The 57,671-nt window shown below is 69.1% G+C and carries 52 protein-coding genes (2 of these 52 running past the window's edge); 35 read left to right on the top strand and 17 right to left on the bottom strand.

The features are described from left to right. Window positions 1-1,261 carry the 3' portion of a bifunctional (p)ppGpp synthetase/guanosine-3',5'-bis(diphosphate) 3'-pyrophosphohydrolase gene (locus H0B43_RS02675; RefSeq protein WP_005241006.1) on the top strand. The gene continues 1,115 nt to the left of window position 1, outside the view, so only the last 1,261 of its 2,376 coding nucleotides appear in the window; the start codon falls outside the window, past its left edge; the stop codon is at window positions 1,259-1,261. Window positions 1,262-1,329: 68 nt separating this feature from the next. On the opposite strand, the gene H0B43_RS02670 is transcribed toward H0B43_RS02675, so the two are convergent. Both H0B43_RS02670 and H0B43_RS02665 read right to left on the bottom strand, forming a co-directional pair. Continuing rightward, complete coding sequence (locus H0B43_RS02670; protein ID WP_185729405.1) at window positions 1,330-2,124, bottom strand: peptidylprolyl isomerase; 795 nt, start codon at window positions 2,122-2,124, stop codon at window positions 1,330-1,332. Window positions 2,125-2,146: 22 nt separating this feature from the next. Then, window positions 2,147-3,025, bottom strand: a complete 879-nt coding sequence (locus tag H0B43_RS02665; protein ID WP_185729406.1) for a peptidylprolyl isomerase — start codon at window positions 3,023-3,025, stop codon at window positions 2,147-2,149. A gap of 177 nt (window positions 3,026-3,202) precedes the next feature. Between H0B43_RS02665 and H0B43_RS02660 the strand changes: the two genes are divergently transcribed. Genes H0B43_RS02660 through H0B43_RS02650 form a run of 3 tightly spaced genes read left to right on the top strand, consistent with a single transcriptional unit; the run spans window position 3,203 to window position 5,792 of the window. Continuing rightward, complete coding sequence (locus H0B43_RS02660; RefSeq protein ID WP_185729407.1) at window positions 3,203-3,883, top strand: MBL fold metallo-hydrolase; 681 nt, start codon at window positions 3,203-3,205, stop codon at window positions 3,881-3,883. 15 nt (window positions 3,884-3,898) lie between these two features. After that, entirely contained in the window at window positions 3,899-5,170 is a 1,272-nt protein-coding gene (hisS, locus tag H0B43_RS02655) for a histidine--tRNA ligase (protein ID WP_185729408.1), read from the top strand. Continuing rightward, window positions 5,133-5,792 carry a hypothetical protein gene (locus tag H0B43_RS02650; RefSeq protein ID WP_185729409.1) on the top strand — a complete coding sequence of 220 codons (660 nt, stop codon included), beginning with the start codon at window positions 5,133-5,135 and terminating at the stop codon, window positions 5,790-5,792. Before hisS ends, H0B43_RS02650 begins: the two co-directional genes overlap by 38 nt. A 4-nt stretch (window positions 5,793-5,796) precedes the next feature. Here H0B43_RS02650 and H0B43_RS02645 read toward each other — a convergent pair whose 3' ends face one another. The 3 genes from H0B43_RS02645 to H0B43_RS02635 all read right to left on the bottom strand — a co-directional run bounded on the left by H0B43_RS02645 (window position 5,797) and on the right by H0B43_RS02635 (window position 8,273). Further along, window positions 5,797-7,167 (bottom strand): hypothetical protein, encoded by a 1,371-nt coding sequence (locus H0B43_RS02645; RefSeq protein ID WP_185729410.1) that lies wholly within the window; start codon window positions 7,165-7,167, stop codon window positions 5,797-5,799. Next, a complete protein-coding gene (locus tag H0B43_RS02640; protein ID WP_185729411.1) occupies window positions 7,164-7,493 on the bottom strand; it encodes a type VII secretion target in 330 nt (109 codons plus the stop codon). Before H0B43_RS02640 ends, H0B43_RS02645 begins: the two co-directional genes overlap by 4 nt. Before the next feature lie 72 nt (window positions 7,494-7,565). Beyond that, window positions 7,566-8,273: a TetR/AcrR family transcriptional regulator gene (locus H0B43_RS02635; protein ID WP_185729412.1), complete on the bottom strand. Its 708-nt coding sequence runs from the start codon at window positions 8,271-8,273 to the stop codon at window positions 7,566-7,568. Window positions 8,274-8,467: 194 nt separating this feature from the next. Between H0B43_RS02635 and H0B43_RS02630 the strand changes: the two genes are divergently transcribed. The 4 genes from H0B43_RS02630 to H0B43_RS02615 are packed head-to-tail and all read left to right on the top strand — an operon-like array spanning window position 8,468 to window position 13,512. Continuing rightward, window positions 8,468-10,030, top strand: a complete 1,563-nt coding sequence (locus H0B43_RS02630; protein WP_213015039.1) for an amino acid permease — start codon at window positions 8,468-8,470, stop codon at window positions 10,028-10,030. Window position 10,031: 1 nt separating this feature from the next. Continuing rightward, complete coding sequence (locus tag H0B43_RS02625; protein WP_185729413.1) at window positions 10,032-10,877, top strand: urea amidolyase associated protein UAAP1; 846 nt, start codon at window positions 10,032-10,034, stop codon at window positions 10,875-10,877. Continuing rightward, window positions 10,874-11,530, top strand: a complete 657-nt coding sequence (locus H0B43_RS02620) for an urea amidolyase associated protein UAAP2 (RefSeq protein WP_185729414.1) — start codon at window positions 10,874-10,876, stop codon at window positions 11,528-11,530. Before H0B43_RS02625 ends, H0B43_RS02620 begins: the two co-directional genes overlap by 4 nt. Next, window positions 11,527-13,512 carry a 5-oxoprolinase/urea amidolyase family protein gene (locus H0B43_RS02615; protein WP_185729415.1) on the top strand — a complete coding sequence of 662 codons (1,986 nt, stop codon included), beginning with the start codon at window positions 11,527-11,529 and terminating at the stop codon, window positions 13,510-13,512. Before H0B43_RS02620 ends, H0B43_RS02615 begins: the two co-directional genes overlap by 4 nt. 6 nt (window positions 13,513-13,518) lie before the next feature. Here the strand turns inward: H0B43_RS02615 and H0B43_RS02610 are convergent, their stop codons facing one another. From H0B43_RS02610 to H0B43_RS02600, 3 genes are all read right to left on the bottom strand, one after another. Beyond that, the gene (locus H0B43_RS02610; protein ID WP_185729416.1) at window positions 13,519-13,995 is read right to left on the bottom strand and encodes an SRPBCC family protein; all 477 of its coding nucleotides are present in this window, start codon (window positions 13,993-13,995) and stop codon (window positions 13,519-13,521) included. Next, on the bottom strand, window positions 13,992-14,348 hold the full coding sequence (locus tag H0B43_RS02605) for a helix-turn-helix transcriptional regulator (protein ID WP_185729417.1): 357 nt from the start codon (window positions 14,346-14,348) through the stop codon (window positions 13,992-13,994). Before H0B43_RS02605 ends, H0B43_RS02610 begins: the two co-directional genes overlap by 4 nt. A gap of 62 nt (window positions 14,349-14,410) precedes the next feature. Beyond that, on the bottom strand, window positions 14,411-15,496 hold the full coding sequence (locus H0B43_RS02600; protein ID WP_185729418.1) for a dihydrodipicolinate reductase: 1,086 nt from the start codon (window positions 15,494-15,496) through the stop codon (window positions 14,411-14,413). Between the two features lie 110 nt (window positions 15,497-15,606). On the opposite strand from H0B43_RS02600, the gene H0B43_RS02595 reads away from it, so the two are divergent. Then, window positions 15,607-17,199: an HD domain-containing phosphohydrolase gene (locus tag H0B43_RS02595; protein ID WP_185729419.1), complete on the top strand. Its 1,593-nt coding sequence runs from the start codon at window positions 15,607-15,609 to the stop codon at window positions 17,197-17,199. A gap of 16 nt (window positions 17,200-17,215) precedes the next feature. Here the strand turns inward: H0B43_RS02595 and H0B43_RS02590 are convergent, their stop codons facing one another. Continuing rightward, on the bottom strand, window positions 17,216-18,943 hold the full coding sequence (locus tag H0B43_RS02590; RefSeq protein ID WP_185729420.1) for an ATP-binding cassette domain-containing protein: 1,728 nt from the start codon (window positions 18,941-18,943) through the stop codon (window positions 17,216-17,218). A 153-nt stretch (window positions 18,944-19,096) separates the two neighbouring features. Between H0B43_RS02590 and H0B43_RS02585 the strand changes: the two genes are divergently transcribed. Continuing rightward, the gene (locus tag H0B43_RS02585) at window positions 19,097-20,221 is read left to right on the top strand and encodes a serine hydrolase (protein ID WP_185729421.1); all 1,125 of its coding nucleotides are present in this window, start codon (window positions 19,097-19,099) and stop codon (window positions 20,219-20,221) included. Between the two features lie 15 nt (window positions 20,222-20,236). Here the strand turns inward: H0B43_RS02585 and H0B43_RS02580 are convergent, their stop codons facing one another. From H0B43_RS02580 to H0B43_RS02570, 3 genes are all read right to left on the bottom strand, one after another. Next, the gene (locus tag H0B43_RS02580; RefSeq protein WP_185729422.1) at window positions 20,237-20,866 is read right to left on the bottom strand and encodes a hypothetical protein; all 630 of its coding nucleotides are present in this window, start codon (window positions 20,864-20,866) and stop codon (window positions 20,237-20,239) included. Between the two features lie 125 nt (window positions 20,867-20,991). Next, entirely contained in the window at window positions 20,992-23,058 is a 2,067-nt protein-coding gene (locus H0B43_RS02575) for a transglycosylase domain-containing protein (protein ID WP_185729423.1), read from the bottom strand. A 291-nt stretch (window positions 23,059-23,349) separates the two neighbouring features. Then, window positions 23,350-23,610 carry an acyl-CoA-binding protein gene (locus tag H0B43_RS02570; protein WP_185729424.1) on the bottom strand — a complete coding sequence of 87 codons (261 nt, stop codon included), beginning with the start codon at window positions 23,608-23,610 and terminating at the stop codon, window positions 23,350-23,352. Between the two features lie 201 nt (window positions 23,611-23,811). Between H0B43_RS02570 and H0B43_RS02565 the strand changes: the two genes are divergently transcribed. Further along, window positions 23,812-25,134 carry a cyclopropane-fatty-acyl-phospholipid synthase family protein gene (locus H0B43_RS02565; protein WP_185729425.1) on the top strand — a complete coding sequence of 441 codons (1,323 nt, stop codon included), beginning with the start codon at window positions 23,812-23,814 and terminating at the stop codon, window positions 25,132-25,134. 67 nt (window positions 25,135-25,201) lie between these two features. On the opposite strand, the gene H0B43_RS02560 is transcribed toward H0B43_RS02565, so the two are convergent. Then, window positions 25,202-25,600 carry a RidA family protein gene (locus H0B43_RS02560; protein ID WP_185729426.1) on the bottom strand — a complete coding sequence of 133 codons (399 nt, stop codon included), beginning with the start codon at window positions 25,598-25,600 and terminating at the stop codon, window positions 25,202-25,204. Window positions 25,601-25,708: 108 nt separating this feature from the next. Here H0B43_RS02560 and H0B43_RS02555 point away from each other — a divergent pair, with 108 nt between their 5' ends. Next, window positions 25,709-26,752, top strand: a complete 1,044-nt coding sequence (locus tag H0B43_RS02555; RefSeq protein WP_185729427.1) for an Rv2578c family radical SAM protein — start codon at window positions 25,709-25,711, stop codon at window positions 26,750-26,752. A 308-nt stretch (window positions 26,753-27,060) separates the two neighbouring features. Here H0B43_RS02555 and H0B43_RS02550 read toward each other — a convergent pair whose 3' ends face one another. From H0B43_RS02550 to H0B43_RS02540, 3 genes are all read right to left on the bottom strand, one after another. Next, window positions 27,061-27,777 (bottom strand): SRPBCC domain-containing protein, encoded by a 717-nt coding sequence (locus H0B43_RS02550; RefSeq protein ID WP_185729428.1) that lies wholly within the window; start codon window positions 27,775-27,777, stop codon window positions 27,061-27,063. A gap of 2 nt (window positions 27,778-27,779) precedes the next feature. Continuing rightward, window positions 27,780-28,406: a helix-turn-helix domain-containing protein gene (locus H0B43_RS02545; protein WP_185729429.1), complete on the bottom strand. Its 627-nt coding sequence runs from the start codon at window positions 28,404-28,406 to the stop codon at window positions 27,780-27,782. A gap of 65 nt (window positions 28,407-28,471) precedes the next feature. Next, window positions 28,472-29,392 (bottom strand): neutral zinc metallopeptidase, encoded by a 921-nt coding sequence (locus H0B43_RS02540; protein WP_185729430.1) that lies wholly within the window; start codon window positions 29,390-29,392, stop codon window positions 28,472-28,474. 143 nt (window positions 29,393-29,535) lie between these two features. Between H0B43_RS02540 and aspS the strand changes: the two genes are divergently transcribed. The 14 genes from aspS to aroB all read left to right on the top strand — a co-directional run bounded on the left by aspS (window position 29,536) and on the right by aroB (window position 48,108). Next, window positions 29,536-31,341 carry an aspartate--tRNA ligase gene (aspS, locus tag H0B43_RS02535; protein WP_185729431.1) on the top strand — a complete coding sequence of 602 codons (1,806 nt, stop codon included), beginning with the start codon at window positions 29,536-29,538 and terminating at the stop codon, window positions 31,339-31,341. Window positions 31,342-31,390: 49 nt separating this feature from the next. Then, the gene (locus H0B43_RS02530; RefSeq protein WP_185729432.1) at window positions 31,391-32,362 is read left to right on the top strand and encodes a DUF389 domain-containing protein; all 972 of its coding nucleotides are present in this window, start codon (window positions 31,391-31,393) and stop codon (window positions 32,360-32,362) included. Beyond that, complete coding sequence (locus H0B43_RS02525; protein WP_185729433.1) at window positions 32,359-34,941, top strand: circularly permuted type 2 ATP-grasp protein; 2,583 nt, start codon at window positions 32,359-32,361, stop codon at window positions 34,939-34,941. The genes H0B43_RS02530 and H0B43_RS02525 overlap by 4 nt, the downstream gene beginning before the upstream one ends. Continuing rightward, window positions 34,938-35,888: a transglutaminase family protein gene (locus H0B43_RS02520; RefSeq protein ID WP_185729434.1), complete on the top strand. Its 951-nt coding sequence runs from the start codon at window positions 34,938-34,940 to the stop codon at window positions 35,886-35,888. The genes H0B43_RS02525 and H0B43_RS02520 overlap by 4 nt, the downstream gene beginning before the upstream one ends. Before the next feature lie 65 nt (window positions 35,889-35,953). Continuing rightward, window positions 35,954-37,129 carry a phosphotransferase family protein gene (locus H0B43_RS02515; protein WP_185729435.1) on the top strand — a complete coding sequence of 392 codons (1,176 nt, stop codon included), beginning with the start codon at window positions 35,954-35,956 and terminating at the stop codon, window positions 37,127-37,129. A gap of 55 nt (window positions 37,130-37,184) precedes the next feature. Continuing rightward, entirely contained in the window at window positions 37,185-38,618 is a 1,434-nt protein-coding gene (locus H0B43_RS02510) for a replication-associated recombination protein A (protein ID WP_185729436.1), read from the top strand. A 78-nt stretch (window positions 38,619-38,696) separates the two neighbouring features. Further along, the gene (alaS, locus tag H0B43_RS02505; protein WP_185729437.1) at window positions 38,697-41,369 is read left to right on the top strand and encodes an alanine--tRNA ligase; all 2,673 of its coding nucleotides are present in this window, start codon (window positions 38,697-38,699) and stop codon (window positions 41,367-41,369) included. Between the two features lie 2 nt (window positions 41,370-41,371). After that, entirely contained in the window at window positions 41,372-41,908 is a 537-nt protein-coding gene (gene ruvX / locus H0B43_RS02500; protein WP_185729438.1) for a Holliday junction resolvase RuvX, read from the top strand. Further along, window positions 41,905-43,614: an endolytic transglycosylase MltG gene (mltG, locus tag H0B43_RS02495; protein WP_185729439.1), complete on the top strand. Its 1,710-nt coding sequence runs from the start codon at window positions 41,905-41,907 to the stop codon at window positions 43,612-43,614. The genes ruvX and mltG overlap by 4 nt, the downstream gene beginning before the upstream one ends. Beyond that, window positions 43,604-44,431 carry a shikimate dehydrogenase gene (locus H0B43_RS02490; protein ID WP_185729440.1) on the top strand — a complete coding sequence of 276 codons (828 nt, stop codon included), beginning with the start codon at window positions 43,604-43,606 and terminating at the stop codon, window positions 44,429-44,431. Before mltG ends, H0B43_RS02490 begins: the two co-directional genes overlap by 11 nt. 91 nt (window positions 44,432-44,522) lie before the next feature. Further along, window positions 44,523-45,125, top strand: coding sequence for an A24 family peptidase (locus tag H0B43_RS02485; RefSeq protein WP_185729441.1), 603 nt, complete (start codon window positions 44,523-44,525; stop codon window positions 45,123-45,125). Between the two features lie 75 nt (window positions 45,126-45,200). Beyond that, window positions 45,201-46,388 carry a chorismate synthase gene (aroC, locus tag H0B43_RS02480; protein ID WP_185729442.1) on the top strand — a complete coding sequence of 396 codons (1,188 nt, stop codon included), beginning with the start codon at window positions 45,201-45,203 and terminating at the stop codon, window positions 46,386-46,388. A 38-nt stretch (window positions 46,389-46,426) separates the two neighbouring features. Next, entirely contained in the window at window positions 46,427-46,933 is a 507-nt protein-coding gene (locus H0B43_RS02475; RefSeq protein ID WP_185729443.1) for a shikimate kinase, read from the top strand. 65 nt (window positions 46,934-46,998) lie between these two features. Next, a complete protein-coding gene (aroB, locus tag H0B43_RS02470; protein ID WP_185729444.1) occupies window positions 46,999-48,108 on the top strand; it encodes a 3-dehydroquinate synthase in 1,110 nt (369 codons plus the stop codon). An 84-nt stretch (window positions 48,109-48,192) separates the two neighbouring features. Here aroB and H0B43_RS02465 read toward each other — a convergent pair whose 3' ends face one another. Next, window positions 48,193-48,930 carry a B-4DMT family transporter gene (locus H0B43_RS02465; RefSeq protein ID WP_185729445.1) on the bottom strand — a complete coding sequence of 246 codons (738 nt, stop codon included), beginning with the start codon at window positions 48,928-48,930 and terminating at the stop codon, window positions 48,193-48,195. A 135-nt stretch (window positions 48,931-49,065) separates the two neighbouring features. Here H0B43_RS02465 and H0B43_RS02460 point away from each other — a divergent pair, with 135 nt between their 5' ends. From H0B43_RS02460 to carB, 9 genes are all read left to right on the top strand, one after another. Next, a complete protein-coding gene (locus H0B43_RS02460; protein WP_185729446.1) occupies window positions 49,066-50,169 on the top strand; it encodes an aminopeptidase P family protein in 1,104 nt (367 codons plus the stop codon). A gap of 34 nt (window positions 50,170-50,203) precedes the next feature. After that, window positions 50,204-50,767 carry an elongation factor P gene (gene efp / locus H0B43_RS02455; RefSeq protein WP_005241702.1) on the top strand — a complete coding sequence of 188 codons (564 nt, stop codon included), beginning with the start codon at window positions 50,204-50,206 and terminating at the stop codon, window positions 50,765-50,767. Beyond that, a complete protein-coding gene (nusB, locus tag H0B43_RS02450; protein ID WP_185729447.1) occupies window positions 50,768-51,280 on the top strand; it encodes a transcription antitermination factor NusB in 513 nt (170 codons plus the stop codon). A gap of 167 nt (window positions 51,281-51,447) precedes the next feature. Further along, window positions 51,448-52,077, top strand: a complete 630-nt coding sequence (gene pyrR, locus H0B43_RS02445; protein ID WP_185729448.1) for a bifunctional pyr operon transcriptional regulator/uracil phosphoribosyltransferase PyrR — start codon at window positions 51,448-51,450, stop codon at window positions 52,075-52,077. Beyond that, a complete protein-coding gene (locus tag H0B43_RS02440; protein WP_185729449.1) occupies window positions 52,078-53,022 on the top strand; it encodes an aspartate carbamoyltransferase catalytic subunit in 945 nt (314 codons plus the stop codon). It begins immediately after the preceding gene. 11 nt (window positions 53,023-53,033) lie between these two features. Continuing rightward, entirely contained in the window at window positions 53,034-54,377 is a 1,344-nt protein-coding gene (locus H0B43_RS02435) for a dihydroorotase (RefSeq protein WP_185729450.1), read from the top strand. Continuing rightward, window positions 54,374-54,940, top strand: coding sequence for a transporter (locus tag H0B43_RS02430; RefSeq protein WP_185729451.1), 567 nt, complete (start codon window positions 54,374-54,376; stop codon window positions 54,938-54,940). Before H0B43_RS02435 ends, H0B43_RS02430 begins: the two co-directional genes overlap by 4 nt. Then, on the top strand, window positions 54,937-56,097 hold the full coding sequence (carA, locus tag H0B43_RS02425) for a glutamine-hydrolyzing carbamoyl-phosphate synthase small subunit (protein ID WP_185729452.1): 1,161 nt from the start codon (window positions 54,937-54,939) through the stop codon (window positions 56,095-56,097). The genes H0B43_RS02430 and carA overlap by 4 nt, the downstream gene beginning before the upstream one ends. Further along, window positions 56,097-57,671, top strand: partial view of a carbamoyl-phosphate synthase large subunit gene (gene carB, locus H0B43_RS02420; RefSeq protein WP_185729453.1) — the start only. The gene runs 1,752 nt beyond the window's last position; 1,575 of the gene's 3,327 nt are visible here — the first part of the coding sequence; it begins with the start codon at window positions 56,097-56,099; its stop codon lies beyond the right edge, outside the window. Before carA ends, carB begins: the two co-directional genes overlap by 1 nt.

The following is a 57,671-nucleotide window of genomic DNA, read 5'->3' as shown; positions in this document are numbered from 1 at the left end:
GGTGGTCGGCCCCGAGGGCAAGCCGCTCGAGGTGCAGATCCGCACCCACGACATGCACCGCACCGCGGAGTTCGGCATCGCCGCGCACTGGCGGTACAAGGAGACCAAGGGCAGGCACTCCGGTGACGTCGCCGAGGTCGACGACATGGCGTGGATGCGTCAGCTCCTCGACTGGCAACGTGAGGCCGCCGACCCGGGGGAGTTCCTCGAGTCGCTCCGCTACGACCTCGCCGTCAAGGAGATCTTCGTCTTCACTCCCAAGGGCGACGTCGTCACGCTGCCCGCCGGGTCGACCCCCGTGGACTTCGCGTACGCCGTGCACACGGAGGTCGGGCACCGCTGTATCGGCGCCCGGGTCAACGGCCGTCTGGTGGCGCTCGAGCGGAAACTGGAGAACGGCGAGGTTGTGGAGGTCTTTACCTCCAAGGCCGTCAACGCCGGCCCGAGCCGCGACTGGCAGACGTTCGTCGTCTCGCCGCGGGCGAAGACGAAGATCCGGCAGTGGTTCGCCAAGGAACGCCGCGAAGAGGCGCTCGAGGCGGGCAAGGATGCGATCGCGAAGGAAGTCCGGCGGGTCGGTCTGCCCTTGCAGCGCCTGATGAATGCCGAATCGATGGCGTCCATCGCGCACGAACTGCACTACACCGACGTGTCGATGCTCTACACCGCGGTCGGCGAGAGTCATGTGTCGGCGCAGCACGTCGTCCAGCGACTGGTCGCCCACCTCGGTGGGGTCGGCGACGTCGAGGAGGAACTGGCCGAGCGCTCGACCCCGTCCACCATGCCGATGCGTCCGCGGAGCACCGGGGATGCGGGTGTGCTCGTTCCCGGCGCGGAGGGCACGGTCGCCAAGTTGGCCAAGTGCTGCACCCCCGTTCCCGGCGACGAGATCATGGGGTTCGTGACCCGGGGCGGCGCGGTCAGCGTCCACCGCACCGACTGCACCAACGCCGGCTCGCTGCAGGAGCAGTCCGAGCGCATCATCGAGGTCAAATGGGCGCCCTCACCGTCGTCGGTGTTTCTGGTGGCCATCCAGATCGAGGCGCTCGACCGGCACCGGCTGCTGTCGGACGTGACGAAGGCGCTCGCGGACGAGAAGGTCAATATCCTGTCGGCGTCGGTCACGACGTCCGGCGACCGGGTGGCGATCAGCAAGTTCACGTTCGAGATGGGCGACCCGAAGCACCTCGGGCACGTGCTGAACGTGGTGCGCAACGTCGAGGGCGTGTACGACGTGTACCGGGTGACGTCCGCCGCCTGACAAACCCGAACGGGACGGTCGTGCGCACTCACCGCACGGCCGTCCCGTTCGGGTTTCCGGGGAGCGGGTCAGCCGACCTTCGCGGTCTCGATCTGGACCGGGGTGTTGGGCTTGCCGCCGCCCGCCGCCATGGATCCGTCGTCGCCGTCCGCGGCAATCTTCTCGACGGTCGCGAGACCCTCCTCGGAGATCGAACCGAACACGGTGTAGTTGGGTGGGAGCACCGAATCGGCGTAGACGAGGAAGAACTGGCTGCCGTTGCTGTCCGGTGTCCCGCTGTTGGCCATCGCGACGGTGCCGCGCGGATAGACCACCGGATTCGCGAGTGCCGGATCGTTCGGTGCGAACGCGGTCTCCGGGTACTCCGTGGTGAAGGCGTAGCCCGGTCCGCCGGTGCCCTTTCCGCTGGGGTCGCCGCACTGCAGCACCTGCAGACCCAGTTCCGTCGTCAACCGGTGGCAGGGTGTGTCGTCGAAATAGCCCTGCTGGGCCAGGCTCGTGAAGCTGTTGACCGTGCACGGGGCCTCGGCGCGGTCGAGGACGAGGCCGATCGGTCCGGCGCTCGTCGTCAGGTCGACCGGGACGGTGCCCTCGGTGGACACGCCGGACGTGGGTGGCGGGGTGACGTCCTTGGCCGCCGGCTGCCCGGCCGGATACGTGCAGTCCACGGTGGCAGCGGCGGGCGCCGGGACCGCGGGCAACGTACCGAACTTGGACAGGTCGAGCGATTGCGCCGCCGCGCTCGTGGGTGCCGCCTTGGAGGTCGTGCTCGTCGACGAGCCACCGGAGTCGGACGAATCCGAACAGCCGGCGAGGAGGACCGCGAGGCTCACGCCTGCGACGAGGATCGAGGTGCGTTTCATCGGTCCATCCTCACACGGGATGTCAGTCCATCCGGACGGACGTGATGTCGATGGGCAGGTTGGGCTTGCCGCCGCCGGCCTGCATCGATCCGTCGTCTCCGGCCGCGGCGACCTTCTCGATGGTCGCGAGCCCGGTCTCGTCGATCGTGCCGAACGCCGTGTACTGCGGCGGAAGCTGCGAATCGGCGTAGACGAGGAAGAACTGGCTGCCGTTGGTGCCGGGCTGTCCGGTGTTCGCCATCGCGATGGTGCCGCGCGGGTACGTCACCGGGACCTGCAGTGCCTGATCCGAGGCGTCGTACTGGTCGGTGGGGAATTCGTTGGCGAACCCGTAGCCCGGGCCGCCGGTGCCCGCGCCCGACGGGTCACCGCACTGCAGGACCTTCAGTCCCTCGGACGTGACGAGCCGGTGGCACGGGGTGTTGTCGAAGTAGTTCTGGCTCGCGAGGCTCAGGAAATTGTTGACCGTGCACGGGGAGTCGGCGTTGTCCAGGGTCAGGCCGATATTGCCCTGGGTCGTCTGCATGCTGACGCTGACTTCCTTCAGGGTCGTGTCGATCTCGTCGGTCCGCGGCGGGTTCACCTGCTTCGCGGGCGGCTGATCGTCGGGGGTGTACGTGCAGGACACCTTGTCCGGCAGTGGTTCGGACCGGCCGGCCGGCATCACACCGGGCGACTGCGGCGACGCCGACACGGATTCGGCCGCCGACGCGTCTGTCGCGTTGTCGTCGCCACTGGTGAGGGCGAAGACGACCGCGCCCGCTGCCACCACGAGCACCACCCCGAGCACCGAACCCGCGATGGTGAGCTGCTTGCGCTTGCGCGCCCTGTCGGCGCGGCGTTCGAGCTGACGCTCGAGCTTTCGTTTGGCTGCTTCCCGGCGCTGCTCGTTGCTCGGCACTGCGGTGGTCCTCCCGTTTCGGTCTGTCTGGAAGTCGGTCGATCTAGCAGTCGGACGGTGCGTATAACCCCCGGCACACGACCTCCAGAGTCTGCCATCCGAACCTGAGAGCATCCTGGCCGGGCGGCGGCTTAGGCTGTAGCGACTGCAATGATCACTCGAACAGGAGCGTCACGCGTGCTCGTCACAGGATTCCCGGCCGGGATGTTTCAGACCAACTGCTACATCCTCGCGCAGGACGATGCCCAGGAATGCGTCGTCGTCGACCCAGGACAGGACGCCGCCGAACCGCTGTTCGAGTTCCTGGACCAGTCGAATCTCACCCCCACCGCGGTTCTCCTGACCCACGGTCACCTCGACCACGTCTGGAACGCGTACGACGTGTGCGAGAAGTTCGGGATTCCCGCGTACATCCACCCCGAGGACCGGTACATGCTGTCCGACCCCGGTCGCGGCATCGGTCCCACGATGAAGCCGTTCATCGAGGGCATGACGTTCGTCGAGCCCAGCGACGTGATCGCCCTCGCCGACGGCGACGTGATCGAGCAGGCCGGGATGTCGTTTTCCGTCGATCACACCCCCGGCCACACGCAGGGGTCGGTGATCTTCCGGACCCGGGTCGACACCGGAAACGGTCCCGTCGAGATCGCCCTCACCGGCGACACCCTGTTCCAGGGGTCGATCGGCCGCAGCGATCTGCCCGGCGGCAATCACGAACAGTTGCTGCAGTCCATCGCCGACAAGCTGCTGATCCTCGCCGACGACACGGCGGTTCTCCCCGGACACGGCGGGTCGAGCACCGTCGGCGCCGAGCGTGGGTCGAACCCCTTTCTCGTTGGACTCTCGGGATCGAAATAAGGAAAAGTAACGACAGTGAGCAAAGCCAGCACCTTCTCCGCCCCCAAGGGCGTTCCCGATTACGTCCCACCGCAGTCCGCCGAGTTCGTCGCGGTCCGTGACGGACTCACGCGCGCGGCGCGACTGGCCGGGTACGGCCACATCGAGCTGCCCATCTTCGAGGACACCGGGCTCTTCGCCCGCGGTGTCGGCGAGTCCACCGACGTCGTCAGCAAGGAGATGTACACGTTCGCCGACCGCGGTGACCGTTCGGTGACCCTGCGTCCCGAGGGCACGGCGGGCGTGATGCGTGCCGTGATCGAGCACGGCCTCGACCGCGGCCAGTTGCCGGTGAAGCTGAGCTACGCGGGCCCCTTCTTCCGCTACGAGCGTCCGCAGGCCGGTCGCTACCGGCAGTTGCAGCAGGTCGGGGTGGAGGCCATCGGAGTCGACGATCCGGCGCTGGACGCCGAGGTCATCGCCGTCGCCGACGCCGGGTTCCGAGGTCTCGGTCTCGAGGGCTTCCGGTTGGAGATCACCTCCCTCGGCGACGACACCTGCCGGCCGCAATACCGGGAACGGTTACAGGACTTCCTGTTCGCCCTTCCCCTCGACGAGGACACGCGCCGACGCGCGGAGATCAACCCGCTGCGGGTTCTCGACGACAAGCGCAAGGAGGTACGCGAGATGACGGCGGACGCACCGCTGATGCTCGATCACCTCTCGGACACCGCGAAGGCGCACTTCGACGAGGTGCTCGCCCACCTCGACGCCCTGGGCGTGCCCTATGTCGTCAACCCGCGCATGGTCCGCGGCCTCGACTACTACACGAAGACGACGTTCGAATTCGTCCACGACGGACTCGGCGCGCAGTCGGGCATCGGCGGCGGCGGACGCTACGACGGCCTGATGGCACAGCTCGGCGGTCAGCCGTTGTCCGGCATCGGATTCGGGCTCGGCGTCGACCGCACGGTCCTCGCGCTCGCCGCGGAGGGCAAGACGGCAGGCTCGACCGCCCGCTGTGAGGTGTTCGGCGTCCCTCTGGGCGACGAGGCGAAGGCGAAGTTGGTGGTGATCGCTCAGCAGTTGCGCGCCCAGGGGATTCGTGTCGATCTCGCATACGGCAACCGCGGGGTGAAGGGCGCGATGAAGGCCGCCGACCGCTCCGGCGCCGCACTGGCACTCGTGCTCGGCGACCGCGACATCGCCGAGGGCACGGTGGGAATCAAGAATCTCGCCACCGGCGATCAGGAATCGGTGTCCTCGGCGGATGTCGTCGCGCGCGTCGGAGTCATCCTTGGTGCGTGACGACACCCCGCCGGTGTCACTCGACCTCGTTCCGATCGAGTTGATCGCACCGCGGCTCAAGCGGGTCGCCGCGATCGCCGTCCTGATCGGTGTGGTGGTCGGCGTCATCGTCGGGTTCTTCGGGCCCGTGTGGGTGGGTGTGACGGTCGGGGTCGTGATCGCGGTCCCGACGGCCGCGTCCGCGCTCCTCACGTTGCGCCGTCGAGTCACGTTGCAGAACGGGCGGATCCGCTCGACCGGAGGACTGCGCAGCCGGCATGTCGACGTCACCCGGGCGGTCGCGACCGAACTGGTGGTTCGCTCGGCGCGGGTGAGCGAGGTGAGTGTCCGGATCACGGATCCGGACGGTGCCCTCGCGGTGCCGCTCGCCCTCTACACGACCGACGGCGGTCGTGAACTCGAGGTGCTCGGGCTTCGCAGACTGGCCGACGCATTGACCACGAGCGAACTGGTACCGGCTGCCGCGATCGCGTCGGTGCTCATCGAGCAGTTGCGCGCCGAGGCGCGGGGCGCGGCGCTGCCCGAACGCCCGCTGTTCCGTGCCGTGGAACTGGTGCGTTCGGAAGGCCGCGTTCCCACCACCACGCTCACCGATCGCGAGGTGGCCGCGCTCGTCGACTGAGCGATCAGGTCCGATCGCCGAACGGGATGTCGTCGAGTTCCTCGCCGCCGATCACGGCGGGCGCGACCATCGGGAGATCGCCGGCGAACGCGTTGTTCTCGCCGGCGTTGACGAGGTAGCTCGGTGTGGACCGGCCGCTCAGCTGTTCGTCGCCCCCGCGCCCGGCACCCGCCACGCCGCCCATGGCGCCACCGGGTGACGTGGGCGGTGCCGGGGTGAGGGTAGAGGTCGGCGACACGGGGCTCACTGCCGCCGGGGGAGCAACCGCGCCGACCGTTCCGCGTGGCACGGAACCGCCACTCGCGGAAGCGCTTCCGCCGGTGCCGCTGCCGAACATGCCGATCCCGGCGCCACCGGCGAGTCCCACGGCACCGGGGACCCCGCCCGCGGGTCCGTGCGCGGGAGCGACCGCTGATTTCGCGGCGACGGCGTCGGTGGGCAGGTCCCCCGGGGAAGCGCTCGCCGCCTGCGTGCTCGCCGACACCAGGTCGCCGACGCTGGCGGTGACGGTGGAGATCATCGGCTTGCCCACTTCTTCGATCACGGTGGACGCGATGGCGAACGGTGACGGCGGGACGGCTCCTGCCACGGCTCCGGGTGCCGGGGGCGGCGGTACCGGCACCGGCGCGGCGAGACCGTTCATCGTGAGCGTCTGTTCGTTCAGTTCGGTGCGCGTCTGGGCCACCACCCCGATGGCCGCTTTGAGATGCTCGGCGGCGGACGCGAGGAGCATCGCCTGCCCGGGTGGGGTCAGCACCATCGGCGCGGCGGCGACCGCGGTGGCCGCGAACGACTCCGAGATCGTCATCAGGTTCGCGTTGCCCCGCGCGACGGAGGCGGCGGCGGTCTGTGTGGTTGTCGAGATCTCCGTGCCGCGTTCGCTCAGTTCGGTGCCGCTCGTCTGTGCCTGCAGTCCCTGGGTCTGCGCCGCCTGCGCGGCCTGGCTCTGCCAGATCTGGTCGAGGACCTTCAGTCCCGACAGGCTCATCGACATCGCCTGGTCGAGCATCCCCGAGGACATGTCGAGGAGGGCCGTCGGATCGAACGCTCCGAACGTGCCGGTGCCGAAACTGCCGGCGAGATCGGTGAGCGGCCGAAACAGCTCGTCCACCCCCGGCAGTCCGGACAGGGCCTGACCCTGCAGCAGCGCCTCGACCGGGTTCGGAGGCAGAGGTGGCGGCGCGGGTAGAGGGGGCAAGGGTGGCAGTTCACCGAGCGGCATGTCCAGGAACGGACCGAGCGGAGAGTCCTGCAGCGCCTCGAGCGGTGTGCTCGGCAGCGGTGTGTCGAGCGCGGCGCCGACGGGCGTTCCCCGGATCAGATCGAGAATCGATCCGTGTTCGGTAGCAGGTCCGGCGGATTCGGTCGGTGTCATGCGGGGCCTCCCAGTTCGTCACCGACGGCACCGAGCGCACCGCCGGTGGCGCCGTCGACGGAATCGTAGGACTCCGCGGTGGCGTGCGCGGCGATCGCGGTCTGCGCGTAGTGGTGTGCGAGTTCGGCGACCGACGCGGCGTGATTCGCCTGTGCGGCAGCGAACGACGCGAGAAAGTCGGCGCCGATCGGACCGAACACGGGCGCCAGCGCCGCGAGATTCGTGCCGAGATCGAACGCGGCGGCGCTGCTGATCTGTTCGGCCGCCTGCGCTGCGGTGGTGCCGTAATTCCTGATGCCGTCCGTGACGGCAAAGACATCGCTCAAGATAACCCCCCAGTAATTAAGCGTTCGCCAGACTTTATCTCACAGGAACGACAGGGACGGCCGAGACATGTCCTAGTGCCGACGGGGCGTCCCGGTCACCGTTCGGGCGAGGAGTGCCCGCGATTCGGCGCGTATATCGTCCATCGAGTTCGTCCAGCCGAGGGCGCGCAGGCACGTGTCGGCGAGGAGTCCGGCGGCACCTTCGTTCTCGGGGCCGGGGAGCAGGCCGCGTTCGGTGTCGGCGCGGGTTGCGATGGCGCTCTCGACGATTCGGAACGGCAGGTCGGCAAGGGCGGGGGAGGTGGTGCCGGATTCGGCGGCGATCTCGGCGAGCGCGCGGTCCGCGAGGTGACGATAGTGCCCGCGCAGCAGCGTCCGCTGGGTACGGAACGGCTCGAAGCGATCGGTCAGCAGTTCCGGGAGGAGGTACAGCGCACCGAGATTCCATCTGGTGGTCGTGAGTTGCGTGACGTCGTAGGTGGCCAGCGCGTGCAGGCGCACCGTGGCGGGGGCGTCGGCGTCGGTGAGCCGCTCGGCGGCGGCGAGCGCGGGGGAGACCGTTTCCTCGAGCAGTGCAGCGAGGATCTCCTCCTTGTTGGGGAAGTGGTGGTAGAGCGACGCCTGCCGGATGCCGACCATCTCGGCGATCCGCCGAGTCGAGGTGGCAGCGAAACCCTTGGTGGTGAACAACTCTCCGGCGGCGTCGAGGATCTCCTCGGTAGTGGTCTGCCCCGGTCTGCGCTGACTGGTCAGTCGGGGTCGTCCCGGCCCTGTGGTCACCGCTCCATGATGTCAGGTCACTCCCGGGACCGACGGTATCCACTCGTCGTGAGGGTTTCGTCACGCTCCCGAAACGTAGGCAACGATGCTGTTACGGCCGACCGCGATCTGGATACGCGCGCGTCACCCATGGAGGCCTTTCCGCGAGAAAACTATCGAGCGACAGATATTGCTCTCGCCGAAGGAGTAAGCCCTTGAGCACACCCACAAGGACTGCGCACGTGCCGGCAGCACCTCCCCGCCCGTCGGGCGGAACCGGCGTCGACGACACGGGCGACCTCGGCGAATTCGGCTACGAGCAGCAACTTCACCGTTCCCTGGGCAAGTTCGCATCGTTCGCCGCCGGTTTCTCCTTCGTCTCCATCCTCACCACCATCTTCCAGCTCTTCGGACTCGGATTCGGATTCGCCGGACCCGCCTTCTTCTGGACGTGGCCGGTGGTGTTCGCCGGCCAGTTCATGGTGGCGCTCAACTTCGCCGAACTGGCCGCCCGGTACCCGATCTCGGGGGCGATCTACCAATGGTCGCGCCGGATGGGCGGCGAGGTGGTCGGCTGGTTCGCCGGATGGTTCATGATCCTCGCGCAGATGGTGACAGCCTCCGCGGCGGCCATCGCCCTGCAGGTCGTCCTCCCCACCGTGTGGAGCGGATTCCAGATCATCGGTGAGGACAGCACGTTGACGTCCGCGAGCGGCGCAGCCAACGCGGTGCTGCTGGGCTCCGTCCTCCTCGTGCTGACCACGTTCATCAACTGCATCGGCGTCAACTGGATGTCCCGGATCAACAACATCGGCGTCACCTGCGAGATCGTCGGAGTCATCGCGGTGATCGGCATGTTCCTCACCCACGCCCAGCGCGGACCGCAGGTCGTGTTCGACACGGGCACCGCGGGCGCGTCACCCGGGTACGGCTGGGCGTGGATCGTGTCGGGCCTGATGGCGGCGTACGTGATGGTCGGGTTCGGCTCCGCGGGCGAACTGGCCGAGGAGACGCGGAACCCGCGCCGGGTGGCGCCGCGCACGATCCGCCTCGCGCTCTCGGTCTCGGCGCTCGGCGGCGGGCTGATGATCGTCGGCGCACTCATGGCCGCACCGAGCCTCACCGACGGGCGACTGGCCGCCGAAGGGTTGCCGTACGTACTCTCGTCGATCCTCGACTCCCCCTGGGGCACACTCCTTCTCGTCGATGTCGCGATCGCTGTGTTCGTCTGCACCCTGGCCATCCAGACGGCGGCGTCCCGGCTGGTGTTCTCGATGGCCCGCGACGGGCGGCTGCCGGCCTCCCGTATCCTGTCGAGGGTCGGCACCCGCACCCAGACCCCCATTGCGCCGTCCGTCCTGATCGGGGTGGTCTGTATCGGCATCCTCGCCGTCAACGTCGGGAACTCCGCGATCTTCGCGACCCTCTCGAGCGTGTGCATCATCCTGATCTACCTCGCGTACCTGATGGTCACCGTGCCGCTCCTGTTGCGCAGGCTGCGGGGCTGGCCCCACGGCGGCCCGCAGGTCGACGCGGATGGACGGAAGCTGTTCTCGCTCGGACGGTTCGGACTTCCCGTCAATATCCTCGCGGTCGGCTACGGCGCGCTGATGGTGATCAACCTGTCCTGGCCGCGCGCCGAGATCTTCGACCCCAGCGGCGACTACCCCCTTCTGCGGTGGGCCGCCCCCATCACCGTCGCCGCGGTGGTCGCGGTCGGAATCGCGTGTTTCCCCCGCGGCCGCACCACCCCCAACCCTGTCACGATCGGAGCCTGACATGACTTCAGCGGACACCTCCACCACCACCGCCGCGAAGGAACACGCGCGGTCCCAGGCCGGAGCGATCACCGACTCGATGCCGGTGGTCCCGGCGTCGGCCTGGCCCACCCTGCCGTCCGGTATCGATCCGGCCCGGCTCACCTGGGCGGAGACGGTGCCCGGCGGCCGGTACACCACGAAGGTGCTGGCCCGCGGCACCCGACTGCGACTGCGGGACCTCGACGGCCGGGCCTGCGCCCACCTGCTGCTGTACCGGGCGGACGCGCCGTGGGAGCGGCTCAACGTCGCCGACACTGTGAAGGTGCCGTGGCAGGCGTACACGGGGGCGGGGCATCCGCTGCTCTCCGATCAGGGGCGGGTGCTCGCGACCGTCGTGTCGGACGGGTCGGGACGGCACGACGCCCTCTGCGGCACCACGTCCCTCGCCTCGAACACCGCGAAATACGGTGACGGCAGCCTGCATTCGGCGTCCCCGGCCGGCCGTGAACTCCTCACGGTGGCGGCCGCGAAGCACGGACTCGCGCGGCGTGACCTCCCGCCGTCGCTGTCGTTCTTCCACGGGGTGCGGGTGGGGGAGGACGGGTCGCTCCGCAGCATCGGATCCGCCGGCGCGGACACCGCGGTCGACCTCGTGATCCACCTCCCGGTGATCGTCCTGATCGCCAACACCGCACACCCCCTCGATCCGTCACCGACGTACGACACGACCGCGCTGGAAGTGCTCGCCTGGAGCGGCGCCGACGTGGCCGAGCCCGTAGACGGTGACCCGGAGTACCGACGCGCCTTCCTCAACACCGAAGACGTCTGGGCTGCCGCGCAGTTCCAGGGACGGGAGCTGGCATGACCACCACCATCGAGACCGCACCGCTGGTACCGGGCACGGTGATCCGCGACGAGCAGGTCGGCGCCCGCGGACCCTGGTCCGCCGTCGTCGAGGCCGGTGACGTCCTGACGATCGTCGATCTCTTCGGCAACCAGGCCGTCGACACGCTGATCTTCGCTGCCGCCGATCACGGGCAGCGCTACTCGGCCGCGGCCACGGTGTCGGCGCAGCGAAACCTGTTCCTGACCACGGGAAGCGTCCTCCGCACCGACGATCACGACGCCCTGATGACACTCGTCGCCGATGAGGTCGGCTCCCACGACACCGTGGGCGGCGCCTGCTCGCAGGAGTCGAACACCCTGCGGTACGGGCACCACACCAAGCATCAGCACGCCTGCGTCGAGAATTTCCTCGCGGAAGGCGCGCGGTGGGGGCTCGGCAAGCGGGACCTGGTGTCGAACATCAATTTCTTCATGAACGTGCCGGTCGACGCCGACGGCACGCTCGGCATCGTCGACGGCCTGTCGGCCCCCGGACGTCGCCTCGCACTCCGCGCCGAGCGGGATGTTCTGGTACTGGTGTCCAATTGCCCGCAGATCAACAACCCCTGCAACGGTTTCGACCCCACCCCGGTGCGGATGATCGTGACCCGGCCGACGGGAGCACCGGCATGAGCGCCAAGATCACCGTGCACCGGCCCGGCATGCTCACCACGGTCCAGGACTACCCGGGACGGACCGGGTACTGGCACGTCGGGGTGCCCCCGTCGGGTCCGATGGACGACCTGTCGTTCCGGCTCGGCAACACCGCACTGGGCAACGCCGAGGGCGCCGCCGGAATCGAATGCGCCATGTCCGGTCCCGCGTTGCAGTTCGACGAGGACACGACGGTGTGCGTGACGGGCGCACCCGCCCCGGTCACCGTCGACGGAGTGCTCCACGCGCAGTGGCGGCCGATACGGGTTCCGGCCGGCGGGACCCTGGACGTCGGCTCGGTCGCCGGCCCCGGGCTGCGCATCTACGTCCTGATCCAGGGTGGCCTCGACATCGACGACTTCCTCGGCAGCGCGTCGACGTTCACGCTCGGCAAGTTCGGCGGGCATCAGGGCCGCACCCTGCGGCAGGGCGACGTGCTCGCGGTCGGCGAGCACACCGGCGGCCGCGCGACCGCCGTTCCCGCCGAACACGTTCCGGCCCTGTGCAGCCGGTGGGAGATCGCGGTCACCGAGGGCCCGCACGGCGCCCCCGAATTCTTCACCCGCGCCGACATCGACACGCTGTACCGGACCGATTACGAGGTGCATTTCAATTCGGATCGCACCGGGGTGCGGTTGATCGGACCCCAGCCCGACTGGGCGCGCACGGACGGCGGCGAAGCAGGGCTGCACCCGTCCAACATCCACGACAACGCGTACTCGGTCGGCGCCCTGGACTTCACCGGGGACACCCCGATTCTCCTGGGGCCGGACGGCCCGAGCCTCGGCGGATTCGTGTGCCCCGTCACCGTCGTGTCCGCGGAACGCTGGAAGCTCGGACAACTCGCCCCCGGCGACACGGTGCGGTTCGTGCCGATCAGGTCCGACCGGGCCGCGTCCCCGCGTGCGCTCGGGACCGCGCGGCGAGCCGGGCATTCGACGGTCTTCTCCACCGCCGGCGACCGCGACGACGGCGTGATCGCCCGCCGCGACGGTGACACCGCCGTGACGTACCGGAGGTCCGGCGACGACAACGTCCTCGTCGAATACGGCGACATGAGCCTCGACCTGGCCTTGCGGGCCCGCGCCCACGCCCTGCACCGGCGTCTCGAGGTCGAGAAGCCGGCCGGGCTCCTCGACCTGACGCCGGGCATCCGGTCGCTCCAGGTCCGGGTCGACCCCGACGTGCTGCCGATTCCGAAGCTGATGGCGTTGCTCGGCGAGGCGGAGGACGCGTTGCCCGCGGCGAACGAACTCGTGGTGCCGAGCCGGTCCGTGCGGATGCCGCTGTCCTGGGACGACCCCTCGACGCGGGAGGCGATCCAGCGCTACATGCACGGTGTCCGTGCCGACGCACCGTGGTGTCCGTGGAACATCGAGTTCATCCGTCGCATGAACGGGCTCGGCAGCGTCGACGACGTGTTCGACACCGTCTTCGGCGCCGAGTACATGGTGCTCGGGCTCGGCGACGTCTACCTCGGCGCACCCGTCGCGACACCGCTCGACCCGCGACACCGGTTGGTCACCACGAAATACAACCCCGCCCGCACGTGGACACCGGAGAACGCGGTGGGCATCGGCGGGGCCTACCTGTGCATCTACGGAATGGAGGGTCCCGGAGGCTACCAGTTCGTCGGCCGGACCACCCAGGTGTGGAACCATCGGCATCCCGAGAAGTCGGGACCGTTCGAGGACGGCACCCCCTGGTTGCTGCGCTTTTTCGACCGGATCTCCTGGTACCCCGTCGAACCGGACGAGCTGACGGACCTGCGATCCGACGTCGCAGCCGGCCGCGGCGGCGGTATCGAGATCACCGAGGGCACGTTCTCGCTCGCCGAACACCAGCAGTTCCTCACTGCGAACGCCGAATCGATCGGCGACTTCCGGGCGGGTCAGGCTGTCGCCTTCGCCGCCGAACGCCAACGGTGGTCCGAGGCAGGGGAGTTCGCGACGGCGGGGTAGTCCGCGTCAGGCGCCGCGTTCGGCGAGTTCGGCGAGCTGCTCCGTGACGGTGCCCCAGCCGTCGTAGAATCCCATCTCCTCGTGCGTGTCCCGGTCGGCGGTGTTCTTGTGCATCACGTGGGCGAGGTACTCCGTGCCCGCCGGATGGTCGTTCAGCGTGATGATCGCGGTCATGAACGGCTGTTCCGCGGGCCGCCAACCACCGACCAGCGAGTTGGTGAACACGATGCGTTCGAGTTCGTCGACGGCGAGGAAGCAGCCACTGATGTGCGGCACGAATTCGCCGCCGTCCTCGCTGATCAGGGTCGCGAACGAGCCGCCGGGCCGCAGCTCCATGTCGACGACCCGGCACCGGGCAGGCGCGGGGACCCACCACTGTTCGAAGCGGGCGGGGTCGGTCCAGGCGCGCCACACGGCCGTGCGGGGCGCCTTGATGATGCGCGAGATCGTGAGGTCGAGATCTGGTCGGGCGGTGTCGGTCATGGCGATGTGTCCTTCGTCGGTGTTGTGACGGTGTGTTCGGTGACGAACTGCTCGAGCCTGTCGGTGCGGCGCTCCCAGAGGTCCTGTTGCTCCGCGAGCCACACCTCGACAGCGGTGAACGTTTCCCTCTCGATCGCGCACGTCCGTACGCGGCCCTCCTTGCGTGTCCGGATCCATCCGGTGTCCTCGAGGACATGGATGTGCTTCATGAAGGAGGGCAGGGCCATGTCGAATGGTGTCGCCAATTCGCTGACCGTCGCGGGGCCCCGGCTCAGACGCCCCAGCACGGCCCGCCGGGTGGGGTCGGCGAGCGCTTGGAAGATGCCGTTCAGCTGCTCCGGATGCTGAGCCATAAGGCAAAGTATTCACCGCACCGATGGTTAGCGCAAGGGCTAACCGATGTGGCCTCCCGCTGTCAGCCGAGCTTGCCGTGACCGGGGACGAGCGGAACGTCCAGGGCGTCGTAGAGACCCGGCGCGGCCGTCCGCAGCCACGGGATCGCGTTGACCAGGCGCCCGACCGCGGTGGCATTGCCGCCGGCCGCTCGATTGCCGCCCTCGTCGGTGGCCTCCACATTGACCTCGATCCGTGGACGGCCCTCGATGATCACCTTGTGGGCGCCGTCCCCGCCGTCCGGCGGCACGGGCCAGTCCGGGGCGCACGACGGGTGGATCCGCGTGACGTGCTCGATGACGATGCGAGGTTCGCCGCCCACGATGCCCTGGACCTCGAAACGCAGCGCCCCCTGGGTGCCCGCCTCGAAGTCGCCCATGAGTTCGGTGGTGATCGTCTCCTCGAGCGGCCGCCGGAGCAGGGTCTCCCGGATCTCGTCGAGTTCCACGCCGAGGGCGCGGGCGATGAGCCGGATCTGGCCGCCCCACACCATCGTGGGCACCGTCGCCGCGACCATCGGCGGTTCGTAGTCCATCGGCTGGCCCATGCCGACGAGGTACCGCACCGAATCCTGCTGGTCGTACGTCGTGTAGTCGAAGATCTCCTGGCACCGGATCTGATCGATCGTGCCGGCCAGGCCGGTCATCAGAATCGGCAGGATGTCGTTGCCCCATCCCGGATCGACGCCCGACACGAACAGGGCGCCGCCGCCGGACTCGGCAGCCGCCTCGATCGGATCGCGCAACTCTGCCGGCGCGTTGCGCTGGTCGTACAACGCGTAGAGCGACGGAGTCACGACGACGGCCCCCACGGCGAGCGCGCGGGTGATGTCGGCTGCCGCGTCGTCGGGTCGAATCTCGCCGGAGGCGGCGTAGACGACCGCGCCGGGGGAGTCCGCGAGCACGGTATCGGCGTCGTCGGTCGCCGCCACCCCCAGCGAGCGGCCCAGACGCGCGAGGTCGCCGGCGTCGCGTCCGACCTTTTCCGGGTTCGCCACGATCACCGCCGACAATTCGAGCTCGGGGTGCGCGTCGATCGCGCGGATCGCCGCCCGCCCCACGTTCCCGGTGCCCCACACCACGGTCCGGGTCTTCCCCTTGTCCACCATGGAATCGGACCCTACCCAGTGTGCGCGGCGGCCAGTGCCCGAATCTGGCGACAACGCGTCCCGCCGAAACGCGTCGTCGACAGGGCCGGGCGCGGGTGGAGAATGGGACGATGCACCCGCACGGGAGGCTGCCCGGCTCGGACAAAGGTCTGAGCAGAGCCGAACTGCTGGCCGCGGTCTCGCTGGCGATCGACCTCGGTCTGGGTCAGCCGATGGAACACATGCTCCGGTCGTCGCTGATCGCGACGCGGATCGCGGAGCGGATGGGACTCGACCCCCGACAACGGGCGACCGTGTACTACGCCAACCTGATCGGGTGGATCGGTTGTCACGCCGACTCCCACGAACTCGCTGCGCTCTTCGGTGACGACATCGCCTTCCGCGCCGACACGTACACGGTGGACATGACCGGCCTGCCGTTCCTGCGGCTGATGACCAGTCACGTGGGACGCGGATTGCCGGGCTGGGAGCGCGGCATCCGTGCCGCCGTCTTTCTCGTCGCGGCTCGCAGCCAGGTCGCCACCCTGATCCATTCGCATTGCAGTTCCGCCGGAGTTCTCTCCGATCGGATGGGCTTGGACGGGCAGGTCGGACAGGCGCTCGCCTACGCCTTCGAACGCTGGGACGGCCGTGGATTGCCCAACGGTTCTCGCGGAGAGGGTATTCCGGTCGAGATCCATATCGCGCACGTGGCGGACGTCGTGGAGGTGCACCTGCGGACGGGCGGGCTCGAACACGCCAAGGACGTCCTCCGTTCTCGGCGCGGCAGTCAGTTCAGCCCGGCCGTGGCGGACGTGTTCGACCGTGACGCGGCCGCGATCGTGGACGGCTTGTTCGAGACGGACGTCTGGGTCGCCGCGCTGGCCCTGGCACCGGACCGGGACCGAACCCTCGGGGCCGAGGAGAGCGACGAGTTACTCGGAGCCATGGCCGATTTCGTCGATCTCAAATCGCCGTTCACCCTGGGGCATTCGCGCGGCGTCGCGAATCTGGTGGCCGGCGCGGCCCGGCACCTGGGCGCGCCGACGTCGGATGTCACGCAGCTCTACCGCGCGGGCCTGGTGCACAGCCTCGGCAAAATGGGAGTGTCCAACCAGATCTGGGAGAAGAAGGGGCCGCTCACGACGGCCGAATGGGAACGGGTTCGGATGTACCCCGACCTCACCGGCCGGATACTGAGCCGAGTCAACGGCTTGGAGTCGGTGGTGTCCGTCGCGATGAAGCACCGGGAACGGCTCGACGGCTCCGGCTTTCCCCGGGGGATCGGCGGCGCGGAATTGACCGCGCAGGACCGGCTGCTTGCCGCGGCGGAGGCGTATCAACGACTGCTCGAGCCGCGTCCGCACCGGCCCGCCCTCGATGCGCGCGGTGCCGCCGATCGGGTGCGAGGGGAGGCGCGCACCGGACGCCTCGACGCCGAGTCGGTGGCGGCAGTGCTGGCGGCGGCAGGCCTGCGACCGTCGCGGCGGACGCCCTGGCCGGCAGGCCTGACCGACCGCGAGGTCGAGATACTGCGACTCGTCGCGCAGGGCCGGTCGAATCGAGACATCGCCGCCGAACTGTTCATCGCCGAGAAGACGGCACGCAACCACGTCGAACGTGTGTACGCCAAGCTCGGTGTGAACAACCGCACGCAGGCCAGTCTCGCCGCAATCGACCGGGGTCTGGTGGGATTCCCGGTCGACGCGGTGGCGCGGAGGTGACGTCTGCACGTCGCCGTCATCGCCGGGATGTGCCGGGCCGGGACCGCCGGTCCAGTACCCACACCGTGGCCAGCGTGAGGACCACCGCAAACGCGGCGAGCGCGAGGAGACTGGCGCCGGTGCCCCCGTGGAAGGTGTCGCCGTAGGCGGACATCGCCGGCAGCGTGGCGCCGTACCGGTCGAGATCGAGGTCCCGGCCCAGGGCTTCGAATGCGTGGCGGTTGGACAGTCCGAGGCTCATCAGCCGTCCCGGGAGGGCCATCTCGTCGACGGGGACGATGGCGCCGCCGAACAGAACCTGAGGGAAGCAGAGCATCGGCAGGGCGAGGGCGGCCTGCGCGGCGTTGGATACAGCGGCCGACGCCAGCAACCCGAGAGCCAGCGCCGAGGTCGCCTCGATCACGATCGTCACGAACAGGACGGCGGACACCTCCCATCCGACGGCGGGGAGCCGGCCGAGCGCCCGCAGCACTCCGAGGAGCAGCGCGCTCATGCCGGCCAGCACCGGCAGCAGTGCCGTCACCTTGGATGCCACGTAGGCGCCCACACCGAGCCCGGCCAGGCGCTCCTGCCGGAAGACGGCCATCTCGCCGACGATCTGGAGCAGGCCGTACGTCAGGCCGAAGAAGAATCCGGCGAAGGCGATCCAGAACACGATCTGGGCCGGGCCGAGATCGGCTGCGCCCCGCGGATCGAACGCGCCGCGTTGGAACAGCGTCGCCATCATCGCCGTGACCAGCACCGGTGAGCCGAGCAGGACCGCCAGGGTCAGCCGGTTGCGAAGCAGGACATCGACATTGCGCCGGGTCAGCAGCCACCATTGCCGCACCGGGCCCGCGTGAGTGACGTCGGCACGCGGTGCCGGGACCGGGGGTGGCGCCACGTCGGACCGGGTGCCCGATGCCTCGCCGACGGCCGTGAACCGCTGCGCCCAGATCTGCGGGGTGTGCTCCCGGGCCAGCCTGTCGTACACCTCGGCGAGATCCTCGACGCCGAAGTAGCTCCGAGCCTCGGCCGGGCTGCCGGTGAAGGCGAGGTGGCCGTCGCGAGCAAGGAACACCACCCGGTCGCACCGGTCGATGCCGGCCGGCTCGTGCGTCGTGAGGACGACCGTGACCCCGCGCCGGCTGAGCCGGCGCAGTAGGCGCATCACGTCGGCCGCGGTCGACGGGTCGAGCCCGGAGGTGGGCTCGTCGAGGAAGAACACGTGCGGCCGGGTCAGTAGCTCCACGGCGATGGCGGCCCGTTTGCGCTGGCCGCCGGACAGCGCACGGACCGGCACCTCGGCGCGGTCGGCCAGGTCGAGGTCGCGCATGGTGTCCTCGACGATCCGGTCCGCTTCGGCCGTCGATGTGCCCGCGGGGAGCCGTAGGCGCGCCGCGTAGCGCAGCGTGCGGCGCAGGGGCATCTCGAGGTGGAGGATGTCGTCCTGGGGCACGTAGCCGATGCGGGAATCGGCGCCGACACGGGCACCGCCCGCGACGCTATCGTGCCGGACCTCCCCTCCGGACGGTGATTGCAGTCCGGCGAGGATCTCGAGCAATGTGCTCTTTCCCGCTCCACTGCCGCCGGCAATGGCGACCAACTCGCCTGGTTGGACCGACAGCGACAGCTCCTGGAGGATCTGCCGCCCCCGGACCTTCTTGCTCACGTCGACAGCGTGGACCCGCCCCGCGGACGGTGGTGCGACTGTCGACTCGGTCGTGACCGCCGATCTGGATGATTGCTGAACTCGATTCGTCATGCCCTGATCATCGGTCCGCAGTGTCCGTCGCCGCATGGGGCGTTTGCCTCACATCGGACGCCCGAAAACCGGTGCACGGCGCAGCAGATGAGGCAAGCTTCGGGCAGGCCGACATTGCAGGCACGCGACAACAGGCATGGGACAGGGGAGAGGATGGCGCAGACATTCTCGGGGCGGCGAACGGTGGCAGTGCTGGCGATCTCGTGGACGGTCCTGGCGGGATGCGGTCAGTCGGACGCTCCACCCGCCGTGCCCTATGCACAGCTCACCGACACGATTCCGAAGGCGATGGAGCGCGCCGAGATTCCCGGAGCGGTCGTCGGGGTGTGGCAGGACGACGCCGCGCCCTACGTCCAGGCGTTCGGGGTACGCGACACGGCCACCGGTGACCCCATGGAGCCCGACGTGTTCACGCGCATCGGCAGCATCACCAAGACCTTCACCACCACCGCCGTGCTGCAACTGGTCGATCAGGGAAAGATCGGCCTCGACGACCCGATCGACCGGTATGTGCCCGACGTCCCCAACGGGAACACGATCACCATCCGCCAGTTGGCGGCCATGCGGAGTGGGCTTCCCGACTACACGGACGTGGTGATCCCGGCGCTGCCGAGTCAGCCGCAGCGTCAGTGGACGCCCCAGGAACTGCTCGGGATCAGTTTCAGCCGTCCACCGCTCTTCGCACCGGGCGCCGCGTTCGACTATTGCAACACCAATACCGTGCTCCTGGGCCTCGTGGTCGAGAAGGTCTCCGGCCGACCGCTGGACGCCTACATCGACGAGTACATCGAGCGGCCCGAGAACCTCGGCCACACCTCGGTGCCGACCGATGCGGCCATACCGTCCCCTCATGCCCAGGGATACACGAAAACGCCCGACGGCGACACGGTGAACGCAACCGACTGGAACCCGTCGTGGGGCTTCGGCGCCGGAAACATGATTTCCACGCTCGACGACCTGGGTTCGTGGGCGCGCGACCTGGCCACGGGCACGCTGCTCTCGCCGCCCACTCAACGCGAACGGGAGCAATTTCAGCTCGCCCCGTCGGAAGGCACCGGTTCGCTGTACGGACTCGGAGTCGAGTACCAGAACGGCTGGATCGGACACAACGGAAATACCGCGGGCTATCAGACCTACGCCTATTACCTTCCTCCCGAGGACAAGACGGTGGTGATGCTGGTCAATTCGAACGTCGATCCGCTGGGCGTGTGGAACCTCTTCGCCGACATCGTGAAGATCATCAGCCCCGACCATCCCTGGCCGGCTCCGCCGTCGTAGCGGTCGGACGAACGATCACGCCATCTCGGGGACGTGCAGATGCGCGATGGCCAGCTCGAATTCGCACGTATCGAGCACCTCGGCGTTCGCCTCTCGGACTCCTTCGTCCCGGATGCCGTCGATGCGTTCCCGGTTGCGTTCCATCGCCTCGGAGCTGTCGAACGTCAGCGACGACACCCCGCGACCGGCGGCGTGGTCGAGCATCAGACTGGCACTGCAGAAGCCGTCGAGTTCCTCCATCTTGGGCAGTGCGGCCATCTTCCACACGTCGACGGCGCGGTCCATGTGGGCCTGCTCGGTCTTGATCCACGTGACCCGGCAACAGGCCCCGCGATCCGCATGGTGGTCGCGATGCATGACAGCGATGTCCCACCGCGCGACCTCCGTGGTGCCGTGGAAGACCTCCGCCGCGGCGTCCCGCAACTTCAGCACCGGTCCCTCGCTGGCGCGTAGCGAGTCCTCGTCCCGCCACGAACTGGTTGCGATGCACCGGCCCGAGTCGCGATCGACCAGCAGGGACATGCCGAGGCAGCCCTCGGTGTCCGCCAGCGCGGGCATCACGGTGTCACGCATGTGCTTGATCCCGGCGTCGATGTACGACGGATGCGCATGAATTGTTGTTGAGCGTGCGAACACGATCGGCACCCTTCTCCTCAGGGCGGCGCCGACGCGGCGTCGCCGGTCAATTCCCCGTGTTTCACACTGCTCCACCTGTCCGTCGGAGGCAATGGGGTGGGACCCGCCGCCGGCCTGCGGCCCGCGCCGTCGGGTCAGCCGGCGTAGCGCGGGTCGATCGGAGGCAGGGCCGTGGGGCCGAAGTTGTTCGCGATCGGCATCATCGCCTTGAACCAGGTGCGGGCCGGCTCGGTGCCGCCGAACAGATTTCCGTCCCCACATGCGCGCAGCGGGCTGGTGCAGATCTGGCCGGGGGTCGGTGTGTCCCCGAACACGTAGACACTGCCGGCCAGGTTGTTGGTGTATCCGACGAATGCCGATGACATGTGCGATTCGGTGGTCCCGGTCTTGCCCGACATCGGCAGTTTCCACCCGGCGGCGGCGGCCGCGGCCGACGCCGTGCCACCGGGCAGGTCGTCCTTGCTGAGTGCGTTGGACAGGGTGTCGGCCAGGCCGGGATCGATGACCTGCTCGCAGGCCTGCTCGGTGAGGGGGACCTGCCGGCCCTGCCGGTCGACGATGGAGTCGATCGGGGTCGGAGGGCACCACTTGCCGTGTGAGGCCAGGGTCGCGGCGACATTCGACAGCTCGAGCGGATTGATCCACACCGGGCCGAGGGTGAACGACCCCAGATTCTGGTCCTTCTGCATGTCGGCCAGGCTCTGGTCCCCGAATCCTGAGGTGCCCGGGTCGGTGTAGGAACGCATGCCGAGGCGTACCGCCATGTCGACCGTCGCATCGACCCCGGTGGCCTGGAGAAGTTTCACGAACGCGGTGTTCGGTGACTGGGCGAGGGCGTCGGTGACCGACAGTGCTCGCGGGTACGGGGCGGCGTTCTGTACGCAGTAGGCGCCTCCGGGACACCCGGGGGCGCCGCCGTCACCCATCCCGAAGGCATCGAACCGGCCCGGTACGTCGAGGATCGCGTTGAGGCGCAGCCCCTTCTCCATGGCCGCTGCGGTGGTGAAGATCTTGAACACCGATCCGGCGCCGTGCCCAGACAGTGAATAGGGCAGCTCCTGCACCGTCTCGGCGGCGGCTGCGTCCAGGCCGTAGTTGCGGCTGCCCGCCATGGCAAGGACCCGGTGTCGGTCCTGCCCGGGCTGCACGACGTTCATCACGCTTGCGATGTCCGGGAGTTTCGGGTCGGCGTAGGCGGACACCGCCGACTTCACCGATCCTTGTACGGCCGGATCGAGGGTGGTGCGGATCAGATAGCCGCCCCTTTCGAGCTGCTCCCGGGACAGCCCGGCGTTCTGGAGGTACTGCAATGCATAGTCGCAGAAGAACCCGCGGTCGCCGGCGGCGATGCATCCGCGGGGCAGGTTGTTCGGTTTCGGGAGCACCCCGAGCGGCGTTTCCTTCAGGGCGCGGATCTCGGCGGCCCGGTCCGGAACATTCACCACCAGGGTGTCCAGAACGACATTGCGGCGCTCGAACACCCCCTCCGGGTTGGTGTAGGGGTTGAGTGCGGAGCTGGACTGCACCATGCCCGCGAGCATCGCCGATTGCTCCAGGTTCAGGTCCTTGGCGTCGATGCCGAAGTACGTGCGGGCGGCATCCTGCACCCCGAAGGAACCGTTGCCGAACGGCACCAGGTTCAGATACCGGGTGAGAATTTCCTCTTTGGAGAGTTCCTGGTCGAGGGTCATCGCCATCCGGATCTCCCGGATCTTGCGGACCGGCGTGGTCTCGATCGCGGCCCGGCGTTCGGCGTCGGTCTTGGCGACCACGTGCAGCAGATAGTTCTTCACGTACTGCTGATTGATGGTCGAGGCACCCTGTTGAATCTGACCGGTCGTGGTGTTCGTGAAGAATGCCCGCATCGTGCCCTGCCAGTCCACCCCCTGGTGTTCGCCGAACCGTCTGTCCTCGATGGAGAGGATCGCCAATTTCATGTCGTTGGAGATCTGGTCGCTGGGGACCTCGAATCGGCGCTGGTCGTACAGCCAGGCGATCGGGTTCCCGGTGATGTCGGTCATGGTCGTCACGGCCGGCACCACCCCGTCGGCCAGTTCGGCCGAGGAATTGCCGACGCTGTCGGCGGCGCGGTTGGACGCGTACCCGAGGCCGGCGGCGATGGGAAACATCACCCCGGACAGCAGTACCCCCGCGGCGACGGTGGCGCCGGCGAGTTTGAGAACAGTCTTCTTGGAGTACATGACGGCACCTCATTCGACGGTGCACCGGCAACGAATCGATCGGTGCTGGAACGATTATCGGGCCTATCGGCACGGCCGGGGCACGAATGACACGCATGTGCCGCTCCAAGTGTGGGAGGCCCGACGTTCCCTGACCGGCTCGAGGCATGCAAGATCACGGCGGTGAACCGGTGGGTGATCGGCCGCCCCCAGGGGAGGACGGATCAGCGGCCACGCCGGACGTCCGACCGAACATAGTCGATCGGAACGCACGGGCTGGACCGTTCGGCGCGTTCCGTGATGCGGGCGAACTCACTTCTGCGTGAGCCGGGCTACCAGGTCGACGTAGCCCTGCTTGGCATCGGCGCTGCTCGTCCCGGCCAATTCGGCCCAGGCGTCGTATTTGGCGCGCTTGACCATGTCGAACCGGCCGGGCCGCTTACCCTCGACATCACCCTTCGATCCCTGTTTGAACAGCGCGTACAGCCGCAGTAGCTCCTCGGTGGCCGGCCGCGAGGTGAGCCTGTTGACGTTGTCCTGCGCATCGGCAAACGCCTGATCCAGATCCGACATGGGCACCTCTGGCGCTCGGAGGGACGATTCGGCGTCATCGTAACGCCCGGAGTCGATGGCCCGGATTCGTTACCTCGGAGTCCGCAGAGGGAATTGGCGAGATGGTCTGCGGCGATCGAGGTTCCATGGATATGGTCGACGAGGTTGGGACCACGGAGCAGCCGCAGTGGTGGCCGGACCCGAACTCTGATGGAGGTGGGTATGACGGTCGCAGAGACGGTGGCGCCGTTGGTTCGCGCGGTGCTGGGTGCGCAGGTCCCGGTAGGGATCAGGTGTTGGGACGGTAGTCGCAGTGGGCCTCCGGACGCGCCGTGGCAGGTGCACCTCGTCAATCGGCGTGGTCTGCGGCGGTTGCTGTGGGCGCCCAACGATCTCGGTTTCGCCCGCGCCTACGTGTCCGGCGACATCGACATCGAGGGAGACCTGCTCGCCGGGCTGGACGTGCTGGAGCAGGTGTCGGATCCGAGTAGGGGACCCGGCGTACGGATCGACGGGCACACGAAGAAGACGCTGGCGACAGCGGCGCTGCGCCTGGGGATCATCGGCCCGCCACCGAAGCCGCCCGCGGAGGAGATGAAGCCGGCGCGCGGCCGCAGACACGACAAGCGCCGTGACGCCGCCGCGGTCAGCCACCATTACGACGTCGGCAACGACTTCTACCGACTCGTGCTCGGCGAGTCGATGACCTACTCGTGCGCGTACTGGGCGCAGCAGAGCGACGATCTGAGCGCGGCCCAGTACGCCAAATGCGATCTGGTGGCCCGCAAGCTGGGCCTGACCTCCGGGATGCGGGTGCTCGACGTCGGTTGCGGTTGGGGGACGTTCGCACTGCACGCGGCACGTCACTACGGCGTGCAGGTCGTCGGTGTCACCCTGTCCCACGAGCAGGCGGACTACGCCGGCAAACGAATGGTCGACGCGGGCGTGGGCGATCTGGTGCAGATCCGGGTCCAGGACTACCGCGACGTCACGGACGGCCCCTACGACGCGATCTCGAGCATCGGGATGGCCGAGCACGTCGGCGCCGCGATGCTGGCGACGTACGCCGCGGACCTGTTCGCGCTGCTACGCCCGCGGGGGCGGTTGCTCAACCACGCGATCTCGCGGCGGCCCGGCCAACCCGCTGCCAAGTTCTCCAAGACGTCCTTCATCGACCGCTACGTGTTCCCCGACGGAGAACTCGAACCGATCGCGACGATGATCGAGGCGCTCGAGGGGGCCGGTTTCGAGGTGCGCGACGTCGAATCGCTGCGCGAGCACTACGCGCTGACCCTGCGGGCCTGGGTGGCGAATCTGGAGGCGAACTGGGACGAGGCGGTGTCCTGCAGCAGCGCCGGGCGGGCGCGGGTATGGCGGCTGTACATGGCGGGCGCGGCGTTGGGCTTTTCGGGGAACCGACTCGGAATCAACCAGGTCCTGGCAGTCAAATGCGCCGAACGGGGTCGCAGCGGCATGCCCGGCACCCGTGCCGAACTCCTTCGGCGATCCACACCGATACCCTCTCCGCCGGCCTCCGAACTCTGAAAACCGTGGGGACGCAGCCGGAATGTGGGGAGGCGGACAGGGTTCGGGTGCCCGCCTCCCGCGTCGATCAGTCGCCGAGGACGGCGTCGGCCTCGATCTCGATGAGCAGGCCGGGAGCGATCAGCGCGCTGACCTCGAGAATCGTCGTGGCGGGGCGGATGTCGCCGAACACCTCGCCGTGTGCGATGCCGGCCTCTTCCCAGCGGCTCATGTCGGTGAGGTACATCCGGGTCCGGATCACATCGGCGGTGCTCGCGCCGGCCTCCGCGAGTGCTGCTTCGATTCGGCGCAGTGCTTCCCGGGTCTGCTCTCCGAGATCGTCCCCACCGACGGGGCCGTCGGGGCCCGACGCCGTGGTACCCGACATGGACACGAGTTGACCGATGCGCACGGCGCGGGAGTAGCCGATCTTGGCTTCCCACTCGGAACCGGACGAGACGTTGTTTCTGTTCGACATGAGCGACATTCTCGCAAGCCCCGATCCGGCGCTCACCGGCGCGGTCGTGCTCGACTCCGCCGAGCCCGGATGGGGCGGAGCCTTGACAGCAGTTAGAACAAATGTTCGCATGTAGTCATGAGGTGGGATGGGCAAGCGGTCGACGCCGACGACGGCGCTTTGCCGGGGCTGGAACGTGCCGGCCTCGTGCGCAGTGTGCAGACCCCCGAGTTCGACGGCATCACCTTCCACGAGGTGCTCTGCAAGAGCGCACTGAACAAGATGCCCGAGGAGTCGCAGCTGCCTTTCCGGTTCACCGTCAATGCTTTTCGCGGCTGCTCGCATTCGTGCCGCTACTGTTTCGCACGGCCCACCCACGAATACCTCGACCTCGACGCCGGTCAGGATTTCGACAGTCAGATCGTCGTGAAGACGAATGTCGCGGCGGTACTGCGCAAGGAGTTGGGGCGGAGGTCGTGGAAACGTGAGCATGTGGCGCTCGGCACCAACACCGACCCGTATCAGCGGGCGGAGGGCCGGTACCGCCTCATGCCCGGGATCATCCGCGCGCTGGCCGAGTCCGCCACACCGTTCTCGATCCTGACCAAAGGAACGCTCCTGCGACGCGACCTCCCGTTGCTGACCCTGGCCGCCCAGCAGGTGCCGGTGAGCATCGGAGTGTCGCTGGCGATCCACGACCCCGACCTCCAGAAGTCGATCGAGCCGGGAACACCGAGTCCGAAGGCGCGCCTCGAGTTGATCCGGGCGATCACCGACGCCGGCCTGCCCTGCAATGTGATGGTGGCCCCCGTCATTCCCTTTCTCACCGATTCGGTGCGGCATCTCGACGGCCTGCTCGAGTCCATTGCCGAGGCCGGCGCCTCGGGTGTGACCGTCTTCCCGATGCACCTGCGCGGCAGCACCAAGGGCTGGTTCATGAACTGGCTGTCCACCGAGCATCCCGCCCTGATCCGACAGTACCGGCAGTTGTACGGCCGGGCGGCTTACGTTCCGCCGGAATACAAGTCGTGGCTGAAAGGGCGAGTCGACCCCCTCGTCGACCGGTACGGTCTCGGCGGCGGGGCGGATCACCGCGAAGCCGGCCGGGCCGAGGCCGCCGACTCCGAACGCCGCGGACTCGTGGCCGCCGGTCGTCCCGGACCGGCGCTCACGCTGTTCTGACGCCTGAACCCCGGTGACCTCAGCGTGTGCGGAGGCCGCATCGAGGCCCAGGCGTGCTGCTGAAGACGTACTTCGTGAGCGCCTCCCGGGTTTGCCTGGTCGACGGCACCCTGCGCCGGCGCAACCTCGACACCGGCGCCTCCGGAACGAAGCAGTGGGCGCTCAGCAGATGGGACGGTCCGGGCGCGCCGACAGCCGTGTGCTTCGATCCGGGGGGCAGGCCGGGTCAGCGTCGAGATCACCACGAGGCACCCCGAACATTCCGAGTGGGGGCGAGTTCACGGCGTCCTGAGCTCAGATGCGACGGTTCACGCGAAGACGTTGTCCAGCCACGACTTCCACGCGTCCTGTGACTTCTGCTGGTCGGCGCCCGCAGCGAAGAGGTGGTGTGCCGCGTCGACCGTTCCGCCGAAGGCGTTGCGTCCGTAGAACCGAAACAGTGCATCGGCGGTCCGGATGCCGATGAAGTGCGGCGTCAGGTAATCGACGACGCCGTCGACCGCGCCGAATCCGGGAATGTCGACCGACACGGTGTCGCCGGTGGCCGAGGTGGCGGACAGACCGAGAGCGGTGCGGAGCGTGGCCATTGCGCCGGGATCGGCGGAGCCCTCAGGGCCGCCGGCCGCGACGTAGGTGGCCGCGCGCCCCGGGAAGTGCTGCACGTACTGGCCGAGGCTGTGGAGGTAGAACGTGGTGTGCTTGTCGGCGCCGTCGTACTGGGCGTCCCAGTCGTCGGTGAAGATGCCGCTGTGCACGTAACGGAGGGCGGCGGTGCCGCCGTCGCGGGCTTCGATGAGGTATTCGAGGGCGTTGAACCAGCCGTCGGGGCCCTCCTGGCGCACCGCGAACTTCTGCGGCGGCTCCCAGGCGACGACGGCGGGGTCGTCCGGTCCCTCGTCGCCGACCCCGGGATCGAACCCGGTGGGGAACATCCACCCGCCGGTGCCGGTGGTGACGGCGGCGAACACGTCCTCCGGGGTGGCGTTCAGGACGACTTCGCGGCGAATCTCGAAATTTTTCGACATGGCTACTTCTCCTCGTGACGGTTGTCTGGTGACTGCGCTTGCCGGGACGGTGTTTTCAGGCTGGGATGCAGTGCGACGACGAGACGGTGCCTGCGCCCGTTCGGCGCGTTCTCGTCGTGGTAGCGGGCCACCAGGGTCTTCACGGACTCGCCGAGTTCGTCGGCGAACGCGGACCGGTCGGCCGCCGACGCGAACCGGATCTCGCTGTCGATCGCGTACGTGGCGAGCGGCTGACGCGCCGCGGTGGCGCCGGCGATCAACTCGCCGACCTCACGCACCAGTCGCGCGGCCAGTGCCACCAGCCAGCGGGCCGACAGTTGGTCGGGTGAGCGGTCGGGGTCGGGGGCGAGGGCGGCGAACGCGGCGGGGGAGATGACGTACGACGCGGCGGTCGCCTGGAACACCCGCTCGGTGACGTTGCCCTTCCTGCGTTCCTCGACGAGCTCGACGAGGCCGTGTTCCTCGAGCGCCCGCAGGTGATAGTTGGCCTTCTGTCGTGTCAATCCGACCGTCGCCGCGATGGAACTCGCCGAACCGGGCTCGGCGAGCGCCGCGAGCAAGCGGGCCCGGACCGGATCGAGGGAGATCTCTGCGACGGCCGCCTGGTCGATCACTGCCACGTCCAACATGCGTCCACTGTTCCACCGACAAATAGTTCTGTCAAGACAAAAATTGTTGTCGGTGGAGCGGGTGGTCAGCGCAGCGCGGGCGGGTTGTTCAGATCGCGTGCCGAGTAGGTGTCGCAGGCCTGCACCTGGCCGGTCCGGTACCCGGTCGCGAACCACTTCTGGCGTTGCTCCGAGGAGCCGTGCGTCCATCCCTCCGGGTTCACGCGTGCGCCCGCGGACGCCTGGATGCGGTCGTCACCGACCGACGAGGCGGCGGAAAGTGCGTCCTTGATGTCGTCGTCGGTGAGGGTGTTGAGGAACGGCGGTCCGCCATCGGGGCCGGGGAGGGTGTCGGCGTAGTGGGCCCACACACCCGCGTAGCAGTCGGCCTGCAATTCGGTCCGGACCGCCGCGGAGTCGGCGCCACGTGGATCGGCCTGCGCCCGCCCGATGTCGCCGAGCTGGTTCTGGATGTGGTGACCGAACTCGTGCGCCACGACGTATTCCTGAGCGAGCGGTCCGCCGCTGGACCCGAAACGGTCGACGAGGAGCTGGAAGAAGCTCGTGTCGAAGTACGCGGTCGAGTCCGCCGGACAGTAGAACGGGCCGACGTCGCTGGTGGCGTTGCCGCAGCCGGTGTTCACCGAGCCGGAGAACAGCACGACCTCCGGTGGGACGTACGCGGTGCCGGTCTGCTGTGCGAGCTCCTGACCCCACACCGAGTCGAGGCTGCCCGCGGTGAACACGACGCGGCAATTCACGTCGCGGTTGGCGTCGGCGCCGGTCTCACATCCCTCGAGGCCGGCCGAACTCTGCGTGGAAGAATCCGTCGTGCCGCTGAGGCCACCGAGCAGCGAACCGGGATCGCCGCCGAGGAGCAGTGCGAGAACGAGCACGATCAGGCCGCCCGCGCCGCCTCCCATCGCGAATTTTCCGCCGAGACCACCCCCGCCGCCTCCGACCGACACCCTGCCGGAGTCCATGCGGGCGCCCTCGTTGAAGGTCATGTGTCGTCGCTTTCTCTTCACTTTGCCGGTGCGGGCCGATCGAGCCTCGCACGTGAAGCGGGTATGCGTTTCCGCTCACGCACGGTGTCTCCGTAGGATCTCAGCCAACGAAGTAGCTTGCCCCATGTTTCGAAAGGAATCCCGTGCTGCGCACACATCTCGCCGGTTCATTGCGAGCCGAGCAGGCCCAGCAGACCGTAACCCTCACCGGTTGGGTTGCCAGGCGTCGTGATCACGGCGGGGTGATCTTCATCGACCTACGTGACGCGTCGGGCGTGGCCCAGGTGGTGTTCCGTGAAGGCGCGGCCGCCGAGCAGGCCCACCGCCTGCGCGCCGAGTACTGCGTCAAGGTCACCGGCGTCGTCGAGGTGCGTCCCGAGGGCAACCAGAACTTCGAGATCCCGACCGGTGCCATCGAAGTCAACGTCACCGACCTCGAGGTTCTCAACGAGAGCGCGCCCCTGCCGTTCCAGCTGGACGACCAGGCCGGTGAGGAAGCGCGCCTGAAGTACCGCTACCTGGACCTGCGCCGGGAGGGCCCCGGACACGCCATCCGGCTGCGGTCCAAGGTCAACGCCGCGGCCCGCGCCGTGCTCGCGCACCACGAATTCGTCGAGGTGGAGACGCCCACGTTGACGCGGTCGACGCCGGAAGGCGCCCGCGACTTCCTGGTGCCCGCGCGACTGCAGCCGGGCAGCTTCTACGCGCTGCCGCAGAGCCCGCAGCTGTTCAAACAGCTGCTCATGGTGGGTGGCATCGAACGCTACTACCAGATCGCGCGCTGCTACCGCGACGAGGATTTCCGCGCGGACCGTCAGCCCGAGTTCACTCAGCTCGACATCGAGATGAGCTTCGTGAACCAGGACGACGTGATCCTCCTCGCCGAGGAGGTGCTGGCGTCGCTGTGGAAGCTGGTCGGGCACGAGATCAAGACGCCGATCGCGCGGATGACGTACGCCGAGGCGATGCGCCGGTACGGTTCCGACAAGCCGGACCTGCGCTTCGGGGTCGAACTGGTCGAGTGCGCCGAGTTCTTCGCGGACACCACGTTCCGCGTCTTCCAGCAGGAGTACGTCGGCGCGGTCGTCATGCCCGGCGGTGCGAGCCAGCCGCGCAAGCAGCTCGACGCGTGGCAGGAATGGGCGAAGCAGCGCGGGGCCAAGGGTCTGGCGTACGTGCTGGTCGGCGAGGACGGGACCCTCGGAGGGCCGGTGGCCAAGAACCTCACCGACGCCGAACGTGCGGGACTTGCCGCGCACGTCGGCGCGAAGCCGGGCGACTGCATCTTCTTCGCGGCCGGGGCCACCAAGTCCTCGCGGGCGCTGCTCGGCGCCGCGCGTGGCGAGATCGCCCGCAAGCAGAACCTCATCGACCCGGACGCGTGGGCGTTCGTGTGGGTCGTCGACGCGCCGCTGTTCGAGCCGACCGCCGACGCCACCGCGAGCGGCGACGTCGCGCTCGGGTACAGCGCCTGGACGGCGGTGCACCACGCGTTCACCTCACCGAAGCCGGAGTCGATCGACACGTTCGACACCGACCCGGGTTCCGCTCTCGCGTACGCCTACGACATCGTCTGCAACGGCAACGAGATCGGCGGCGGCAGTATTCGTATCCACCGCAAGGACATTCAGGAACGAGTATTCAAGGTGATGGGGATCTCCCACGACGAGGCCGAGGAGAAGTTCGGGTTCCTGCTCGACGCCTTCGCGTTCGGTGCCCCGCCGCACGGCGGAATCGCGTTCGGCTGGGATCGCATCACCGCGCTGCTGGCCGGCGTCGACTCGATCCGCGAGGTCATCGCGTTCCCGAAGTCGGGTGGCGGCGTCGATCCGCTGACCAACGCTCCGGCTCCGATCACCGCGCAGCAGCGCAAGGAATCCGGCGTCGACGCCAAGCCGGAGCCGAAGGGCGAGGCGGCGGCCAAGGCGGACGCACCCGCCGCCAAGTAGGCGGGAGGTACCCGAACGAGCGGACGACGCGGAACAGCCGGGGGACACGATGTTGCACCTGCGAGTGATCTGTCCGGCCGAGCGCACCGAGGACGTCCTCGGTGTGCTCGCCGCGGAACCCGGCGCCACCCACGTGGTGGTGCTCCGCGGCGCCGCGATCGACCCGGCCGGCGACGCGATCCAGTCCGACGTCGCCCGCGAGTCGGCGAACGACGTGATCGACGCGCTCGAGGCCCTCGGGATCGAGCGCACCGGCGCGATCACGGTGGAACCCGTCGAGACGGTGCTGTCGAAAGCCGCCAGGGCCGCGGAGAAGGCGGCTCCGGGAGACCCGGCGGACAGCGTCGTGTGGGAGGAACTGGTCAGCCGGACCCGTGAGGAGTCGACGCTCAACGGCACGTTCCTGGCGTTCCTCACCATCGCCTGCCTGCTCGCCTCGGTGGGCGTGGTGACCGACTCGCCGATCACCGTCGTCGGGGCCATGGTGGTGGGTCCCGAATTCGGTCCCCTCGCCGCGCTGGCCGTCGCCCTGATGCGGCGCAAGCTCGGTCTCGCCCGACGGTCGCTGATCGCACTGCTCTGCGGTTTCCCGTTCGCGATGGCGGCGACCCTGATCGCGACCCTGCTGATGGAGCGGATCGGCTGGATGAATTTCGAGAGCATCGAGGCCCTCGACCAGGTCGACTACATCTACCGGGTGGGCCCGCTGTCGCTGGTGGTCGCGCTCCTCGCCGGCGGCGCCGGAATGCTCGCGCTGGTGTCCTCGAAGTCTGCCGCCCTCGTCGGTGTGTTCATCTCCGTCACCACCGTTCCCGCGGCCGGCTTCGCCGTCGTCGCGGTCACCGTCGGCGAATGGCGCGTCGCGGCGCTGGCGGCGCTGCAGCTCGGTGTGAACATGGTCGGCATCGTGATCGCCGGAGTCCTCGTGCTGGCGCTCCGGCTGCGCAAGGGCAGCGATCCGCGGCGCCTCCTCGTACAGGCGCGGAAACAGCGACCCCTGTCGCCGCGGAGGATCCGATGAGCCTCGCACCGCACGACGGCGGGGGATACGACGAACTCTTCGGCCGGGACGGCGCGGTCCGGGAACCGTGGGCCGAGTTGGCCGAGGACTTCGCGGGCAGCGGGCCCGACGCCGTCCGCCGCCTGCAGTCCCGCATCCGGCTCCTCGTCGACAACCACGGCATCACCTACAACCCGCTCGACGGCTCGGACGTCCCGACCGCACCGCCGCGCTGGGAGATCGACGCCGTCCCGCTGGTGGTGGCGGCCGACGAGTGGGAGCACCTGGAAGCGGGGTTCATCCAGCGCTCACGGCTCCTCGACGCGGTGCTCGCGGATCTGTACGGTCCCATGACGCTCGTCCGCAGCGGCGCCGTCCCCGCTCGCACGGTATTCGGGCATCCCGGCTACGTCCGGGCGGCGCACGGCATCACGGTGCCGGGCCGGCATCAACTGTTCCTGCACGGACTCGACGTCGGCCGCGGGACCGACGGAACGTTCCACGCACTGCGCGACCACACGCAGTCCCCTGCCGGGGCCGGATACGCGATGGCGGATCGCCGTGTCATCGCCCGGGCGATGCCCGGAATCTACGAGACGGTGGGTCCGCGCCCGCTGTCCTCGTTCGCTCAGTCGATGCGGCTCGCGGCGATCGATGCCGCCCCCGCCGGCACCGAGGACCCCCTGGTGGTCGTGCTCAGCCCCCGCACCCGCTCCGAGGCGGCGTTCGACCAGGCGTACCTCGCGACGGTCCTCGGCTTCCCGCTCGTGGAGAGCGCCGATCTGGTGGTCCGCGACGGCCACGTGTGGATGCGGTCCCTCGGCAACCTGGAACGCGTCGACGTGATCGTCCGGCGCGTCGATGCGAACCTCACCGACCCCCTCGACCTGCGTCCCGACTCCCGGTCCGGCGTGGTCGGCCTCGTGGAGGTGCTGCGACGGGGCGCGGTGACCGTCGTCAACACACTGGGCAGCGGGATCCTCGAGAATCCCGTGCTCACCCGGCTGCTTCCGGACCTGTGCCGCCGGCTGCTGGGCGAGGACCTCCACCTCCCGTCGGCGCCCGCCTTCTGGGGTGGCGACCGATCCGAACTGTCCCACATCCTGGCGAACGCGTCGTCGATGGTGCTGCGGGAGGTGCGCGGCGGATCGCCGGTCGTGCCCGCGGAACTCGGCGACGCCGACCGGGAGGCCGTGCTGGACCGGGTGCGCGCCGAACCCGACCGGTGGGTGGGGCAGATCGTCCCGGACCCGTCGTACGCGCCCGCCGCCGACGGGTCGGGCGACGTCGTCCTCGCGCCGGTCGGGATTCGGTTGTTCAGCGTCGCGCAGCGGGTGGGGTACACCCCGATGGCCGGTGGTCTCGGCACGTCCCTGGTCCCCGGCGCCGAGCGCGGGGACCGACGGCACGCGGGCGCGAAGGACGTGTGGGTCCGGCTGGCCCAGCGGACCGGATCCACCGAGGCGGGGGACGGCGCGGACCGGGAGCGGGACGGGGACGCCCTGCCCGTCTACGCGGCGACGACGTCCGACCTGATGACCTCGCCGCGCGCGCTCACCGAACTGTTCTGGATGGGCCGGTTCGCCGAGCGCGCCGAGGGTACGGCACGACTGATGATCGCCGTGGGCGAGAAGTACCGCGACTACCGGTTACGGCCGTGGCTGGCCGGAGGCGGCAGCCTGCCGATCCTGCTCGACACGGTCGTGCGGGTCGCGGACGCCGACAACTACCCCGCGGACGGGTGCGACCGGGGTCCCGATCCCGATCCGGTCGCCGGTCAGTTGCGGGTCCGGTCCGAGTTCCGATCACTGACGGCCGACACGAACCGGGAGGGGTCGCTCGCGCACGCGGTCCGCGGCGTCGAGCAGGCCGCGCGCGCGGTGCGCGGTCAACTGTCCAACGACGTCTGGGCCGTGCTCGGTTCGGTCGAACGCGTGCTCGGACAGGTCGCCGCCGACCCGGTCGACGACGGGTCGGTGCTGTTCGAGGCGCAGTCCGCGGTGCTGGGTGGGATGCTCGCCCTGTCGGGTGTTGCGGCGGAATCCCTGGTCCGCGACACCGGCTGGCACGTCATGGACATCGGCAAACGGATCGAACGGGCGTCGACCCTCGTCGCGCTGGTGGAGTCCACGCTGCGCCGGGCGACGGAGGCCGCGACCGAACGCGCGGTGATCGACTCGCTGCTCGTCGCCACCGAGAGTGCGGTGGTCTACCGTCGCCGCAACCGGAGCATCCGCACGGCGGCCGTCGCCGAGTTGCTGCTGTTCGACGTGAAGAACCCCCGGTCACTGGCATACCAGCTCGAGGAACTGCGCGCGAATCTCGCCGCACTGCCCGATGCCTCGGGTGCGTCCCGCGCCGAGCGGCTCGTCGAGGACATGATCAATACCGTGCGGCGCGTCGACCCCGTTCGACTCGAATCGGTCGACGCCACCGGATCCCGGAAGGAGCTGGGGGAGCTGACGACCACCGTGCGCGCACTGCTGCGCGAGCTGTCCGAGGTGATGCTGAAGGGACAGCTGTCGCTGCCCGGGGGCACCCAGCCGCTGTGGGGCAGCGGTGCCGCGCGGAGCGCCGCTCAGGGCGGTGTGCCCGCATGACGGACGTCCCGCCCCCGGCGGACGACGCGCCGGAGCGTCCGGTGCTGCGCCGCTTCACGATCACCCACCGCACCACCTACACGTACTCGGGGCCGGTGTCCGCGTCGTACGGCCGCGGGTACCTGCTGCCGCGCGACACCGCCGAACAACGGTGCGTCAGTTCCGTCGTCGAGATCTCACCGACACCCGCGGACCGCTCCACCGGCACCGACGCGTACGGCAACCGAAATCTGTACTTCCAGGTGAGCACGCCGCACGAGGAGCTGGTCGTGGCGGCCGAATCCGAGGTCGAGGTGTACGGGCCGGACACGGGCAGGCTCACCACCGCACCGGCGAACTCGCCGTGGGAGCTGTCACGGCCCGTGGGCACCGAGGGGGCGATGGCGCAGGAATTCGTGCTGGACCTCGAACCCCCCGAGGTCGGCGACGGAGTCCACGAGTACGCGGCCCCGAGTTTCCCGCCCGAACGGCCCCTCGTGGACGCGGTGATCGACCTCACCACCCGCATCCACCGCGACTTCCGGTACCAGTCGGGGTCGACGTCCGTGTCGACACGGGTCGCGGAGGTCCTGGAGAAGCGGTCGGGCGTGTGCCAGGACTTCGCCCGGCTCGCCATCGCCTGCCTGCGGTCCCGGGGGCTCGCCGCCCGGTACGTGTCCGGTTATCTGGCGACGCAGCCGCCGCCCGGCAAGGAACGGATGATCGGCGTCGACGCCACCCACGCCTGGGCTGCGGTGTGGATGCCGGGGGACCGGTGGCTGGCTTTCGACCCCACCAACGACCAGCTGGTCGACGAGCGATACACCGTGGTCGCGTGGGGTCGCGACTACGCGGACGTGCCGCCGCTGCGGGGTGTCATATACACAGAGGCACGAAACAGCACCATTGCGGTGTCGGTTGACGTGGCGCCGATGGAAGTGCTCGCACCGGATCAGCCGAAATGCTGAAATTCATCGGGGCTTCCCTAGGAGGACTCGATGATCCGTGTCACTAGCAGGTAAGTTGGTCCGCGATGACTGCAATACTGGCAGACCCCGTTTCAGAGGTAGTTGCCGCAGCCGAGAAGCTGCTGACCCGCCGCACCGGCGCACCCGTGACACTGGTGGATCCCGTGGATCTCGGCGGCAGTGGCCGCACCATCGTGCTCCGCGTGCGGGTGGCGGAGAATCCCTTCTCCCTTCCGCGGACATTGGTGATCAAGCAGGTCCGTGAGGAGTCCGGGGTGTCCGGAGCGCGGGCCGTCGATCCCGACGACCTGGCCGGAGACAGTGGCAGCGCCTTCCTTCGCGAAGCCGTGTCGTATCAGTTCGCGACCGCGCTGGCGACGGACAGCCGTCCCGGCGCCGAGCTGCTCGCGTCCGACCTCGACGCCCGGCTCCTCGTGCTCAGCGACCTCGGCGATGCGACCCCCATCAGTGCCCTGCTCGAGCACTCCGACGCCGACACCGTCACCAACACCCTCATGGCCATGGCCCAGGCGCTCGGTCGCATGCACGCGGCCACCGTGGGCCGCGAAGAAGACTTCACCGCGTTGCTGCGCCGCGCCGAGGTCGCGCACTGCGACGACACCGTGGCCGAGCAGGTGGAGCGGGCGGTGCCCGCCGTGCCGCGCCTACTGGCCGAGATCCTCGGCGTCGACGTCTCCCCGGAGCTGACCGATCAGGTCGCGCGCGCGGCCAAACTGTTCGAGAGCGGCCGGTTCCGGGCGTTCAGCCCGTCCGACCTGTGCCCGGACAACATCATCGTCAACGACGAGGGTGTGCGGTTCCTCGACTACGAGTGGGGCGGTTTCCGGGACGCCATGCTCGACATCGCGTATGCACTGGTCTCGTTCCCGGGCTGCCTGTGCAGCATCGACCTGTCCGAAGACCGGACGCAGGCGATGATCGAGGCGTGGCGGGCCGAGGTGGTGGGCATGTGGCCTGCCCTCGCCGACGACAACGTCCTCGCGGCGCGCATGGTGGAGGCGCAGCTGATCTGGGTGTGGCTCACCACGTACCTGTTCCTGCCCGAGAACCACACCCGCATCGCCGCGGTCCGCGAGCATCATCTGTCCGTGCCGCGCTCCGAGGCGCTGATCCAGCGCTGGGACAAGCTGGCCCGGTCGGCGGACCACGCCGGAAACACGGTGGTCGCCCATCATGCCCGCACCATTGCCGACACGATCCGGGGACTGTCCGTCAGCTGACCCGCGGCCCGGCCGGGGTGGGTCGGACGGTGCGGTCCCGAGTAGCGTCGAACTTGTGAGCGATCTTTTCGGAGCCGATGTCGGCGAGGACGAGTCGGCAGGACTGTTCGAGTCGGCGCGGCCGGACGAGGCGGCGGCACCGCATTCCCTGCCGTCCCCGGCGTCGGTGAGTCCGCACGCGCCGCTGGCCGTGCGGATGCGTCCCCGCACCCTCGGTGAGGTGGTCGGGCAGCATCACCTCCTGGGTCCCGGGGCGCCGCTGCGGCGCCTCGTCGAGGGGTCCGGGGCGGCGTCCGTGCTGCTGTACGGCCCGCCGGGCACCGGCAAGACGACGCTGGCATCGCTGATCTCCAATGCCACCGGCCGCCGCTTCGAGGCACTGTCCGCCCTGTCCGCGGGCGTCAAGGAGGTGCGCGGCGTCATCGAACTGGCCCGGCGCCGCCTTCTCGCCGGCGAGCAAACGGTGCTGTTCATCGACGAGGTGCATCGCTTTTCGAAGACTCAGCAGGATGCGCTGCTGGCCGCGGTGGAGAACCGGATCGTGCTGCTCGTGGCCGCGACCACCGAGAACCCGTCGTTCTCCGTGGTGTCCCCACTGCTGTCGCGTTCCCTCGTCCTGCAACTGCAGTCCCTGTCGGCGGACGACGTCGAAAACGTCCTCGACCGCGCCCGCACCGACGAGCGCGGTCTCGCCGGGGAGATCGAGATCGCGGGCGACGCCATGGACCATCTGGTGCGGCTCGCGGCCGGTGACGCCCGGCGGGCGCTCACCGCGCTCGAGGCGGCGGCCGGGGCGGCACTCGACCAGGCCGGGGACGCCGAGCGTCCCGTGCTGCTGGACCTGGCGACGGTGGAGGCGAGCGTCGACAAGGCGGCCGTCCGTTACGACCGCGACGGTGATCAGCACTACGACGTGATCAGCGCCTTCATCAAATCCATCCGCGGTTCCGACGTCGACGCGGCCCTGCACTACCTGGCGCGGATGCTGACCGCCGGTGAGGACCCGCGATTCATCGCGCGGCGACTGGTCGTCCACGCCAGCGAGGACGTCGGGATGGCCGATCCCACCGCGTTGCAGACCGCGACGGCCGCGGCGCAGGCGGTCCAGCTGATCGGCATGCCGGAGGCCCGCCTCGCCCTCGCCCAGGCCACCATCCACCTCGCGACCGCGCCGAAGTCGGGGGCCGTCATCGCCGCGCTGGGCGCCGCGATGGCGGACGTCGCGGCCGGAAACGCCGGGCTCGTCCCACCCCATCTGCGCGACGGCCACTATGCGGGAGCGGCGAAGCTCGGCAACGCCGTCGGCTACCGCTATCCCCACGACCACCCGGACGGCGTGCTGACGCAGCAGTATCCGCCGGACGAGCTGGTCGGTGTCGACTACTACCAGCCCACCACACACGGCGGCGAGCGCGACATCGCGGGGCGGGTGGGCAAGCTGCGCGCCATCGTCCGCGGCACGAACCGTCAGGGTGGCCGGTTAAGCTGAATGTTGCCGAAGTGCCGGGTGTGCCCAGCCGCCCGGCGACCGTAGATGCCCTCGAGACAGACAATAAGGATCACTGACGTGCAGACCCACGAGATTCGCCGGCGCTTCCTCGACCATTTCGTCAAGGCAGGCCACACCGAGGTACCCAGCGCCTCGCTGATTCTCGACGATCCGAACCTGCTGTTCGTCAACGCCGGAATGGTCCAGTTCGTGCCGTACTTCCTCGGCCAGCAGACCCCGCCGTACCCGAGGGCGACCAGCGTCCAGAAGTGTGTCCGGACCCTCGACATCGAGAATGTGGGCATCACCACACGGCACAACACGTTCTTCCAGATGGCCGGAAACTTCTCCTTCGGCGACTACTTCAAACGCGACGCGATCAAGCATGCGTGGGCGCTGCTCACGTCGAGCGTCGACGACGGCGGTTACGGGTTCGACCCGGAACGGATCTGGGTCACCGTCTACCTCGACGACGACGAGGCCCGCGACATCTGGCGGGACGAGGTCGGGGTCCCCGAGGCGCGGATCCAGCGTCGCGGCATGGCCGACAACTACTGGTCCATGGGCATCCCCGGCCCGTGTGGCCCGTGCTCGGAGATCTACTACGACCGCGGTCCCGCCTACGGCCGGGAGGGCGGCCCGGAGGCCGACGAGGATCGGTACATCGAGATCTGGAATCTCGTGTTCATGCAGAACGAGCGTGGGCTCGGCATCAGCAAGGACAACTTCGAGATCCTCGGTCCGCTGCCCAAGCAGAACATCGACACCGGCATGGGAGTCGAGCGGGTGGCGTTCCTGCTGCAGGGCGTCGACAACGTGTACGAGACCGATCTCGTGCGGCCGGTCATCGCGAAGGCCGAGGAGCTGTCGGGCCGCACCTACGGCGCCGATCACGACGACGACGTGCGCTTCCGGGTGATCGCCGATCACGCGCGCACCGCCGCGATGCTCATCGCCGACGGCGTGAACCCCGGCAACGACGGGCGCGGCTACGTCCTGCGCCGCCTACTGCGGCGCATCGTCCGGTCCGCGAAGCTCCTCGGCGCCGACAAGCCCAGCATGCGTGAGTTCATCACCGTCGTCCGCGACACGATGGCTCCGTCGTACCCGGTCCTCGACACCGACTTCAGCCGCATCGAAACGGTGGCCGTCGGCGAGGAGACCGCGTTCCTCAAGACCCTGACGTCCGGGTCCAAGCTCTTCGAAGGCGCCGCCGAATCGGTGAAGGCCTCCGGCAGCTCGACGATCGGCGGCGATCAGGCGTTCGCGCTCCACGACACGTACGGCTTCCCGATCGACCTCACCCTGGAGATGGCGGCCGAGGCGGGACTGACGGTCGACGAGGAGGGTTTCCGCACGCTGATGGCGGAGCAGCGGCAGCGCGCGAAGGACGATGCGCAGGCGCGCAAGCACGCCCACGCCGACCTCACCGTCTACAAGGAACTGCTCGACCGCGGGCCCACCGAGTTCACCGGATTCCACGAACTGGTCTCCGAGGCGCACGTCCTCGCGCTGATCTCGCAGGGACAGAGGGTGCCCGTAGCGGCGGCGGGCCAGGACGTCGAGGTGATCCTCGACCGCAGCCCCCTGTACGCGGAGGCGGGCGGCCAGATCGCCGACCTCGGCACCCTCACCGGTCCGGGTCTGCGGGTCAAGGTCAACGACGTCCAGAAGATCGCCAAGAAGCTCTGGGTGCACAAAGTCACCGTGCAGGAAGGCCAGATCACCGAGGGCGACGTCGTGCTCGCGCAAGTCGACGCCGAGTGGCGCAAGGGGGCCACCCAGGGCCACTCCGGCACCCACATGGTGCATGCGGCGCTGCGACAGGTGCTGGGCCCCAACGCAGTTCAGGCCGGCTCGCTGAACAAGCCGGGATACCTGCGTTTCGACTTCTCCTGGCAGGGCGCGCTGACGGAAGCGCAGAAGCAGGACATCGAGGTCGTCGCGAACGAGGCCGTGGCCGCCGACTACTCGGTGAACACGTTCGTCACCGACCTCGACAAGGCGAAGTCGATGGGCGCCATGGCGTTGTTCGGCGAAAACTACGGCGACGAGGTGCGGGTCGTCGAGATCGGCGGGCCGTTCTCGATGGAGCTGTGTGGTGGAACTCACGTCGGGACTTCCGCGCAGATCGGCAACGTGACGCTTCTCGGCGAACAATCGGTCGGTTCCGGTGTGCGCCGCGTCGAGGCCTTCGTCGGGCTCGACTCCTACCGCTACCTGGCCAAGGAACGTGCCCTCCTCGCCGGTCTGTCGTCGTCGCTGAAGGTGCCCTCGGAAGAGGTGCCCGCCCGCGTCGAGGCGCTGGTGGAACGACTTCGGGTGGCGGAGAAGGAACTCGAGCAGACCCGCGCGCAGGCGGTTCTGGCGACCGCGGGCACGTACGTCGAGAAGGCACAGCGGGTCGGGCCGGTGCTGCTGGTCGCGGACTCCGCCCCGGCCGGGGTCGGGGGCAACGACCTTCGCGGACTCGTCACCGACATCCGTGGCCGCTTCGGCACCCAGCCTGCAGTGGTCGTGCTGCTCGGTGACGTCGACGGCAAGGTTCCGTTCGTCGTCGCGGTGAGCAAGGCGGCCCAGGAACTCGGACTGTCGGCCGGTGATCTCGTCAAGGAATTCGGATCGAAGATCGGCGGACGCGGCGGTGGAAAGGCCGACATGGCACAGGGTTCCGGATCCGACACCACCGGAATCGCGGCCGCCCTCGACGCTGTCCGCGGACAAGTCGCGGACAAGGTGGGGAGCCAGTAGCGGTGGATCGCGCGGAACAGGGTCCGGATCGACCTGGCGTCGACGACCCTGGGCGCGGTCGGCGCATCGGCATCGATGTGGGCAGTGTCCGGATCGGGATCGCGTCGAGCGACCCCGACGGGATCCTCGCCACTCCCGTGGAGACGGTGCCGCGGTCCAAGGAGCGTGGGCCCGACGCGCCGGATATCCGGCGCATTGCCGACATTGTCGAGGAATACGAAGCGGTGGAGGTTATCGTCGGTCTGCCGCAGACCTTGCGGGGTGAACGGGGAAAGGCCGCCTCGATCGCTACGGTGTTCGCGAAGCGATTGCGAAGGACGGTCGAACCGATTCCGGTGCGGATGGCAGACGAACGTCTGACGACCGTCACTGCCGCGCGGGCGCTTCGCGAGAGCGGTGTCAGTGCGAGAGGCCAGCGTCCGGTGATCGACCAGGCTGCGGCGGTGGCGATCTTGCAAGGATGGTTGGACGAGCGGAGCAGGTCGGTGAACGCAGGGGATTCGGGGGCGGACGTGCAGGTACCGGAGGCAGGCGAGTGAGCAATCATCGGCGTCCGGTCGGCGAACGAACCGAATTCCACTACGTTCCCCGTCAGCCGCGGCGGCACCGCTACCTCGAGGACGACGACGACCAGGTCGACTACACCCCGCCCCCCGACGACGACGTGGTCACCACCGGCAGACACGCGGTGCTCTACGACGACCGGGATCACGACGAGCACCAGGTCGCGGAGCCGGGCGTCGACCATGCGGAGCCGGTGTACGAGCAACCCGCGTACGAGCGGCCCGTCCACCCCGAGCCCGTGTACGAGGACGGATACGGTCCCCGTTCCTACGGCGACGTTCGCGGCTACCGCGAGTCCGCCGACGACGCTCACGCCTACGCAGGGGAGCCGTACGAGGCCGAGACGTACGAGACCGAGACGTATGCCGACGCCGGGTACGAGCAGACTTTCGAACCCGAACCCGAACACGACCGGGCTTTCGCGGACGCCGAGACGCAGATCATCGCGGCGATCCCCGACGCCCCCGTCCCCGAGGAGATCCCGCCGACCCGCAGCCACGCCCGTGCGCAGGCGCGCCGGCGCAGACAGGCCCGGGGACGCGCACGCCGCGGCAAGGTGTTCGGCGTCCTCGCCGCCGCATCGGTCCTGATCGTGCTGCTGGGCATGGTGTTCGTCGGGGGCAGGATGTTCTTCGGCGACGAAGCCCCCGCGGACTACGCCGGTCCCGGCGGTCCCGAAGTGGTCGTGCAGGTTCATCCGGGCGACACGGCGGAGCAGATCGCGTCGGCCCTGGCGGACCGGGACGTCGTCGCCAGCGGATCGGCCTTCTTCAACGCCGCGGTCCAGAGCAACGCGATGAACTCGGTGCAGCCCGGCTTCTACAGCCTGTCCACCCAGATCCCGGCGAAGGACGCCGTGCAGGAACTGGTCGACCCCGCCTCACGGGTCGGCCACATGATCATCTCCGAGGGACGGCAGCTCCACGACACGACCGACGTGCAGACCGGCGCCAAGAAGAAGGGGATCTACACGCTGATCTCCGAGGCCAGCTGCCTGGGTGACGCCGGCCAGGAACACTGCATCGGCTACGACGACCTCAACGCCGCCGGCGCCGGCGAGCTGTCCGCGCTCGGTGTGCCCGACTGGGCGAAGGACTCGGTCGCCGGTGTCCCGGATCGCGACCGTCAGCTCGAGGGGCTGATCGCCGCGGGCAGCTGGGATTTCGATCCGACCGCCGGTCCCGCCGCCATCTTGCAGAGGCTGGTCACGGAGAGTTCCGCGAGTTACGAGAAGACCGGAATCCTCACCGCGGGCAACCAGGTCGGTCTGACACCGTACAAGATGCTGATCGCGGCGTCCCTGGTGGAACGCGAGGCGATGCCGGCCGACTTCTCGAAGGTCGCCCGCGTCATCCTCAACCGCCTCGCGGTCAACCAGGCGCTGCAATTCGACTCCACGGTCAATTACGCGCTGGACACCACCGAACTGGCCACCACCGACGCCGACCGCGCACAGGTGACACCGTGGAACACGTACGCCAGCCCCGGTCTGCCTGCCACGCCGATCTCGTCGCCGAGTATCGGGGCCCTCCAGGCGGTCGAGCAACCGGCGCCGGGCGATTGGATCTACTTCGTGACAGTCGACGCCAAGGGGACGACGCTGTTCACGAGGAGCTACGAAGAACACCTGGCCAACATCGACCGGGCTCTGAACAATGGGATTCTGAACAGTGGACGATGAGACGGTGACCGCACGCAAGGCCGCGGTGCTGGGCAGCCCGATCGCGCATTCGCGTTCGCCGCAACTGCACCTCGCGGCGTATCGGGCGCTGGGCCTGACCGAGTGGACGTACGACCGGATCGAATGCGACGGGGAGCGGCTTCCCGGCCTGGTGTCCGGGCTCGGCCCGGAGTGGGTCGGGTTGTCCGTCACGATGCCCGGCAAGATCGCGGCACTCGCGTTCGCGTCCGAGCGCACCGAGCGGGCCGTCGCGATCGGCTCGGCGAACACGCTCGTCCGGATCGACGGCGGCTGGCGTGCCGACTGTACAGATGTGGACGGCGTCAGCGGTGCACTCACTGCGGGCGGCGTCGGAACGATCGCCGGCGCGGAGGCCGTCGTCGTCGGAGCCGGGGGAACGGCCCGGCCGGCGCTCGTGGCCCTCGCCGACATGGGGGTGAAATCCGTGACCGTGGTGGCCCGCGACGCGGGCCGGGCCGCGGGCGCGCTGGGCTGCGCGGAGTCGGTGGGCCTCGACGTCCGGTTACTGGCATTCGACAGCCCGGAACTCGGTGCCCGCTGCGCGGAGGCGGCCGCGCTGGTCAGCACGGTTCCGGCCGCTGCGGTCGCCGGGTATGCGGACGTCCTCGGGCGGGCGCCGTTCGTGCTCGACGCGATCTACGACCCGTGGCCGACCCCGCTGGCGGCGGCGGTGGAGGCGGCAGGCGGAACGGTCGTCGGTGGCCTGTCGATGCTGCTGCACCAGGCATTCGGGCAGGTCGAGCAGTTTACCGGGCGCCCGGCGCCGCGGGAGGCCATGGCGGCCGCTCTGGGCTAGTTGTCCACAGGACCGGTCGTTATCCACAGGCCGATCGTTCCGCCAGGTCGCCGCGACCGTCGGGGTGGCCGGGGCGCGCACTCTGATCGCCATGTGGTGGCTGTTCGCGGTGAGTGTGGTGGCCGGTGCGGGTGCGGGACGGTGTGCGCGCCTGACGGCCGGTCGATACGGGGGACGGGTCCGGCCGGGATGGTGTGAGGCGGTGTGCGCCGTCGGTGTCGCGATCACGGTCCGGACCGGGGGAGTCGACGCCGCGCACTGGGTGCTGCCGTGTGCGACCGCGTTCTGGTGGTGGTGCGTCACCCTCACGGCCACCGACCTGTGCGTGCGGACGTTGCCGAACCGGCTCACGCTGCCGGGTTTCCTGGGGATCGCCGGCTTCGGCGCCGTGACCGGATCCGCCGGCGCCGCCGTGCTCGGCGGGCTCCTGCTGGCGTCGGCGTATCTCGCCCTGTACCTCGGTGCACCGGGGTCGCTCGGGGCCGGTGACGTGAAACTCGCGCTCGGAGTCGGTGCGGCGACCGGTCTTGCCGGGGGACAGGCGTGGGTGTGCGCGGCCGGGCTCGCGCCGGTGCTGACCGCGCTGGCGGGCTGCGTCGTCCTCCTCGTCCGGCGGGCGCCGCAGCCGCTCCCGCATGGACCGTCGATGTGCGCCGCGACACTCGTTGCGCTGTTCGCCGCGCACATCACGTGAACGAGTCCCCGGGCTCCGCGCGGTTGGGAGGACCACCGTCACTGCCGAGCGCGGCGACATGGAAGGATATTGGGCGTGCTGCGCTGGATAACTGCCGGAGAATCTCATGGTCCCGCCCTCGTCGCGATGCTCGAGGGGATGGTCGCGGGCGTCGAAGTGACGTCCGAGGACATCTCGACCCAACTCGCGCGACGTCGCCTCGGCTACGGACGCGGCGCGCGGATGAAATTCGAGGCCGACAAGGTCACCATCATCGGTGGTGTGCGACACGGGCGCACGCTCGGCGGTCCGATCGCGGTCGAGGTGGGCAACACCGAGTGGCCCAAGTGGGAAACCATCATGTCCGCCGACCCGGTGGACGCCGATCTGCTCGCCGATCAGGCGCGGAATGCGCCGCTGACCCGTCCCCGGCCCGGGCACGCCGACTACTCGGGCATGCTCAAGTACGGCTTCGACGACGCCCGCCCGGTGCTCGAACGGGCGAGCGCGCGCGAAACCGCGGCCCGCGTCGCGGCCGCGACGTTCGCCCGGGGTTTCCTCCGCCAGGTCTTCGGCGTGGAGGTCCTGTCGCACGTCATCTCCATCGGCGCATCCGATCCGTACGTCGGACCCGAGCCCACCGCGTCCGACCTGTCCGCGATCGACGCCAGCCCGGTCCGCGCCTTCGACAAGGCCGCCGAGGACTCGATGATCGCGGAGATCGAGGCCGCCAAGCGGGACGGCGACACCCTCGGTGGCGTCGTCGAGGTGGTCATCCACGGTCTCCCCGTCGGTCTCGGGTCGTTCATCAGCGGCGCCGACCGCCTCGACGCGCGTCTCGCGTCCGCCCTCATGGGTATCCAGGCGATCAAGGGTGTCGAGGTCGGCGACGGCTTCGAGACCGCGCGCCGGCGTGGCAGCCAGGCACACGACGAGATGCGACCGGGACCGGACGGAATTCTACGTTCGACCAATCGTGCGGGTGGCCTCGAGGGCGGCATGACCAACGGTGAGGCGCTCCGCGTGCGTGCGGCGATGAAGCCGATCTCGACGGTCCCGCGGGCGCTGGCCACCGTCGACATGTCGACCGGCGAGGAGGCCGTGGCCATTCACCAGCGGTCGGACGTGTGCGCGGTGCCCGCCGCCGGTGTGGTCGCCGAGGCGATGGTGGCATTGGTCGTCGCCCAGGCGGCACTGGAGAAGTTCGGGGGCGACTCGGTCGCGGAGACGGCCGCCAACTACGAGCGCTACGCGTCCGGCGTCGCCGCCCGGCTCGCGCGATGACCAGCCCGTCTGCCCGCGCAACGGGGCGGTGACGGGTGATGGCACCGAAAGCCGTGCTCGTCGGTCCGCCGGGAGCAGGTAAGTCCACGATCGGGCGGCGCCTCGCGCAGGCACTGGACCTCCCCCTGTTCGACACCGACGTGGCGGTCGAGGAAGAGGCGGGTCGCACGATCGCCGAGATCTTCGTCCAGGAGGGCGAACCCGCCTTCCGGGCGCTGGAAGAGGAGATCGTCCGGAAGGCCATCGAAAGCCACGAGGGAATCGTCTCGCTCGGCGGCGGGTCCATCCTCTCGGAGCGCACCCGCGAATTGTTGAAGGGACAGACGGTGATCTACCTCGAGATCAGCGTCGCCGAGGGGCTCAAGCGCACGGGGACCAACACCGCGCGCCCGCTCCTCGCCGGTGGCGACCCCCGCCAGAAGTACACCGAGTTGATGCGCAAGCGCCGGCCGCTGTACCGGCAGGTGGCCTCGATCCGGATACGCACGGACGGGCGGAGTCCCGCCCGGGTGGTGCAGCAGTTGCTGGCGAAACTCGCCGAATGATCGGCGGTCCCGGCGGAACAGAGACAGCCGAGAATCTCGGACAAGACGGAGCGGAGCAGCAGACAGTGACCGAACCGGTACGCGTACAGGTGCAGACGGCCAACCCCTACCCGGTCATCATCGGGCGCGGATTGCTCGGCGAGTTGGTGGACGAACTCGCCGGCACGCGGACGGTGGCGATCTTCCACCAGCCCCCGCTCGCCGAGACAGCGGAGGCGGTCCGCGCCGCGCTCGCCGAGAAGGGCATCGATGCGCACCGCATCGAGATCCCGGACGCGGAGGACGGCAAGGACCTGGCCGTCGCCGGTTTCTGCTGGGAGGTTCTGGGCCGGATCGGACTGACCCGCAGCGACGCCGTCGTCAGTCTGGGCGGCGGCGCGGCCACCGACCTCGCCGGGTTCGTCGCGGCGACGTGGATGCGCGGTGTGCGGGTGATCCACGTGCCCACGACGCTGCTCGCGATGGTGGACGCCGCGGTCGGCGGCAAGACGGGCATCAACACCGAGGCCGGCAAGAACCTGGTGGGGTCGTTCCACGAGCCGTCGGCCGTGCTGATCGATCTGGCGACGCTGGAGACGGTGCCCCGCAACGAGATCGTCGCCGGCATGGCGGAGGTCGTGAAGACCGGATTCATCGCCGACCCCGTCATCCTGGACCTCATCGAGGCCGACCCCGAAGCCGCTCTCGACCCGACGGGAACGGTTCTGCCCGAACTGATCCGGCGATCCGTGGAGGTCAAGGCCAAGGTGGTGGCCGCGGATCTGCGTGAGTCGGACCTCCGCGAGATCCTCAACTACGGGCACACCCTCGGGCACGCCATCGAACGCCGCGAGCGGTACCGCTGGCGTCACGGCGCCGCCGTGTCCGTCGGGCTGGTGTTCGCGGCGGAACTGGGGCGGCTGGCGGGACGGCTCGACGACGAGACCGCGGATCGCCACCGCACCATCCTCGAACTGGTCGGCCTGCCCACCACCTACGACGCGGACGCCTTCGGCCAGCTCGTCGAGGGCATGCAGACCGACAAGAAGAACCGCGCCGGTGTTCTGCGGTTCGTCGTGCTCGACGGACTCGCGAAGCCCGGACGACTCGAGGGACCCGACCCGTCCCTGCTGGTGGCCGCGTACTCGGCCGTCGCCCGCGAGGAGAAGCCGGGAGGCGGGGCCATCCTGCTGTGACATAGGGCCGGAAGGCGAGAACGCGGCGGAGTGAGCGAATGCGCTCACACCGCCGCGTTCGGCTGTCGAGGGGAACGGTGTCGGTCAGTCGCCGCGACGCTGATCGTCCGACGGACGCTTGCCGAGGTCGACGGGGTCCTGCCAGTCGCTGTCCCCGCCCTCCGCGTGATCGAGATCGGACGTGTCCTCGCGGTAGTTGTGCACCGGTTCGAACACGGCCGTGTCGGCGTCGGATCCGGCGTAGCCGGTCTGCTCGTAGGCCTGCCCGGGATAGTTCTGGCCGTAGCCCTCGTCGTCGGCGACGGCCGCGGCCGCGGTTCCCCCCGCAGCGGCTCCGGCTGCCGCTCCCGCCCCGTGCGCCGCCGGCTGCCGTTCGCTGCGGTCCTTCCCGGTCTTCGTGGACTCACGGCCGACGAAGAACCGGCCGAGGAACACGGCGACCATGGCCGGCACGAAGATGAGCAACACCGTGAAGGCGGCCCCGGACGTGATCTCGAAGAAGAACGAGTTCTGCGTGACGTTGAGGTTCGGGACGAGGTTGGCGAGCCAGCTCCCGACACCCGCGACGATCCCCCCGAGCAGCGCCGCCTTCAGCCACAACATCGTCAGGTCGGCCCCGTCCTCCGGATCCGGGTTCCGGCGACGGTCCCGGATGCCGTCGATTCCCGCCCAGATCAACGCCACGAGCACGACGACCAGGAGTGCGAGCCATCTCAGAGCGGAACCCTGAAGAGGCCACTGTGTGATCGACACACCGAGGATCACACGAACGAAAACATGTATCAGGGCCATGCCGAGGCCGCGTACCACCCACGCATTCATGGGCCCAGCGTAACCAGCGGGATTTGCGGCGTGTGGCCTAACCCACACGGTCGCCCTCTGCAACCTGTTCTCGCTGCCGGCGCGGGCCGTCGATCCGTGCCCGCCGGGTGCCGGTTTGCCGGTACGTTTGACGACATGCCTGCTGATCATGGTGCGCGGCGCGCAGCGTTGCGCGCGGCCCTCGCCGCCCGGGATCTCGACGCACTGCTGGTGACGAATCTGGTGAACATCCGGTACCTGACCGGGTTCACCGGGTCCAATGCCGCGCTGCTCGTGCACGCCGCCGACGCCGAGGGCGCCGAGGAGCGCACCGTCATCTGCACCGACGGCCGGTACCTCACGCAGGTGGCGGAACAGGTTCCCGATCTGCGGGCGGAGATCGACCGCGCCAGCGCCGCACACCTGATCGACACGGTCGGGCGGGGCATCCCGTCGTCGCTGGCGTTCGAGAGTCACGTCGTCACCGTGGACGAGTTCGCGGCCTGGTCCCTGCTCGCGCCGGACGCCCGCCTCGACCCAGTCCCGGGGCTCGTCGAGGAACTGCGGATGGTGAAGGACGACCACGAGGTCGGGTTGCTCCGCACGGCGTGTGCCGCGGCCGACTCGGCGCTCGCCGAGCTGATCGAGCGGGGCGGCCTCCGGCCCGGCCGCACCGAGAAGGAGGTGGGCCGGCAACTGGAGACGCTGATGCTCGAGCACGGCGCCGACGGCATCTCGTTCGAGACCATCGTCGCGGCGGGCGCCCACTCGGCGATTCCGCATCACCGCCCGACGGAGGCGGTGCTGCGCAGCGGCGACTTCGTGAAACTGGACTTCGGCGCCGAGGTGGGCGGATACCACTCGGACATGACCAGAACGTACGTCCTCGAGCGGGCCGCCGACTGGCAACGCGACGTATACGAGCTGGTCGCGCGGTCGCAGCAGGCCGGCCGGGACGCCCTGCACCCCGGTGCCGAGGTGTCCGCGGTCGACGGTGCCGCACGCCGGGTGATCGAGGACGCGGGCTACGGGGAACTGTTCCTGCACGGCCTCGGACACGGCGTCGGCCTGGAGATCCACGAAGCTCCGGGGATCGGCAAGCTCGGCACCGGTACACTTCTGGACGGTGCGGCGGTGACCGTCGAGCCGGGCGTGTACTTCTCCGGGCGCGGAGGCGTGCGGATCGAGGACACGCTCGTGGTTCGTGAGCAGGGACCGGAGCTGCTCACACTCACCACCAAAGACCTGACTGTCGTATAGACGGTTTCGACCTTATCGAGGAGACGCGAAGCAAGTGGCTTCCACCAGTGATTTCAAGAACGGCCTGGTCCTGCAGATCGAAGGCCAGCTGTGGACGATTACCGAGTTCCAGCACGTGAAGCCCGGCAAGGGTCCCGCGTTCGTGCGCACCAAGTTGAAGAACGTGCTCTCGGGCAAGGTCGTCGACAAGACGTTCAACGCCGGCGTCAAGGTGGACACCGCCACGGTCGACCGCCGCGACATGACGTACCTGTACCACGACGGCACCGACTACATCTTCATGGACGGTGACACCTACGACCAGATCTCGATCAGCGAGGCCACCGTCGGCGACGGCGCCCGTTTCATGCTCGAGAACATGGCCGTGCAGGTCGCGACGCACGAGGACGTTCCGCTGTTCGTGGAACTGCCCGTCACCGTCGAACTGGTGGTCCAGCACACCGATCCCGGTCTGCAGGGCGACCGCTCCACCGGAGGCACCAAGCCCGCGACCCTCGAGACCGGCGCCGAGATCAACGTTCCGCTGTTCATCAACACCGGTGACAAGCTGAAGGTCGACTCCCGCGACGGCAACTACCTCGGGCGTGTGAATTCCTGAGTGTCCGGTACGCATAAGAAACTCGGCGCACGGCACAAGGCCCGCAAGCGCGCCGTGGATTTCCTCTTCGAGGCCGAAGCGCGGGATCTCGATCCGGTCGATCTCGCGACCGAACGCGCGGAATTGGCCGGCAAGGACGATTCCGTGGCACCGGTCGCGCCGTACACGGTCACCGTGGTGACCGGGGTCGCGGAGAACCTGGACCGCCTCGACGAGGTCATCTCCTCCCACCTGCAGGACTGGACCCTCGAGCGGCTTCCCGCCGTCGACCGCGCCATTCTGCGCATCGCCGTATGGGAGCTGTTCCACGCCACCGACGTGCCCCCGGTCGTGGCGGTGGACGAGGCGGTGGAGCTGGCCAAGCAGCTCTCCACCGACGAGTCGCCGGGATTCGTCAACGGCATCCTCGGTCAGGTCGTGCTGGTGGCCCCGCAGGTGCGGTCGGCTGCGGCCGCGACGTCGCGGCGCGCCGAGACCGCCGCCACCGACGAGTCGAACGACGCCCGCCCGTAAGTTCGTGTTCCGCCGCGGACCCGCCACGCCGGTCGGCCCTCACGGGGGCGATCCGGCGGGTCCGCAGGTCAGGGGTCCGGGCCTGGCGCATTCGACGCGCTGATAAGCTGTCCGCGTCAGGCATCCTTTAACGATCCGTCCAGTGAGGCGGAGAAGGAGGTCGTTGTATGCGCGTGCCCGAAGGGTCTCGCTCTGCCGGGGAACCGGCGGAATCAACACCAGAGTCGTCCCCGTCCGTCGAACCCGCACGAGAGCTGCTGTCCGCAGCCGATGTGGGACGGACCATTGCGCGTATCGCGCACCAGATCATCGAGAAGACCGCGATCGACGCCGCCGACGGCGAGGCGCCGCGGGTCGTTCTCATCGGAATCCCCACCCGGGGCACGACGCTCGCAGCGCGCCTCGCCGGGAAGATCGAAGAATTCTCCGGCGTGCGTCCGCCCGTCGGCTCCCTCGACATCACCCTGTACCGCGACGATCTGCGCACGAAACCCCACCGTCCGCTCGAACGCACGTCGGTGCCCGAGGGCGGGGTCGACAACACGCTGGTCGTGCTGGTCGACGACGTGCTGTTCTCCGGCCGCACCGTCCGCTCGGCCCTCGACGCCCTGCGCGATCTCGGCCGCCCGCGCGCCGTGCAGCTGGCGGTCCTCGTCGATCGTGGCCACCGCGAACTGCCGCTGCGGGCCGACTACGTGGGCAAGAACGTGCCGACCGCCCGCAGCGAGGACGTGAAGGTACTGCTGAGCGAACACGACGGCCGTGACGCGGTCATGATCTCCGGGGGGAAGGGCTAAGTGAAGCACCTGCTGTCGATCGCGGACCTGACCCGGGAATCGGCTGTCGAGTTGCTCGACGAGGCCGAACGTTTCGAACAGGCGCTGCTCGGGCGCGAGGTGCGGAAGCTCCCGACGCTGCGCGGCCGGACGGTCATGACCGTGTTCTTCGAGAACTCGACCCGGACCCGCGTGTCGTTCGAGGTCGCCGGGAAGTGGATGAGCGCGGACGTGATCAACGTCAGCGCCTCGAGTTCGTCGGTGTCCAAGGGCGAATCGCTGCGGGACACGGCGATGACGCTGCGCGCCGCCGGCGCCGACGCGCTGATCGTGCGCCACCCCGCGTCGGGTGCCGCCCACCAGATCGCGAGTTGGACCGGACGCCAGGACGACGGCGGGCCCGCCGTCATCAACGCCGGCGACGGAACACACGAGCACCCCACCCAGGCGCTGCTCGACGCGCTCACGCTGCGCCAGCGTCTCGGCGACATCGAGGGCAAGCGCATCGCCATCGTCGGCGACATCCTGCACAGCCGCGTGGCGCGGTCGAATGCCCTGCTGCTGTCGATGCTCGGTGCCGAGGTCGTTCTCGTCGCGCCGCCCACGCTACTCCCGGTGGGGGTGTCGTCCTGGCCGGTCTCGGTGGCGCATTCGCTGGACGCGGAACTTCCGGGACTCGACGCCGTCCTCATGCTGCGTGTGCAGGCGGAACGGATGAACGGCGGATTCTTCCCGTCCCAGCGCGAGTACTCGATCACGTACGGCCTGTCCGAGAAGCGGCTCGCGCTGCTTCCCGCGCACGCGGTGGTGCTGCACCCCGGCCCGATGCTGCGCGGCATGGAAATTGCCTCGGCGGTCGCCGATTCCACGAGAACCGCTGTGCTGCAACAGGTCACCAACGGAGTGCACATGCGGATGGCCGTGCTGTTCCGGCTGCTGGTCGGAGCGGAGGAAGTTGCGGGATGAGTGGTTGCGGGATGAGTGACAGTGCAGTGACAGGAGAGACAGTGCTCATCAAGAACGTGCTGCTGTACGGCGAGGGCGAGCCCACCGACGTGCTGCTCGGCGGCGGCGTCATCGTCGCGATCGGCGCGGACGCCGGGAAGGACGGTGGGCTGGACACCGAGGTGATCGACGCGGCGGGGCAGATCCTGCTCCCCGGTTTCGTCGACCTGCACACCCACCTGCGTGAACCCGGCCGCGAGGACACCGAGACCATCGATTCCGGTTCGGCCGCCGCCGCGCTCGGCGGGTACACCGCGGTGTTCGCGATGGCCAACACCAGCCCGGTCGCCGATTCGGTCGTCGTCACCGATCACGTGTGGCGCCGCGGCCAGGAGGTCGGGCTCGTCGACGTGCACCCCGTCGGCGCCGTCACCGTCGGGCTCGAGGGCAGCCAACTCGCCGAGATGGCCACGATGGCGGCGGGGATCGGCCGGGTCCGGATGTTCTCGGACGACGGCCACTGCGTATACGACCCGCTGATCATGCGCCGGGCGCTCGAGTACTCGAGTTCGCTCGGGGTGCTCATCGCGCAGCACGCGGAGGAACCACGGCTGACCGTCGGCGCCGTCGCCCACGAGGGCCCCACCGCCGCCCGGCTCGGCCTGGCGGGCTGGCCACGCGCCGCCGAGGAGTCGATCGTCGCCCGCGACGCGTTGCTCGCCCGCGACGCCGGGGCGCGGGTGCACATCTGCCACGCCTCCACCGCCGGGACCGTCGAGCTGATGAAGTGGGCTCGCGGACAAGGTATTTCGATCACCGCCGAGGTCACCCCGCATCACCTGCTGCTCGACGACTCCCGGCTCGAGACGTACGACGCCGTCAACAAGGTGAATCCGCCGCTGCGCGAGGCGAGCGACGTCGCCGCGCTGCGCGCCGGACTGGCCGAGGGGATCATCGACTGCGTCGCGACCGATCACGCGCCGCACGCCGAGCAGGACAAGTGCTGCGAATTCGCCGCCGCCCGCCCGGGCATGCTCGGCCTCGAGACCGCGCTGTCGATCGTCGCGCAGACGATGGTCCGCACCGGACTGCTCGACTGGCGGGGCGTGGCCAGGGTGATGAGTGAGCGTCCCGCGGAGATCGTCGGACTCGACGACCAGGGCAGGCCGCTCGAGGTCGGCGAGCCCGCCAACCTCGTGCTGATCGATCCGGACGCCGAATGGACGGTCCACGGCCCCGACCTCGCCAGCGTCGCCCACAACACGCCCTACGAGTCGATGACCCTGCCGGCACGGGTGACCACGACGATCCTCCGCGGGCGGATCACCGCGAGCGACGGCCGGGCCCGCGTCCCGGCGCGGAACGGAAGGGGATGACGGTGGAGAGAATCCTGTGGATAGTCGGCCTCGTCGCGTTCTGGGCGCTGGCCATCTTCCTCATGTACATCGGCTGGCGCGGTCGCGCCCGCCGTCAGGCCGACCGGATCGGGCAACTCCCCGCCGTCCCCGCGCAGCTCGGTGATCGGACGATCGCCCCGGTTACCGGACTGTACGTGGGCAGCACCCTCGCCCCGAGCTGGCAGGACCGGATCGCGGTTGGCGACCTCGGGTTCCGGGCGACGGGCGAGATCTCCCGCTACACGTCCGGCATCCTGCTCGAACGCGACGGGGCGTCGGCGATCTGGATTCCGCAGGACGCGATCCGTGCCGTGCGTACCGAACGCGGGCTCGCGGGCAAGGTCATGAGCAAGGACGGTGTCCTGGTGATCCGGTGGGAACTGCCGACCGGCACCGAGATCGACACCGGTTTCCGCAGCGACGACAAGTCGGTCTACCCCGCCTGGGTGAGCGCGGGGGAGCCGGCCGGCAACGAAGACAGTGAAGATTCAGCGAATGCGGCGAGCTCTGGTGAGGTCGAGCAGAACGGAGAGAACGCATGAGCGGCTACGACACCGACTCGGCAGTACTGGTCCTCGAGGACGGGCGGGTATTCCGGGGCACCACGTTCGGTGCCGTCGGGCAGACGCTCGGTGAGGCCGTCTTCAGCACCGGCATGACCGGGTACCAGGAGACGCTCACCGACCCCAGCTATCACCGCCAGATCGTGGTCGCCACCGCGCCGCAGATCGGCAACACGGGATGGAACGACGAGGACGACGAGTCCGTCGGTCCCACCGGCAGCAGCGCCGAGGCCAAGATCTGGGTGGCCGGATACGTCGTCCGCGACCCCGCGCGCCGCACCTCCAGCTGGCGCGCCACCGGCTCCCTGCAGGACGAACTCGTCAAGCAGGGCGTCGTCGGGATCGCCGGCATCGACACCCGCGCCCTGGTGCGCCACCTGCGCACCCGCGGCTCCATGCGCGCCGGCGTGTTCTCCGGCGACGCACTGGCCGACACCGACGTGCTCCTCGACCGGGTGAAGGGCCAGCCGTCGATGCTCGGCGCGGATCTCGCCGGCGAGGTCAGCACCACCAGCGGGTACGTCGTCGAGCCGACCGGGGGAGACGCGCGCTTCACCGTCGCCGCGATCGACCTCGGCATCAAGACCAACACCCCGCGCATGTTCGCCGAGCGCGGCATCCGGGTGCACGTGCTCCCGTCCGACGCGACGCTCGAGCAGATCCTCGATCTGAAGGCCGACGGCGTCTTCCTCTCCAACGGTCCCGGCGACCCGGCGACCGCCGACGGTGCCGTGCACCTCACGAAGGAGGTCATCGGCCAGGGCCTGCCCCTGTTCGGCATCTGCTTCGGCAACCAGATCCTCGGGCGCGCACTGGGACTGGGCACCTACAAGATGAAGTTCGGGCACCGGGGAATCAACATCCCGGTCATCGAACACGAGACCGGCCGCATCGCGATCACCGCGCAGAACCACGGCTTCGCGCTCGAGGGGGAGGCCGGGCAGGAGTTCGACACCCCGTTCGGCAAGGCCGTGGTCAGCCACACGTGCGCCAACGACGGTGCCGTCGAGGGAGTCCGCCTGCTCGACGGGTCCGCCTTCTCCGTGCAGTACCACCCCGAGGCCGCGGCCGGCCCACACGACGCCGCCTACCTGTTCGACCGCTTCACCAGCCTGCTCGAGGGAGTCACCAAGTAATGCCACGCCGTTCAGATCTCTCCCACATCCTGGTGATCGGCTCCGGGCCGATCGTCATCGGACAGGCCTGCGAGTTCGACTACTCCGGAACCCAGGCCTGCCGGGTACTGCGCGAGGAAGGCCTGCGGGTCAGCCTCGTCAACTCCAACCCGGCCACGATCATGACCGACCCCGAGTTCGCGGACGCCACGTACGTGGAGCCGATCACGGCCGAGTTCGTCGAGAAGGTCATCGCCCTCGAGGCCGAGAAGGGTCACCCCATCGACGCCGTCCTCGCGACGCTCGGCGGTCAGACGGCCCTGAACACCGCGGTGGCGCTGCACGAGCAGGGCATCCTCGAGAAGTACGACGTCGAATTGATCGGCGCCGACTTCGACGCCATCCAGCGCGGTGAGGACCGGCAGAAGTTCAAGGACATCGTCGCGAAGGTCGGCGGAGAGTCCGCGCGGTCCCGGGTCTGCTACACGATGGACGAGGTCCGCGACACGGTCGCCGAACTCGGCTTCCCCGTCGTGGTGCGCCCGTCGTTCACGATGGGCGGGCTCGGCTCCGGCATGGCCTACGACGACGAGGACCTCACGAGGATCGCCGGCGGCGGTTTGGCCGCGTCGCCCACCGCCAACGTCCTGATCGAGGAGTCGATCCTCGGGTGGAAGGAATACGAGCTCGAGCTGATGCGCGACGGCCGCGACAACGTGGTGATCGTGTGCTCGATCGAGAACGTCGACCCGGTCGGCGTGCACACCGGCGACTCGGTGACCGTCGCCCCCGCCATGACGCTCACGGACCGTGAATACCAGGCGATGCGCGACCTCTCGATCGACATCCTCCGCGAGGTCGGCGTCGACACCGGCGGCTGCAACATCCAGTTCGCGATGGACCCCGCCGACGGCCGCCTCGTCGTCATCGAGATGAACCCGCGCGTGTCGCGGTCCAGTGCGCTCGCGTCGAAGGCCACCGGGTTCCCGATCGCGAAGATCGCAGCGAAGCTCGCCATCGGCTACACCCTCGACGAGATCGTCAACGACATCACCAAGGAAACCCCGGCGTGCTTCGAGCCGACCCTCGACTACGTCGTGGTCAAGGCCCCGCGCTTCGCGTTCGAGAAGTTCCCCGGCGCCGACGACACCCTCACCACCACGATGAAGTCGGTCGGTGAGGCCATGTCGATCGGCCGCAACTTCACCGAGGCGTTCGGCAAGGTGCTGCGCTCGCTCGAGACCAAGCGCGCCGGGTACTGGACGGGCCCCGAGGTGGACGCCACCGACCTCGACGGCCTGCTGGCGGAACTGAGCGTCCCCCGCGACGGGCGCGTGTACGGCATCGAAAAGGCGTTCGCCCTCGGCGCCACCGTCGAGCAGCTGTTCGACGCCACCAAGGTCGACCCGTGGTTCCTCGACCAGATCCTGCAGATCCACGAACTCGGCGACGAGCTGCGCGAAGCGCCCGAGGTGACCGAGCGGGTGCTGCGGCGCGCCAAGCACCACGGACTGTCGGATCGGCAGATCGCGGCCCTGCGTCCCGAGATCGGGGGCGAGGACGCGGTCCGGGCGCTGCGTGAGCAGTGGAACGTC

This window comes from Rhodococcus sp. 4CII (assembly GCF_014256275.1).
GTDB lineage: Bacteria > Actinomycetota > Actinomycetes > Mycobacteriales > Mycobacteriaceae > Rhodococcus_F > Rhodococcus_F wratislaviensis_A.
This window is presented reverse-complemented; position numbering and strand designations above follow the sequence as displayed.

Coding starts and splice junctions, on each gene's coding strand:
- H0B43_RS02670 (WP_185729405.1), bottom strand. CDS start 2,124: ATGAAACGCACCTCGATCCTCGTCGCAGGCGTGAGCCTCGCGGTCCTC.
- H0B43_RS02650 (WP_185729409.1), top strand. CDS start 5,133: ATGTCGTCGCGCGCGTCGGAGTCATCCTTGGTGCGTGACGACACCCCG.
- H0B43_RS02645 (WP_185729410.1), bottom strand. CDS start 7,167: ATGACACCGACCGAATCCGCCGGACCTGCTACCGAACACGGATCGATT.
- H0B43_RS02625 (WP_185729413.1), top strand. CDS start 10,032: ATGACTTCAGCGGACACCTCCACCACCACCGCCGCGAAGGAACACGCG.
- H0B43_RS02620 (WP_185729414.1), top strand. CDS start 10,874: ATGACCACCACCATCGAGACCGCACCGCTGGTACCGGGCACGGTGATC.
- H0B43_RS02615 (WP_185729415.1), top strand. CDS start 11,527: ATGAGCGCCAAGATCACCGTGCACCGGCCCGGCATGCTCACCACGGTC.
- H0B43_RS02610 (WP_185729416.1), bottom strand. CDS start 13,995: ATGACCGACACCGCCCGACCAGATCTCGACCTCACGATCTCGCGCATC.
- H0B43_RS02605 (WP_185729417.1), bottom strand. CDS start 14,348: ATGGCTCAGCATCCGGAGCAGCTGAACGGCATCTTCCAAGCGCTCGCC.
- H0B43_RS02600 (WP_185729418.1), bottom strand. CDS start 15,496: ATGGTGGACAAGGGGAAGACCCGGACCGTGGTGTGGGGCACCGGGAAC.
- H0B43_RS02595 (WP_185729419.1), top strand. CDS start 15,607: ATGCACCCGCACGGGAGGCTGCCCGGCTCGGACAAAGGTCTGAGCAGA.
- H0B43_RS02590 (WP_185729420.1), bottom strand. CDS start 18,943: ATGACGAATCGAGTTCAGCAATCATCCAGATCGGCGGTCACGACCGAG.
- H0B43_RS02585 (WP_185729421.1), top strand. CDS start 19,097: ATGGCGCAGACATTCTCGGGGCGGCGAACGGTGGCAGTGCTGGCGATC.
- H0B43_RS02575 (WP_185729423.1), bottom strand. CDS start 23,058: ATGTACTCCAAGAAGACTGTTCTCAAACTCGCCGGCGCCACCGTCGCC.
- H0B43_RS02570 (WP_185729424.1), bottom strand. CDS start 23,610: ATGTCGGATCTGGATCAGGCGTTTGCCGATGCGCAGGACAACGTCAAC.
- H0B43_RS02565 (WP_185729425.1), top strand. CDS start 23,812: ATGACGGTCGCAGAGACGGTGGCGCCGTTGGTTCGCGCGGTGCTGGGT.
- H0B43_RS02560 (WP_185729426.1), bottom strand. CDS start 25,600: ATGTCGCTCATGTCGAACAGAAACAACGTCTCGTCCGGTTCCGAGTGG.
- H0B43_RS02555 (WP_185729427.1), top strand. CDS start 25,709: ATGAGGTGGGATGGGCAAGCGGTCGACGCCGACGACGGCGCTTTGCCG.
- H0B43_RS02550 (WP_185729428.1), bottom strand. CDS start 27,777: ATGTCGAAAAATTTCGAGATTCGCCGCGAAGTCGTCCTGAACGCCACC.
- H0B43_RS02545 (WP_185729429.1), bottom strand. CDS start 28,406: ATGTTGGACGTGGCAGTGATCGACCAGGCGGCCGTCGCAGAGATCTCC.
- H0B43_RS02540 (WP_185729430.1), bottom strand. CDS start 29,392: ATGACCTTCAACGAGGGCGCCCGCATGGACTCCGGCAGGGTGTCGGTC.
- H0B43_RS02530 (WP_185729432.1), top strand. CDS start 31,391: ATGTTGCACCTGCGAGTGATCTGTCCGGCCGAGCGCACCGAGGACGTC.
- H0B43_RS02525 (WP_185729433.1), top strand. CDS start 32,359: ATGAGCCTCGCACCGCACGACGGCGGGGGATACGACGAACTCTTCGGC.
- H0B43_RS02520 (WP_185729434.1), top strand. CDS start 34,938: ATGACGGACGTCCCGCCCCCGGCGGACGACGCGCCGGAGCGTCCGGTG.
- H0B43_RS02515 (WP_185729435.1), top strand. CDS start 35,954: ATGACTGCAATACTGGCAGACCCCGTTTCAGAGGTAGTTGCCGCAGCC.
- H0B43_RS02485 (WP_185729441.1), top strand. CDS start 44,523: ATGTGGTGGCTGTTCGCGGTGAGTGTGGTGGCCGGTGCGGGTGCGGGA.
- H0B43_RS02475 (WP_185729443.1), top strand. CDS start 46,427: ATGGCACCGAAAGCCGTGCTCGTCGGTCCGCCGGGAGCAGGTAAGTCC.
- H0B43_RS02465 (WP_185729445.1), bottom strand. CDS start 48,930: ATGAATGCGTGGGTGGTACGCGGCCTCGGCATGGCCCTGATACATGTT.
- H0B43_RS02460 (WP_185729446.1), top strand. CDS start 49,066: ATGCCTGCTGATCATGGTGCGCGGCGCGCAGCGTTGCGCGCGGCCCTC.
- pyrR (WP_185729448.1), top strand. CDS start 51,448: ATGCGCGTGCCCGAAGGGTCTCGCTCTGCCGGGGAACCGGCGGAATCA.
- H0B43_RS02435 (WP_185729450.1), top strand. CDS start 53,034: ATGAGTGACAGTGCAGTGACAGGAGAGACAGTGCTCATCAAGAACGTG.
- H0B43_RS02430 (WP_185729451.1), top strand. CDS start 54,374: ATGACGGTGGAGAGAATCCTGTGGATAGTCGGCCTCGTCGCGTTCTGG.
- carA (WP_185729452.1), top strand. CDS start 54,937: ATGAGCGGCTACGACACCGACTCGGCAGTACTGGTCCTCGAGGACGGG.